This is a genomic window from Terriglobia bacterium, assembly GCA_020072645.1.
Lineage (GTDB): Bacteria > Acidobacteriota > Terriglobia > Terriglobales > Acidobacteriaceae > Angelobacter.
This window is the reverse complement of the sequence record JAIQGK010000010.1, coordinates 57,672-115,342: the sequence shown is the minus strand read 5'-3', so window position 1 is coordinate 115,342 and position 57,671 is coordinate 57,672. Positions and strand designations below refer to the sequence as shown.

Below are 57,671 nucleotides of genomic sequence, written 5' to 3'. Positions count from 1 at the left end.
ATGCATCAGCCCAATTTGGCATTGGCGTCGGGCAAAAAGTGAGCATGAGTTTTGGAATGTCCAGGGAGCAGTTCTTTTCAGCAAAATCGACCGTTCTCGCCATAGCCGAAAAGTCACGACGTCATCCTCCATTGTCACGGGGCCGTACTCTTTATACCATTTTAGTTAATAGGGTACTGATTGAAGCTATGCTACTGTAAGTTCGGCGAAGCTCCTGCGGCAACATAGAGGATGGCGAAAGCATTCGGAGACGAGTTGCGGCGCAGAATCTTGCAGTGTTGCGAGGAAGGCCAACAAACCCAGGAAGAGATCGCACAACGGTTCAAGGTAAGCCTTCGTTATGTAGGGAAGCTGGTTGCGCACAAGAGAAAAACGGGGCAGGCCGAACGCATTCCTCACCGTCCTGGACGCAAGCCGAAGTTTACCCCACCGATCCGGGAACGGCTGCGGAGTTGGCTGAAGAGCCAGCCTGATCTCACGCCTCCTCTCACTGGTATCCACCTCCAGATTCCCCCGGAATTTGACGAAGTAATTGCCCGGGCTAGAAGCCACATCGCTTCCTCGCGAAGCGCTTTTTCAGGAGAACGAGAAATCCATTCCCTTGCGGGTTTATGAACTCGAACCCAAGGAAGGTCGAATTCGTAAAAACCTTCGCCTGGATTTCCTGGTTCAGAGTTGATCGGCGGATCTATCGAATCGAGTTCAGGAAGAACTCGGAATAGGTTAAGCCAAGCCCGTCTGAGTGCATCAGCAGAGCTGGAAAAGAAGAGGTCCGTCAGTACCAAAAACCTCAATTGACGAACCCAAAAGTCGTGAGCATCAACCCAATCCCATGTTCCAAATCCGAGGTCGGCAACGCTCCAAGTCAACGGTCCCCATTCGTTTAGAAAACTGAGAAGTTCGCCGACGTCGCCGGATTTCAGTAAACGAAAAGTGTGGTGCGGAAAAAGCGACCGGTTTTTGTCTTTCTCTTCCAGCTCGTACGTTTTGCGCAAAGTAGTGCGGATGAATAGACGATTGGAGTCATTGAATAAAACCATCGGCGGTCGAGACCCGGACTCAAGTGCATCATTCTCTTTCCATTCGTTCCATTGTGTTGACTCAATGCACTCTACGTCTCCATATGTAGAGTCTGCAAGCGATTTTCCTTTCCATTTTTTTACAAACAAGGAAGGGAAATCGGATTTGTACCATTCAAATGTCATGGGCTCCATGCGTCTAGAACATTCTGGATTTACTTTCTAGACGGTACTGAATATGCAATATTTGTTTCGTCATAGTCAAAGAGATGCTTCAGGAGTCAGTCACATGTCAATTAAGCATTGGAAAGTAGCGGACCTAGCGAATGAGCTAGGGCTGGCTCCAATCACAATACGAACTTGGCTTCGACGCGGAGTTCTTGAATATGTAAAGCTCGGCCGCTCGGTGAGAATTCCAAATAGGAGCGTGAACGACTTATTGCGTCGCGGCACGGTTCGCCGCAAGAAAACCGATCAAACACAAAAGGGCAGCCTCTAAATGAGGAATTCGGCTGGAAACAGTACCGATGAAGCCGAATCGCATGGACTCGGAAGCACCGCGACGACAAAGGCGATTAGCGAGGCTGAACTGCCCGCGAGGGAGCTGAAGCCTAACACCACCCAGTTTCCGAATATTCTTCTGGATAAGTTCCTCGCGATAGTGGAGCCAAGCGATTGGAAAATTATCTCCCACATTGTCCGAAAGACCTATGCTGGCACAAGGAGCGGGACGCGATCTCTGCAACTCAGCTTTCGAAAGCGACTGGCCTTACTGACAAATGGTGTTCGGAACGGTGCGAGATGCTCGCCGCAGCCGGCCTGTTGCAGAAGGGGCCCATGGCAAAAGATTCCAGAACCGGACGCCAACTCGGGCACATGTGGAAGATTAATTTGAATTGTGCGCCTATAAATGTTCTTACCTACCTCCGGGAAAACTCCAGAACCGCCAAGAAAAGGGGTCCACTAAGTGGACCCCGAAACTCAGTTAACCCTTCGACTGAATCAGCTGTCTCGGGTCCACAGAATGAACCCTTTGGGGGTCACTCAGTAAACCAACAAAAGAAACTATCAAAAGAAAATATCAAAAGAAAAATAACATTGTCGCATGAGGCGACACCCAACTATCGACGTCGACGTTTTATCGAATACCTGAAGATCTACCGGGAGCGTTTGAGCGGCCGCGATACTTTTCAGCCAACCGCGAAGGATTTCAGGAACCTGGATATATGGCTGCGAGAGCACCCAAACACCACCCTAGAAACCTTCCAACGCTGCCTAGGCTATCGCGCTCAAAGTGTCGCAGCCGGAGAGGTCAGTGCAGCTGAAGAAATTTACCGCTGGATCGGCACAATTTTGGAATTTTCCGAAGGGCCTCTGAATAGGTATGGCAAGCCTCTCGGTCAAAGCAAAGAAGGAAAATATGGAACAGGCAAAACGGAAGCTATTGCCAGCAACCTCAACACCGCCCTCGAGCGGAGACGAACTGGACGCATGGCTGGCGAAAAGATTAGCAACATTGCAGAGTGCATTTCCGGGGCAGCCGCTGACTGTGGAAGCAAATGATCTTTACCTTTCAGAGTTCGAACTGATCTTTAGGCGGATTGGAGGGGCAGCATTTGACGCATTAATCAGCGCTTGTATTCGGGAATGTAGATTTACCCCAACACTTGCGGATATCCGTGAGCGTGCAGGCCTAAACCAGGAAAAGACTCAAGAATCGGAAGCCCAGCAAGCGTGGCTCACTGTGATCAGCTATCTCGGCTGCTACGGAAGCGAAGGCCGCGGGATTTATCGAGGCCGGCATGAGACCACTGGCGAATTGATCATGGAGTATCCCCCAAAGTTACCGCCGAAGATTACCTATGCGGTCCGATTCGCGGGAGGGTTAAAGGCGATCGAACAAACTCCGGGTAGTGAACTTCATTTCAGGCGCGATGATTTCTTAGCCGGTTATAAGGCATATGAGTCCACTAAATGCTTCCCTTTGCAGCTTCCCGAGGACTTGCATCACCTCCTGCCCGAACTCGCAATGAGACAAACTACACCATCGCCAGAAGAGTGGACGAAACGGCGCGCCTTGAACACCCGGCGCGAACTGCGGACGGGCACTTTAACCGCGGGTACCCAACTTAGAACTGCACTCACGGAAGACCAGGCAAAGAAAAAATCTCAGTCTGAATCGAAGAAGCCTTACAACTTTCCGCCGCCGCTCACAGACCAGCAGTTGGCCGAGAAGAAATGGGAAGCTGAGGCCCGAGCACAAGAATACATCGCAGAGCAGAGCAAGTGAACACATTTGCATAAGTTGCGACCATTTACGCCTGAAACTTAATGCCCTAGCAGCGAACACCCCTCGGTATGACCAAAAAAGAAGAGCACCTTTGATCGGCAGAACGGATGAGCAATTCAAGAGGAGCATATGGCAGAGTACCAATTCATTGACAGCAAACAGCTCGCCTCTCGCTGGAATGTGCCAGAAACCTGGGTTCGTGAGCGTGTGCGCCAGCGCGCGGAAGATCCTTTGCCGCATGTGAGGTTTGGTAAGTACGTGAGGTTCCGGTGGGGCAGCCCTGAGCTGGACGCCTGGGCGGAAAGGCGTATAGTTGGTGCTAACAACAGGGATATGGGGCGAGGCCGTGGAAAGGAGAAGCAATGAAACGGACTCGTCATCAGTCAGGCTATGTTTTTCGCAAAGGAGATAACTGGTATCTCCGCTACTATGACAACGTTTTGCAGGGCGGCGAGGCAGTTCGCTTACAGAAATGCAAAAAGCTCTGTGCAGCTTCGGGGCAGTACCGAAGCAAGCGTGCAGCGCAGGTGCTCGCAGCAGAATTTCTGCAGCCCTTTAATGATGGCACTCACACACCGGAAAGCACTATGACCTTGGAAACTTTCGTCGATAACCGCTACTTGCCATACATCGAAGAGCAAAAGCGCCCATCCACTTACCGCGGCTACAAGAATATGTGGCTGCGATACCTGAAACCTCGGACAGAAATCGCAATGCGAGATTTCAGGCCGGTTGAGGGTGAACAGCTCTTGTTGGACATCGCTCGTAGCGAGGATTTGACGCGGAGGACCTTGGGGCACATCAAGAACATGTTGAGCGGAGTGTTCAGCTATGCCCGGCGCATCGGGATACTGAACTCGCCGAATCCCATGCGGGATGTGCCGATCCCCAAGGCGCGAGCAAGCGCGGAAACCCACGCTTACTCGCTTGAGGAGATCATGCGGATGTTGGTCGTGGTCCCACCAGGCATTGCTCCCATTGTTGCGGCGGCTGCATTCACCGGCGCACGCAAGGGAGAGCTCAGGGGTTTCCAGTGGGAGAACTACGACGGCGAGCAGATCCGGATTACCCAGTCGGTTTGGCGGGGTCATATCGGTGAGCCCAAGACAGCCAAGAGTTCGGCGCCCATTCCGGTGATCGCACCTTTGGCACGGTTCCTCGAGCAGAAGCGGCAGGCCGCCGGGAATCCGACAAGCGGCCTAATGTTCCCAAACAGTCTTGGACGCCCGATGAACTTTGACATGCTGGCGTTTGAGGTCATCAAACCAATGCTGGGGAAAGCCGGCATCCAGTGGCACGGCTGGCATGCTTTCCGCAGGGGTCTGGCAACCAATCTTTACCGGCTTGGCGTGAAGGACAAAGTCATTCAGGCCATACTGCGGCATTCGAATCTCAGCACCACGATGAATGCCTATGTAAAGTCGGTCAGTTTGGATGCCACTGCCGCAATGCGCACACTGGAAGCGATTTATGCAACCAGTATGCAACCGGCGGCCGAATCGCCGACAATCGTGTTGCAGTGAAGAAACCTTGGCACTTCTAGAAATTGCTCTGCTGGAAGGACTTACAGATTCTGGCGGAGAGGGGGGGATTCGAACCCCCGATAGAGGTGTTAGCCCCTATAACGGTTTAGCAAACCGCCGCCTTCAGCCACTCGGCCACCTCTCCGGAGTTTTTGCGGCTGCAGGTATTGTATCAGTGGACGGGCATTTGCAGCAGCCTGCTTCAACATCGTTTCTCTTTATCCGTGGGTGCTTCCATGACGAAGTTTTGCGATTGGCATGTGCCTCGGCTTGGCCTAGAGGCCGACAATTGCCGCGGCAGGACTTTGCTCAATAAAGCATCGCAGCTAACGGCATGCGGCAGATGCCTCGACCCCTGATAGCTGACGAACAGCGACAAAATTGTGCGGGCGGTGGTATCGCTTAGAAGTATTGGGGGCTGCGACGAGATGAATTCGGGCGGCTTCGGTGGAATTGTCCCTTCCCGGCAGCGGCTGGATTTCAACAAAGAGTTGACGATATTCAACCTTCCCCGGTAATCCTTTATCTACTCTCCTTGAGCACTTTGGTGCTCACTTTTGTCCTTTTTGAGGAGCTACTCTGCTCGCTGAAGAAAATTTCAGAGAGCAGCAACTTGGCTTTTGAATTGCTTTTACCCATGCATCACGATCTTTCAAATTTCCGGTTTTTCAAGGGGCCCCATCAGTCATGAAGTTCCCATCCCTGCCTAATCTCAAGATCAGCTTCACAGTCGTCGCGTTCGCATTATGCGTTTCTTTGCAAGCATCCGCTGCCTGTCCTGAACCGGCCAGCGGCCATCTGGCCATTTGCCAGCCCAGCGCCAACTCCACCGTTTACCAGGTACCGCACTTTGAAGCCACGGCCAACCCGACTTCTGGCAGCATTACCAACATGAAGGTTTATATTGATGGCAAGCTGATCTTCCAGAATGGCGGCGGTTCGCTCAGCTTGTTTGAGGGGGGCGTCTCCAACGGCACGCATCATCTGGTCATCAATGCATGGGACGACTTTGGCCGGCTTTATCAGGCGGCAGAATACTTCAGCGTCACCGGCAATCTGCCCTTTAGCTGCCCGGTCACCGGCGTGGGCGTTCGCATCTGCGCTCCAACCACCGGTTCGGTGATCTCACAGAATATTGCCTTTACCGCCGGTTTTAAGGGCAACACCGCCATCAAATTTGTTCGAGCGTACGTGGACAGCACTGACGTTTTCGATTTCGCGCCTGCGTCCGGACAAAGCAGCGTGGTCGCCGGCGGCATCAGCAGCTCTCCCGGCAGCCATACCCTGACCGTGGTGGCCTGGGACACCAACAACACCGTTTACAAGAGCAGCGTAGGCATCAAGACATATTATGAGGCTGACTGCCCGCCCAAAGGCAGCACTTGCAACCCGGGCATCTATCAGACCACTCCTAATGATGGGGACGATGTGCAATCGCCGTTCCGGGTGGATGCCAGCGTGCAGAACAATACGGCATCGATCACGGCCATGAAGGCTTATCTTGACGGCGCTTTAGTGGGCGCTTCTTCCGGGCCGACCTTTGACCAGCAGATTTCCGCTGCCAAAGGCACTCACATTCTGGTGGTGCAGGCGTGGGACACGGCAGGCAAGCTTTATCGCCTGACGGAAAACGTTAACGTGCAGTAAATCGACTTTCTCCAAGGCGCTCTGAGGGCGCTCCTTCGTCGGAAGAACGGCAGCTCGTACCCGGGCTGCCGTTTTTGTTTGGAACCAATCTACCGCGGATGGACGCGGATCCGAGCTCGTCCTTATTGCCTCGGGAAACCAACGTAACTTTTCAAGATTCATCACTCTGGGGCAAATTAAGGCACGCAATTGACGCGGCAAGGACGTGCATCGTGCTCAAGTACTTTCTGATTCGTATAGCTCCCATCCTTCTTCTGGTTGGGTTGGGATACTCATTCTTCAGGCCCAGCGCAGGCGAGCAGCAGTTTCTGAAAACTGAAGCTGCGCTGAACAATGCGCAGAGTTACCGTTTGGAACTGACGGGACATGACAAAGCCACATCGTGGTACAACCTGCTTGAAATCGCGTGCCCAGACAGATCACATATGATCACAAGGACCACATTCCTGGATCCTCCGCCCAATTCGCAACCCTATCCGGAGACGGACCGAATTACCATTGGCGCGGCAGAGTATCTAAAATCACCCTCAACCGGAGCCTGGGGCGCGCTTCCCGGCATCAGCGGCCGCCTCGCACCTGGTTGCGCAGGAGCTCCTTCAGCGGTACAGGCCGCGCCCTGGCCTGCATTTAAATTGATTCGCGCGCTGGCACGCATTGAAAAAGGGGAGATGGACGAGGTCTCCGGCGAGCCCTGCCGCCAATGGAAAGTAACTTTCCATCAACCCAATGGTACGGAGAAGAGTTTCGATTACTGCATCAATCCTGACGACAATCTTCCCCGGCGCATGCGTACTGCGGAAAACTCCATGCAGATGGTCCTTACCAACTGGAACAAGCCGCTTCCCATCGACCCTCCGGCGGAACTGCGCCAGTGACATTGAAACTGCTTGGGATGGCCGCGGCGCTAGTACTGCTGGTCCTGCTTGGCGTGTTCTATTCGCTGCGGGTCGATCCCGAGATCGCGCAAGCCAATGAGGCGCTGCATGCCGCCAGAAGCTGGAGAGTTTCACTGGAGATGCATTCCGCAAACGGCGCAGGGTTGTGGGGCAAAGTGGCGGTGGTTTGTCCGGACCGCGAAGACCTTGCGCTGACCGGGGCGCAGGCAGGGCACACCATTCGCGTGGGCGACCAGTGGTGGACAGACGGGTTGCCCTCGAGCGACAAAGGTTACACTCCCAACCCGTGCCTCTTCAGCAAAGATCAGCCTGTACTGTTTGGCAGTGCTGTAGCCAAAGCCATGGCCATCACCGCTGAATTTGACCGTGCGGTGCGGCATCACGCCTCATTCGCTCGCGGCGCGCAGCGCACAGCAGAAGGAGAAAGCTGCCGCGAGTGGACAGTGGACAATGTTTATACCGTCTGCCTCGGCCTGGACGACCATTTGCCGCGCGATTTCAAGGCCCGGGACGGAAGCGTCTTCGCCAGGTTCACAGACTGGAACCAGGGAATCACCATCGAGCCACCCGGCCGGTAAGCAGTTTGTTTCCGGCTTCCCTCTCGTAAAACGGCTCCAATATGGCACTTATCGGCGTGTCTGATTTGGCACTCCAGAGCGCTTTCTACGTCTCCAATTCCTTGAATTTCGCGGGTTTGGCCGGATAGACTTATAGAATTCTTATCTGGCTCGCGCGGGAGATGGCATCATGGAATTGGAAGCCGTCCAACGGTCCTGGCGCAGTCCAAACCACCGTTTGCACGGTGCCATTGTCCACTGATCACCGTCACCGGCTTCGCCGATGGCGATAGCCGCAGTGAGATCGATCACTCGCTATCTTCAATGGAAAGTGTCGCATCCATCGGCACACCACAACTACATCAAAAAAAGGAAAGGAAAAGACTATGAAAGAAAGCACCAGAGTACTGAGCCGCCAAAACGCACGTGAGCTGACCCCGGCGGAAGTTGAGCATGTCAGCGGCAATATCAACACGTTGACGATCTGTTCCTGGAATCCCACTCTTGGAACCAAGGACTGCGACACGGTGGGCTAACTTCAACTTGCGGTGGACACGAAAGGAAAAAGCACATGAACAATGACAATAGAGTACTGGGCCGTCAGGGCGCCAAAGAGTTGGCGCCTAGCGAAGCCGACCATGTGGTCGGCGGTTTCTCGACGCTCACCGTATGCACCATCCCCCGCCCGGGGACGGTCGGCTGCGATGGTGATACGACAGGTTGATCCGAAACTTGCGCGGGCGTCCGCCTCATGAATTGCCCGCGCAAAATCAAAGCAAGGAATCCTGCGCGGACGGTGTCCAATCGCGCCGTCCGCTGCAGCTTAAGAGGGAAGAAAAAGATGAAGATATTGATCACCGCTCCGGAGAATGATAGTCATACCGCCCCGTTGAAGTGGGCGCTGGAGCAAGCCGGGTACTCCGTGGCCTGCTGGGCGGGCCTGGGATGGGCAGAGACCAAACAGGCATCCATCTCTTTGCTCGCGAATACGCAGCTCAAATTTGGCCATCATCTGGTTGAGTCCGGCGACGTGGTTTGGATTCGCAAGCCAGTGGACCCCAAGCCCAATCCGCAAACGGCCCCTGAAGACGCAAAGTTTGCAGCCAATGAATACCGCTCGTTTTTTGATTCTCTGATGTATCTTCTTGAAGCTTTGCCAGTGCGCGTGGTCAACAAATACGCGGCCTCGCGCTTCATCACCAATAAATCCGTCCAGCTCGTGCTGGCCCGCGCCTGCGGCATGAACGTGCCCCGGACGTTGATGACCAACTCGCCGCAAGCCGTACGAGAGTATTTTCGCGGCAATCCTCAACGGATGATCTGCAAGACCTTCTCCACGCACATCTGGGAAAAAGAGCAGGGTGGCCCGGTGATGGTTACTGAGACTTTTGAACTCAGCGCGGACAAGCTGCCCAGCGACGAAGTGCTCACCTACGCGCCTGCCATCTACCAGGAGTTGGTCGTCAAGAAATTCGACGTACGCATGGTACTGCTGGGCGCGGCAGTGTATTCCTATGCTCTTCACAGCCTCAAGGGCGCGCTCGACTGGCGCGGGGACGCCACGCAAGGCTTAGTGAGAGTAGAAGCCGTCATCACACCGCCGGAGGTTGAAAAATCCGTGCTGGCGTTCGCGGCCAAATCCGGTATCGCCTGCGGCAGCTTTGACTTCGCCATCGACAATCAGGACCGGTGGTGGTTCCTTGAAGTCAATGAAGGTGGACAGTTCCTCTGGCTCGACGCAGCCAATGCCGGTCTTCATGTGCAGGAAAAATTCCTGGCTTTTCTGACCTCGCCGGAAGGATCATCACGGCAGATGCTCGAAGCAAGACAGTCAGAATTTCCTTCCTTGAGTGACTACCTCGCATCCCCGGCCAAAGACCAGCAGTTGCCGGAAGAAGCTGATCCAGATGCCAGCTATGTTTCGATAGAAGCGTGAAAGTGGCGGATGAGGGCAGCGGGCAAACCTGCCACGGAGTCGCTGAGACACGGAGAAAACGCAGATCGGATGATCGCGCGTGACCAGGAGATCAGATGATCGGGCAGCTCTACCGCGGATTTGCGCGGATGATCGCGGATATAGACTCTGAACTTGCGCTGTTGTGTCGGTAGAAAGCCGACCCGAGCTCGTGTAGGATTTCCCGCGTAACTTTTGTCTTTTATCTTTAATTTTTTGACTGCTGAGCGGTGCAGCGCGGACCTGTGCGCCATCGCTCCACGCCGGAGATAACAAATGGCAAAGCCTAAGCCTAAAGTGGCAAAGCGCAAAGCAGCAAAACCCAAAGCAAAGCCCAAAGCTGTAAAGCCTAAAGCTGAGGATGACCGGAAGAAGGGAACCCCGGAAGAGAGAATCGAAGACTTGAAACGCCGCGCAGAAGAGCTTTGCGGCGGCCAGATGACGGTTGGCACGCTGGACGACTATCCCTCTGGGCTGCCCGCCGAAGTGGAAGAAGGATTTTGGAAACACGTTGTGGACTACGAGGAAGCTCCCTGGACGACCCACTTCCAGCAGCTTGAGAACGCGGGCGTGTTACTCCCACCGCCGGATTCGCTCACGGATGAGGAACTGACGGCAACACTATGGGACATAATCCAAAAGCTCGCCTTGCTTCGTGTGTTTGTAGAACAGACAGATCATCTCAGTGACCGCGAACTCTACACCCATCTGTGGACCAATTCCCTGCGGGAAGAAACAAAGGCATTGGCGCTGGGTGCGAATTCCGCGTATCACATCCAGTTGCTTGGCGGCTGCAGCGAGCAGGATATGGTGCTCTACCTCAAGTATTACGCGGACGACGACTTTCGCCAGCAGTGGCAGAAGGATTGGCCCAATGATCCCATTCCCACGCACGAAGATCCGCCTTACGACCGCGACCGTCTGCTGCCCAAGCCGGATTATGGCCAACCCTCTGATGGAGAGCCCAATTGAACGCCTGGGAAATTCTGGGGCAGGCGGGACCACGCCGCGGGCGAGGCGCTGCGCGAGAAGTGTCCTCGTGAATCGCACGTCGCCTAGCAATGAGAGAACCGGCTCCGATAGGGTCCATTGAACCGCGATGGCCCGTGGTAGTGGCGAGCCTCTTGCTACTTGCTCTGCTTACGGAACCCTTATCCGGTTCAGGTTCTCCCTTTTCTCCATTCTGAATTGCGCTTCATCTTGCGTCTTCCCCGCCAGCTACTTTGGAGGTTCGAATTCCCCGCTATCGGCCATTTCTTGAAGGCTCAGACTCGGGATGAAGTCTTTTTCTTTGCGGTAGATCTTTTGCAGTTCTTTTTCAGAGAACTCCTTTATCTTCGATTTACTGATCTTGTTCCCTTTACCGGCCTTCCATGCACTGGACCAGAGCGCAGCAAGAATCATCACGCTATCAGCCAGCGATTGGATAGTCGCTTCGCGCACCTTTTTGTTTTCCCACAGAGCTTTTGAGCGGGCGGTTGGTCCAAGGCTCGGATCATCAGCTTTAATGATGTCCATGGGAGAAAGCCGGCCTTGTGCATCGTGCATCAATTTGATGATCGCGATACCCGCATCATGGCCGGTCTCAATGTCGGGCACGTCTTCGTGGCCATTCTGCAGCGCCTCATCAACGCCGGCCAGCGCGGTTGCGGTGTCAACCTCCAGCATTTGCTCCTCGTAAATCCCATGGATTTTGGCCTCTGCGGTTTTCTTGAAAGCCGCAAACTCATCGCTATCACGAGGAAAGGGGTATTCCCGGCCATCCACTTCCATCATGGGAGGGACACCGTGATGCAGATACGAACAATGTAAGGGCTGTGAAGCATCCCCAACATAGTGGCCCATGATACCGCCGGCAGCCACAAAATGCAGAACGTCACCATTTTTCAAGTACTCGACCATAGCTTCCCATATTTGCCAGACACGAAACGGGAGGCACCCCTCTTCGGGTCCTGCACCACGAGCGGCAAAGCCATCAAAATAATCCTTCCAAACCTTGGCTGAGATGTTCTTCGGATCTTTGAAGCAACGGTCCAAGAGCGATGGACCGCCATTTATGTCTTGAATGTCGATGTCGGCAAAGTGCTGAATCGCCTCGTTGGGGCGGCCTGAGCCTGGTGTGACCATAACGTAATCTGGAACGTCAACGAGTGGAACAAAGCCGGAGCGTCCAACTCGGAACTCCTTGCCTTGGCTGATGGTTTCATCGTCAAAGCCTATCCGCTCCTGATTAGCTCTTAGGAGCTCACTCAAAGTGCCCGATACCTGATCACAAGCTTTCCAGCCGATACTGAAGTGACCAATTTTCCCCCAATACTCGTCATGGCCCGTGCTCCAATTGCGAACCACCTCCACATCTAGAGATCGGCAAATTGTGGACATGAATGAGGCCAGAGCAAATGAGCTGCGAATCCCGGCCGAATCCACAAACCGCTGGCCGCCCCACTGCATTGCCACTGGCCGAAGTCGGCGCGCGCGTCTGCCACGGTCAGGCGGCAGCATCCGGTCGTCAAAATCCTGCGATTCTGTCTCCTTTTGCTGCGCCTGTTGGGGCGGATCGTAGTACCAGACAGTCCCGGAATCACCAGGTTGTGTCAGCGGGTGATCCGGACCCTGATTCATTCTGGGGCCAATCAACAGGTCGGTTGCGTAATCGAACCCACCAGACGAAGCAAAGCGGAAGAAAAGCGCCATGATTTCGCCTTCGGAAACGCCGCTGGAACCCCCGAAAGCTCGCAACGGGCAGCCGATCAGGTCAAGCGTGATCGATTGCTCTGTGGCATCAAAGATTTCTCCGATTTCGCCAATGCCAAAAGCCTGGGATGTCCATTGGCGTATGTCGTCGATACGGACAAGGCCTGCATCGAGCGTGAGATAGGTCCGCGAACCGGCCCAACTGGGGAATGCTCCGCTCATCAGTTGACGATCGACGGCGATGCTTGACGTCACTCCGACACGCTGGTACGCGCCGCGAATGAATGCGCGCACCTCTTCGCCTTCCCCACCTGCAACGTGACGGTTCGTAAGTGCGTAGTAGGAGCCGCCTTTACGAATCAGGCAAGCGAAAGTGCCTAGGCTCTGCTCGCCCTGATGCTGGCGCATGCAGGAATAACCGCCGCCGAGCATGGAACTGTTGAAGGAAGGGCCTGGAGCCAGTGTAGCTGGCGCTTCATCAGGCTGGGCGAGAATCACGCATGTGGGTATGGCGCGGCCATCCTGCAGGTACAGAGTTCTGGGAACAAGCTCGGAGCCGAGCTTTCCCGCTTCTTGCCAGTCACGCACGAAGACCAATACGGCTGGCCAGGACCATGGCCGAATAATGGAGTTCAACAGCGTTCTGGGCTCCGTGACGCGCGGATAGCCTTCCGGTCGCGGCTGATCCGGAGGATGCTCTGCATACCAGTCTTTATGGTGAATAAGATACCGGCCCACTGCTGTTCCGACGACATTTTCGAGGCTGGCGAGATACACATGATAGGCGTCACGCGCATCAAGCAGATCCTTGATCGAAAGCGAAGAATAATCGCGTCGCGGTGGAAACGGGGAAGGATGTCCAACGGGCCGCATGGTCTGCAGCGGCATTCTCTTCTGCTTCATGAGAACCTCTTCCGTTAAATTCTGCTCGTAATATTTTCATAACGCAATTTCGAGGAGTCTCCCTTCGAAAAAAATTCCGAAAAATGAAATAGATACGAGGGAAGACTTCAGGCGCATGGAATTGGCTTGGATTGTGGAATGTCCAATAGGCGGCGAGACTCTTTACGCAACCTGGAGAGACGTTTACCGCATTGTGTTCACAATGCTGCGACATCCAGGGAGATAGGGACATCAAGGACATCGGGATTCGGACGTCGGGAAAAGACAATGAGCATTTATCATGCGGATATGACCACCAAAGCCGCCAGCCAAACCGCACTTGCCCACCTTGCTTTCTGCCAGCAGCATGAGAGCGAAATGCTTTCACTGCTGCGGAAGATGGTGGAGATTGAATCACCCAGCGACGACAAAGCCGCGGTGGACCGCATGGGCGCATTCCTGGCGGAAGTGTTTGAACGCCTGGGCGGACAGGTAACTTTCTATCCGCAGGAAGCGGCGGGCAATCACCTGAAAGCTGAATTTGCCGGCGGCGTGGGCAAGCCCGTACTTCTCCTGGGACACTTTGATACCGTCTGGCCGATGGGCACTCTGGCGAAGATGCCGTTCCGCATGGAAGCTGAACGCGTTTTTGGTCCCGGCGTGTATGACATGAAGGCCGGAATTGCCATGATGATTTTTGCCTTGCGCGCGCTCAAAGAATCCGGCGCGGCGCATCGACCCGTAACTATCCTGCTGGATACCGACGAAGAAGTTGGCAGCACCACGGGCCGCCCGATCGTGGAGGCCACAGCCAAAAGCTGTGAGGCTGTGCTGGTGCTGGAGCCTTCACAGGGTCCGCAGGGACATCTAAAAACTTCACGCAAAGGCGTGGGCGACATGACGATCCGCGTGCGCGGCCGGGCATCCCACTCTGGCGTGGATTTTGAGAAAGGCCGCAGCGCCATTGTTGAGTTGGCGCGCCAGCTTCTGGAGATCGTGAAATTTACCGATCTCGCGCGCGGAATCACGGTGAACCCCGGAGTGATCCAGGGGGGAACACGCAGCAACGTGATTGCCGCGGAAGCCTGGGCTGAGGTTGACTTGCGCATTGCCCGCGCCGCTGACGCCGCAGAGCTGGAAAAAAAATTTGCCGCGCTCAAGCCGTTCGATCCGGATTGCGCTATTGAGCTGAGTGGCGGAATCAATCGCCCACCCATGGAACGGACGGAAGGCACCGGGCGGCTTTTTGGCATGGCTCAAGAGATCGCCGCAACCATGGGATGGAAGCTGGAGGAGTCTTCTACCGGCGGCGGATCAGACGGAAACTTTACATCGGCACTGGGCATACCGACCCTGGACGGGCTGGGCGCGCTGGGCGAGGGGGCGCACGCTCCTAATGAGTCCGTTGTAATCCAGGAGCTGCCTAAGCGAACCGCCTTAGTCGCCACGTTGGTCCAAAGTCTATGAAACATAAGGATTTATTAAAGAACTTAAGATTGAGTTACTTAAAGTCCTTAGTTTTCAATGTTTCTTTGACTCCCCTGTTTGGTTGACCTACAATCGTGATGAATCTTAATAACAAACCCACGGAAGCCTGCTTCACGGTGTTTCCTGGACGGAGCAAAACAATGTTTGGTGGAAAACTTGGTGTACCTGAGCTGCTGATCATTCTGGTCATCGCATTGATATTTTTTGGTCCTAGCAAGCTGGGCGATCTGGGCAAAGGCCTGGGCGACGCGATCAAAAATTTCAAGGGCGCAATGAAAGATGGCGAGGGTGCCGCTCAGCCTGCTGAAAAGAAATAATCAGCTTTTCATTAACCCGGTAGTTTTTAAAATCTCTGTCACCAAAGACAGAGGCAATCCCACCACATTGGAAAATTCCCCCTCGATGCGGTCGGTCCAGCGTGATGCGCCGCCTTGTATGGCGTATGCTCCGGCTTTGTCCATGGGTTCACCGCCGGCAACATACTGCTGAATCTCGGCTTCGGCAATTTCACGAAAGTAAACTTTCGTTGTGCTGGCACGCGTCTCCGCGAGCGTGCCGGGCGCGACTGTTTCCGATGGAACTATGCTGGGAGAAACTGCGCTCGGCGCAATCAGGCTTACCGCTGTCGTGACTTCATGGCTGCGCCCCGAAAGACGCCGCAAGATGCGCATCGCGTCAGCGTGGTCTATTGGCTTGCCCAGCACTTCGCCCTCGATCACGACGATTGTGTCCGCGCCCAGCACGTAGCTCTGCGGATACTGCGCTGCAACTGCCTGCGCTTTTTCCCGCGCCAGCCGCAGCGCATATTCGATCGGCGGCTCGTGGGCGAATTGGTCTTCATTGATGTTCGCGGCATGCACCTGAAACGGAATCCCGATTTCGCGCAGCAACTCCTGACGCCGCGGCGAAGACGAAGCTAAAATCAATTCTGGCTTTTTTTGTTGATGCATCCTGAAGGCTGTTGGGTCCTTCTCAACATACGTGAGCAGCCATACACTTAGCAACGCCGTATCTAACAACGCAATGTCTAAAATGCTCGGTGCTCATCTCGCTGGCGACAACTGCGACTTCCGCGTCTGGGCGCCATCGGCAAAAACCGTCACGCTACGCCTGAACAACGACCAAGGCAATCACGACTGGCCGATGCAAGCATCCGACGGCTACTTCTCACTCCAGGCCTTTGCCCGCCCCGGTGACAGATACTCTTACATCGTCGACCAGAACAAGCCTGTGCCCGATCCCGTATCGCGGCTGCTGCCGGAAGGCGTTCACGGGCCAACGGAGATCGTCGATCCTGAGACATTCGCGTGGACTGACTCCGCCTGGCGCGGCCTTCCGCTGCGCGACTACGTAATCTATGAACTCCACATCGGCACGTTCACGCCGCAAGGCACGTTCGACGCAGCTATCACCAAGCTGCCTTACCTTAAAAAGCTTGGCGTCACCGTGATCGAAATTATGCCGGTCGCCGCTTTTCCCGGGACACGTAACTGGGGTTATGATGGCGTTTCACCATACGCGGTCCAGGCCAGTTATGGCGGTCCTGAAGGCCTCAAGCGACTGGTCAATGCAGCACACGCCATCGGCTTGGCCGTGATGCTTGACGTGGTTTACAACCATTTGGGCAATGAAGGCAATTACCTGTGGCTGTTTGGCCCTTACTTCACTGACAAACATCAAACGCCGTGGGGCGAAGCCATCAATTACGATCAGCCCGGGTGCGAAGGCGTCCGCCGTTATTTCGCGCAAAACGCGCTTTACTGGGTGCGTGAGTATCACATGGATGGCCTTCGGCTTGATGCGGTACAGACCATCAAGGATGATTCGTCACGCCACATTCTGGCTGAAATCAAAGCCGACGTTGCCGCCCTGGCCAGTGAACTCGGCCGCCACGTTTATGTCATCGCTGAAACCGACGAAAACGATACTAAGATCGTCCGCGCCCCTAAAGCCGGCGGCTTTGGACTTGACGCAATCTGGAGTGACGATTTTCATCACGCCATCCACGCGTTCTTTACCGGTGAGCGTAAAGGCTATTACCAGGATTTCGGCCGCCCGGATCAAATCACCCGCGCGCTCACGCACGGCTTCGTCTTTCAGGGTGAGCCGTTCCATTTTTGGAGTGGACGCCCGCGCGGCACGAGCAGCGCCGGCATGCCCGCCGCAGCGCACGTGATCTGCATCCAGAACCATGACCAAGTCGGCAATCGCGCCACGGGTGAGAGGCTTACTGCGCTTGTCCCTCGCGGCGCTCGAATGCTTGCTGCGGCGCTTCTGCTGCTGGCTTCAGAAACGCCGTTGCTCTTTATGGGCCAGGAATATGACGAGCCCAATCCTTTCCTCTTCTTTACGGACTACGGCGATCCCATCTTGCAGCAGGCCGTACGCGAAGGCCGCCAGCAGGAGTTCAAAGACTTTGATTTTGCCGGCCACCATGTGCCTGATCCGCAGGACTCCGTGACCTTCAAGCGATCAAAACTCAACTGGCAGCTAACGCAGGGTGAAAATCCAATGCTGGATTGGTACACGTCTCTGCTCGCGCTGCGCAAAAAATTCATGAAAGATTGCGAGCCGACCTGCGAAGCCAAATTAATTGACGGCATCATCCACATGCAGATTCCCTGCGAAGAACCCACTCTCAAAGTCTTCGCGCGAATTCAGGGCGCCTCTGCTCTTCCTGAACTTGGCGCTGGATGGGAAAAAGCTCTGGCTGAAGAAGAGGATGGCTACGCTGTTAGCGTTTGGGTAGAGAGCCTAGACATGCGGTGAAAAAGCAAGCCACGAATTTCGCGAATCAAAACTAATCAAAAACAGAAATTGATTCGCGTCTTTCGCCGTTGATTCGCGGCTACCCGTTTTGATCTGCGTTCATCAGCGGAAATCTGCGGCGATTTCTTTGGCAGACTGCTGACTACCGGTTGCTGACTGCTTACCTCACGCCCACCTGCCCTTTCACCGAATCAATCAGCTTCTTTGAGTCCCAACCCACACCGTCCTTGAACACCAACTCAACATTTTCTATGTCGGCGATTTTGCTTGAAGGATCGCCTTTCACCAGCATGATGTCCGCCTGCTTTCCCGGTGCGAGCGAGCCAACCTGGTCGGCGACGCCCAGAAATTGCGCGCCGTTTAGCGTGGCGATCTTGATCGACTCCAGCGGCGTAAACCCTGATTCCGCCAGCAGTTCAACTTCGCGCAAATCGCCAAAGCCGGCAATGATGCCGCCCAGGCCCGTAGGATCCAGGCCCGCAAGCAGTGTTCCTCCGGCTTTCACAAACGCTCGCTCAAATTCCATTTCGCGCTGGAACATCGTTGGCCACGGGCTCTGCGGGTTCTGCCCGACGCGCGCGCGATTCGCGTGGTATGCCTTGGCGGCCTCGTCGCTCAGCATATCCAGCGCCTTCTGCGGCACGTCCGGGCGCGAAGCCACAAACTGCTCAAACACCGGCAGTGTTGATGTTACAGCCACATGTTTCGCCACAAGCATCTTGATCGTCGTCTGGATCGGCTCGCTCGTTACTTCCAGTTTGGCAGCCGCAGCTACCGCCTGGTTTGGATTGGGACAAACATCTGGCTTCTTGTCCGGATGAAATTCCGTATCCACCGTAAGCCCATGCTCCAGATCGTCAATGCCAAGCTCCGCCGCCTCACGGAACCCGATCGAACACAGATGCCCCGTGACCTTGATGCCGTGCTTATGCGCCGTATCCACCACCGCTTTCAACTCCGCGCGCGTCAGGTAGTTATAGACCTTGAATGAGCGCGCGCCCTCCGCTACCCAGTACTCCACCGTGCGCGTGGCGTCATCGGGGCCGCTGAGCCCGTGCAGTTGCAGCAGAAACAGCGGCTTCTCTTCCCCTTCCAGGTAGGGGCCGGTGGCGTTGATCTTGGGGCCGGGAGTTTTTCCAGCGTCCACGGCTTTCTTGATTTCCAGGTCGGTATAAGGCTCCATGCTGCCGGTCGTCCGGATCGTGGTTACACCTAGCGCCAGATAGAGCCGCGGAAAGCTGAAAGGCATGTCATGGTAGAGGCTCCCGCCGCCCGGATAAAAAAGATGGTCATGCATGCCCACCAGCCCAGGCAGCGCGGAGTAACCGCTCATGTCCATGCGGTTCGCATTGGGCGGCACAAGCAGCGTGTTGCCTATGGCCATAATTTTTCCATCGGAGATTAAGATCGTCTGGTCGGCCTTCGCCGCCGCCCCTGTGCCGTCAATCACGCGCACGTGTTCCAGCGCGATCACCGGCGACTGCACGCGGATGAAATCTTTGATCGTTGGCTGCGGTTGTGGTTGGGCGAAACATGTGGCACAGCTAACGACCATCAGAGCGATGAATAAACGGCGCATGGAAGAAGCCTCCAGTGGTTCAGGAACATGCAGCATAAATGCAGGCATAGACTCATGCAAGGGGCAGCGGAGTTTGGTCATGGACTTTCTTGGAGGAGATTCAGCTTAAACAATCCAGCGCCGCTAGTGCTCTGACCGCATGATACTTGAAGAGTCCGCCTAAAACTATTGTGGACCGCAGCCGCCCCCGGCTGCGCGCGATAACTCTAGGGGCGGGAAAAAGGATTCATCCCAATTCTGAATCTACTCGGTCAGAACACCAGGCGCGGATGAGAATAGCCCGGCATGGCTCCGAAGCGATCCCGCAGCGCGGGAGAGCGAGGACAAGTGCCGGGAAAGGGGTACATCAACAACAGATCCTGCTTCAGCGGGACGGCTGAAGCAAATAGCCCGCTACGGATGTTCCCCCAGTATGATAAAACTCGAAGTGCATGGCTGCAAAAACGTCGGTAAGATTAACGCACGGCTCGTGGACGAAGCAGCGAAAACTCTTGGCGCCAAGTCACGGACGGAGGCTGTGCATATTGCTCTGCGCGAGATTGTGTCGCTCCGGCGTTTCAAAAACTGATGAAAAAACACGCCGGCAAACTCGCGTTCGCCGGGCATGATCGGTAACGCCAGTTAGCAATTACCCATCCACACTTCCCCCATGACTGTTTCAGGGCTGAATGCTATTTGCTGATTACAAGATGCTAAAATGAAAGACTAAGCCCATCCTCATGGACCGCGCACACATCCGAAATTTTGCCATCATCGCCCACATTGATCATGGCAAATCCACGCTTTCTGACCGGCTCCTGGAGCTGACGGGAGCGCTCGCCCTGCGCGAGATGCAGGAACAGGTGCTAGACGCTATGGATCTGGAGCGTGAGCGTGGCATCACCATCAAGGCCCACGCTGTCCGGATGAAGTACACAGCCAAGGACGGGCAGGAATATCAGCTCAACCTGATCGATACCCCCGGCCACGTCGATTTTTCTTATGAAGTTTCGCGTTCGCTGGCCTCGTGCGAGGGCGCTTTACTCGTAGTGGACGCTTCTCAGGGCGTCGAAGCACAGACCTTGGCCAACGCTTATTTGGCTATCAATCACGGGCTGGAAATTATTCCGGTCATCAACAAGATTGATCTGCCCAGCGCCGACATACCGCGCGCCAAAGAAATGATCGAGCAGACCGTGGGCCTGGACACAAAAGACGCCATGCTGGTAAGCGCCAAGAGCGGGCTGGGCGTGCCGGAGCTGCTGGAAGCCATCGTCAAGCGCCTGCCTCCTCCCAAGGGCGATCCCGATAATCCTTTGCAGGCCCTGATCTTCGATTCATGGTTCGATCCTTATCGCGGCGTCATCGTGCTGGCCCGGCTTTTTCAGGGAACTCTGCGCAAGGGCATGAAAGTGCGCCTGTGGTGGAACGGCAAAACGCTCGATGTGGAAACTCTTGGCGTGCTCACGCCCAAGCCGGTGGAAATTGACGAACTGGTGGCTGGCGAAGTGGGATTCATCGTCGCCAACAACAAAACCGTCTCTGACACCAAGATCGGCGACACCATCACCGACGACGCGCGCCCGGCCATTGAGCCGCTTCCCGGCTTTGAAGAACTCAAGCCCATGGTCTTTGCCGGACTCTACACCGTGGACGCGCACGAGCACACCGCGCTTCGTGAAGCGCTGGAAAAGCTGCGGCTCAATGATTCTTCTTTCTTCTTTGAGCCGGAAAGCTCCGCTGCGCTGGGCTTCGGTTTCCGCTGCGGCTTTCTCGGCCTGCTCCACATGGAAATTATTCAGGAACGCCTTGAGCGCGAATTTGGCCTGGAGCTCATCACCACCGCGCCGGGCGTGCGCTATGACATTACCAAGACTGACGGCGAGAAAGTTCAAGTCGATAATCCTTCACGCTGGCCCAATCAGAGTGAGATCGCCAAGATTGAAGAGCCGGTGATTCTGGCCACCATCCTGACCAATGAAGAATACGTGGGCGGCATTCTCAAGCTGGTGGAAGACAAGCGCGGCAAGCAAAAAGGCTTTGAGTACGTAAGCGCCAGCCGCGTCATGCTGACCTATGAGCTGCCGCTGAATGAAATCGTGCTGGATTTTTATGACCGGCTGAAGACCATCTCGCGTGGCTATGCGTCGCTTGATTATCATCTTGCCGGGACGTGGGAGTCGCCCATGGTGAAGCTCGATATCCTGGTGGCCGGCGATCCGGTGGACGCGCTCTCCATCATCGTGCATCGCGACTTCGCTTATGATCGCGGACGCGCGCTCGTCTCGAAGATGCGCGAACTCATCCCGCGGCAGATGTTTGAAGTCGCCATTCAGGCCTCGATTGGGGCCAAGATTATTGCCCGTGAAACCGTGGCGGCCATCCGCAAAAACGTGCTGGCCAAGTGTTACGGCGGTGACATCTCGCGCAAACGCAAGCTTCTGGAAAAACAAAAAGAAGGCAAGAAGCGGATGAAGCGCATCGGCAAAGTCGACATCCCTCAGGAGGCCTTCCTTGCCGTGCTCAAAGTCGGCGAGGGCGCGTGATGCAGCTGGCCAGTGAAAAGTTGCGCGCAGTAAATGTGCAAATCTCCTGTTTTTCACGAAAGTACATGCCCATTTGTGGTGCAAGCTCTGCGCTCACGCGCCGCCCCGTCTAACAGGTTGATAATAAGAGTTTTATAAAGTGCAGCGCTGGTGGGGCAGATTGCTTAAGTTATTGAAAAATATTGTGCTACTCTGCTGCCTCAGACACATTTGCACAAAGTTTTCCACAGCCTCCTGCCCGCTCAGCCCTCACGCTTAGTGCATTTCTTTCTTGAAGTTGACGGTGATGAACGTCTCCACTTCAACCGCCTCACCGTTCAACACATATGGGCGATAGCGCCACTGCGCCACGGCATCAAGCGCGGCGTGCAGCAGCAAAGGATGTCCACTGATTGCATTCAAACTCTGGATCTTGCCGTCGCGGCCAATGATGGCATGTAATTTTACCTGGCCCTGAATCCCGCTGACCGCCGCGATGTGCGGATAGATCGGTTCCACACGATTCACAAGCTGCCCCTCAGACAACTGTGAAGTAACGCGCTTGGGGCCGCCGAATTTCACATTGGTCTTGCTGGGACCATCGGACATGAAGTCGCTGAGCTGCTTGTCAGTCTGGTTACCGCCTCCTTGAGGTCCGGGCGTAGGTGGTTCACCGATTGGAACGGACCATGGACGATCGGGAATTGTGCTCTGGTGATTATTGAACGTAAAAACAGCCGTTGTTCTCGGCCCAGATCGCGCCGGACCGGAAGCTGACGCATGATCGGTGCGGACTCTTTCCACTCGATCAAGAGTTACGGGTTTCACCGGCGTATAGATTAGAACCCGCGCGGAAACCGGTATGACTCCAGTTGAAAGCAGTGGAATGACTACCAGCAAGCCTCCAACGATTGCTTCCGCGGTAAATGCAGTTGCCATGGGCCAGCGTTTTCCTTTGCGCGGCGCGGATGAAGATTCAAGCAGCGTATCTCCAAACATTTTTCTCACCTCATGGAAGTGATTTGACACCGGAGAGTTCCGCCGAAGTTCCGTTGTAGGCAAAAATAAAAAGGCCGCCTGCGCAGGCGGCCCGTGTGATTCTCAGGAACAATTATGGTTTCTTCGGTGTCGGAGAAGCTGTTGCCGGACGAGTTGGAGTTGTCGCCGGGCGCTGGGCTGGCGCTTTTGCTGCGCCTGCTGGCTTGGTTGCGGGAGCAGTCGCGCCGGCTGGGTTCTCTTTGTCGTAAGCGTCCACCAGCTCTTTGGTGATAACGGTTCCCTGCGTGGCCCAGAGCACTGGCGAAGTCTGTGGGTTGGAAACATCCAGCACCACGGCAAAGCCGTTGGCATTGGAGTATTTCTCCAACACGTTCACCATTTTTGATCCAATGCGATTAATCACGTCCTGCTCTGCCTGCTGGAATTCAGCCTGAGCATCTTCATAATTTCTCTGCAAGGCCTTCTGCTTGGTGTCAATGGCTTTGGCCCGGCTGCTCTTTTCGTCATCACTTAACTTGTCCGCTTGAGCCTGATATTGCTTCTTCAGTGCCTCAACGTCATCGCTCTGTTGCTTGAGTTCAACCTGCTTGGGAGCGAACCTCTGCTGCAGCGCGTCAATTTCCTTCTTGCCTTCAGCGCATTCCTGAATCGCCTGCTGAATGTTGACCACGCCAATCTTGGTAGGCACCGGCCCTGTAGGCGCCGGGGTGCTGGCGGATGGCGCGTTCGCGGCTGAGGGAGTGCTCGCGGATGGTGCCGCTGCGCCCTGTGCGCAGGCAAACGTGCCGAGTACGGCGCTCAGACCGAAACCCAGCGCCAGAGTTTTGAGTTGTGCCATGCTCATGCTTTTTACGTGCTCCTTGGATTAGTTGCGGCGTGGCTGTTCCAGCAAACGCCGAAAGCTTAAGGCTTCTTGGGCGTAGCTGCGCCGGAAGCCGGAGGCCGTGCGGCAGCAGCGCCCGCCGGCTTGGTTGCCGCTGGTTTCGGCGCAGGCGCCGCCGTCGGCGACTCTGCGTTGTAAGCGTCTATCAGGTTCTTGGTGATGTTGGTTCCCGGATTCGCGTACAGCACTGGAGTTTGCGGGTTGGAAACGTCCATCACCACTGCGTAGCCATTCGTTCTTGCGTACTTCTCCAGCACGTCAAGCATCTTTTTGCCCAACCGGTTCAGGATTTCCTGCTCCGCTGTCTGTACTTCATTCTGGAAATCTTCAGCGCTCCTTTGCAGGGTCTTCTGCTTCTCAGTGGCCGACCGGACGCGGTTGTTGCGCTCTTCGTCACTTAGTTTGTCACCCTGCGCCTGGAGTTGCTTTTTCATGTTTTCCAGTTCGTCATTCTGGGTCTGTAACGCTGCCTGGCGGGGAGCGAACTTCTGTTGCAAAGCTTCCAGTTCTTTTTTGCCTTCATTGGTGTTGGCAATAGCGTCCTGGATGCTAACAATGCCTACTTTATTGCCGGCAGCTGAGCCTGCGGCGGGTGCCTGCGCGCGGGCGGCTGAAATTCCCCAGACCAGGACCAGTGCGAGACTTAGGACGCGGGTATTGATGTATCTTGCCATGAAATATTGGACTCCTTGGTGGTTCTCAGGTAACTATTCTTCGCGATACACGGTCACGAGGGCAGCTCAATGAGTGCGTGAAATCTGCGGTGGGAACGGGTACCCAAATTATAGGTTGTGGCCTCCGCCAGCGTCAAACAAACACTTCCTTTAGAAAGTGGTGCTGATGGTGAATCTAAACGTCTTACGCGGCTCCTGCAGGCGAAAATCTGGGGCCAGCGCGGAGATCGCGGATTGAAAACTAAAATCGCCCACCGAACCCACCGGGAACATGCTCCGCGAAATAGGACTGGGAGAATGGACAATGGTATTCAGCGTAAGCGGATTGTACGCATAGTAAATTCGGAACGGCTGTTGCACGATCGGCAGCAGCACCTGCAGCTCCAGCCCCGTGGACATGCGCGGCACGTAGTTGGTGCCGTCAACCGGCTTCAGGTCTCCACTGAATGGAAAGGGTTGACCTCCGGAGCACTGGAAATTAACGATCGCGGGGCAGCCAAAAACAGTGCTGTTCAGCAGCGTCAGCGAATCTGAGCTGACTTTCAGCTGTGACGGAAGAGTGACAAAGTCCATGCCGAAATCGGCAAAGGGCGCCAGCGTAACCGGTCCCACAACGTGCACTCTGTACTCGGCGTTTGCCACAAACTGTGTATCGCCGCCGGGCAGCGTGATGTTATTCACCGGCAGCGGCACGGTTACGTTCCCACGCCGCGGGTTCGTCGGATCGATTGGCACCGGGCTGCCGTCAGGGTTGGTGAGCTGGAAATTCTGTACCGTGCTGACGAATACATAAGGAGAAACCGTGCGCACGTCAAAGCCGCGCAAGTCGTTTTCTCCGCCCATATAGAAGCGCTGGTAAGGCGGCGCTTCAGACCCGGCAAAGCCATTGATAAAGCTGCCCTGGATGCGCACGCCCAAAGTGTTCTGATGGTACAACGGCTTCCACTGCGTGAAAGCGATGAGCGGCCGGTAGAACTTTACGTTACCGCCCAGACCGGCAACTTCACTGGAAATAAACAGGCTCTTCCCACGATGCGGACGGATGGGACTATCAATGGTGCTGAAACCAAACGAGGGCGTTAAAGAACTTGTAACAATGCCCTTCAGCGCGTCTGGACCAGAGATGTTCCGGAAATTCAGCGTCTGGAACAGATTGCGCGACGCATCGCTGAATGTGTTAATCGTCGTATTGTCCAGCGTGTAGGTCAGTCCCACGCGCTTGAAAGAATGTCCCAGCAGATAGCTCGATGATGCGGTGAATCCCGTGCTGGACTGGTTGTAGTTCAATAGCTGGTTCAGCACCGACTGCGGAAGGTTCAAATTCTGTCCGGCATTGATGGATGCCTGACGGGCCTGGTTGAAATCAAACCTGCGGCTGTACACCGTGAATCCGAGCGTCAGCGGCCGGTCAAACATATAAGGTTCGGTGAACCCAAACAGCAGCACGCGGGAAAGGCTGCCAACGTTGGCCTGTACCTGCAGTGTTTCGCCCAGGCCAAGAAAGTTATTGGTCTCATAATTCAACCCGATGAACGAACCTTCCAGTCCGCTCACACCGCCCGTAAGGCCAATGCTGTTCTTACCCTTCTCTTTGACCTTTACTGTCAGATCGACTGTGCCATTCTTCTGGTCGAGCTTGCGTTCGGTATCGTCTTCCGGTTTAAGCGCGTCGAAATAATTCAACTGGTTCAGGCGAAGCACGCTGATGTCCCACAGACGGCTGTTAAATACCTGCCCTTCCTGCACCAGTAATTCACGGCGGATAACGCGATCGCGCGTTGTGGTGTTCCCCTGGAACTCGATCCGGCGGACAAAATACGGCTTGCCCTCTTCCATCTCAATGTTCAGGGTGATCATCTTCTTTTGATCGTCAATTTCAGTCGTCGGCACTGGCGTAAAGTCGATATACCCCAGCTCGCCGTAAGCCTTGCGCAAGTTGTCCAGGCCCTTGCCGATCAGCTGCTTGTTGAAGGTTTCTCCATCCTTGATGGGGAAAACGCTCCGCAGCAGCTGCTTGTTGAGGATGGCTTTGTTGTTTGTAAAATTGATTGCCTTGAGCCTGTACTTATCGCCTTCCTCGATTGGCACGGTAATGTCCATTACCTTGCCCTGACCTTTTTGTATTAGCGGAAGATGAAACTTTGATGAAGTGTCGCGCAACTTTATCTTGGGATCGTCCACTACGGCCTGGAAGTAACCATATGTCTGCAACGCTTCGCGGACGCGCTCCGCGTCCTCTTCCAGTTTTGAAGCGTCAAAGGTCCGGGCAAAAATGTTTTCCAGGAAGATGGATCGGGGAACGCCGACCGGCTTGAGATTCTTCATGGCCGCGCGGAGCGTGCGGCTCTTCACGTGTTTATTGCCCACAAACGTGATTTTGCCGACCTTGATCTTTGGCCCTTCCTTCACGTTAAACGTCACGGAAACTGACGCCGGAGGAACCTGCTGTACCTGTATGTTGATGGTGGCAAACTGGCGGCCATGTTCGGCCAGCAATTGCTGCAACACCACCTTGGCCTTGATCACCTTGGTGGGATCGTATGGACTGTCCACGGTCAGCGGGACTTTGACTTTCTTATAGCGCTCCAGAACGTCGCTTTGCGAAACCGAATTCAGGCCGTGATACTCGATGGTCCGGATCGTCGGCTTTTCCCGCACATAAATATGGATGATCCAACCCTTGGCGGACTGCTCACGCTCCATGCGGACATCTTCAAAATAGCCGCTGTTCCAGACCGATCTCAGATCGCGTTGCAGCGCCGCCTCGTCATAAACATCGCCCGCACGGGTATAAATGCGCGATTTGACGGTTTCAGTTGGAATACGGCGGTTACCGGTGATCTCAATGTCCTGAATGAGCTGGCCGGTCTGCGGCGCGGCAAAGACCTTGGGAACCAATCCCAAAAGCAACAGGCACAGAATCAGCCCTAAGGGACCGATCCGCGCGACATGCTTGGAACTGGTTTCCTGAATTAACGACGGAGCTATATGACTACCCTCTGAGCAAGGTGGGAAAAGCCAGATTATACGGGAGTTACCGCCGAAGTGCCACTTGGACATATCCCTCACCCTAAAATCTCTCAAACCAGCGCATTCTTCTCATTTTTGTCTTTTCGGAATTGCCCGCCTGCTTAAATAATTCCCGCGCTTTGATGAACCATCGCAGGGCGGAAATCATAACTTTTGTTGAAAATGGGCTGTCCGGCTTTTTGGGCGGACTACTCCCCGGTGTTTGGAACGCGCCAGATTCCCAATCTTGCACACATTTTTAGTGGAAGCTTCCAGCGGGATTGTAAGACTCTCTGCGAAACGCCTGCCGACGTGGCCCTGCTCAGGATTTTGCCGCGGCATTCATTTTGCGTCGCGGTTCGGTACTGGCTTCAACCTCCACCAGGCAGGAATAAAACGTCGCACCACCGCCGATATCGGTAAGCGTCTCTGAGGTGAGGACGTTGATGCTGTTGCCGTCCGGCGCGAAACGCGCAGCATTCAGCCGCGCCGCCACCACGCCAGCCTGTACCGCGCCATTCACGTGGGCACGCAGCCTGACTTCGCCGCGCCCATTGAACACCCGTACCCAATCGCCTTCATGGATGTTCCGGCGATGGGCGTCCGCAGTGCTGATCTCCAACAACTCCGGCTGCTCCATCTTCTGCAGGGACGGAATGTTGGTGAACGAACTGTTGAGAAAGTTATCGGCTTTGCGCGCCAGCAGTTCCAGCGGAAATTTCTTTGCGCCTTCCGATAGGCGGGATTCTTGAGCCGGAGCGAATGAAACCACAGGATCCATTCCCTTTGCCGCAAGGCTTTCACTGTAAAGCTCTGCCTTGCCGCTGGGCGTGGCAAACCCGCCTTTGGCAAACGGCAAAAATGGTCCGTCGCCCAGGTTCAGCCGCACGTGGCCTGCTTTTTCCAGCCGCTCGCGAGTCATGCCTTCCATCCAGCGCTCCCAGCCTTTTGGAAGCTGCTGGTTCTCAGCTCTGGTGAGCGTAGCGTCAATCATCCCATCCGTGCTTTGCTGGAAACAATCGTCGGTAAAGCCCATCTTTTGCGCCAGCTCACGGAACACGTCAGTGTTTGATCTGCTCTCGCCCAGCGGCGCAATTGCCTGGTTCGATATTTGAAGATATGTGTGACCGTAAGCTTTGTTCAGGTCTTTATGCTCAAGGAATGTCGTCGCGGGCAGTACGATATCGGCATACGTCGTTGTATCAGTGAAGAACTGCTCATGGACGACCGTGAACAAATCTGGGCGCATAAAACCGCGGATGACATCATTGTGGTTCGGCGCTACGACTGCCGGATTTGAGTTGTAAACAAAGATGGCCTTCACCGGCGGATCACTCAACGTATTCAGCGCCTTGCCAAGCTCAGACATGTTGACCACGCGCGCCGCGCGTCCCAGCGGGCTTTTCTGCATCAGGTCAGGGCGATCCAGCGCCTGCATGTTCAGATAAAAAGCTCCGCTGGTGGAAAGCTGAATTCCCCCTCCAACTTCAGCCCACGAGCCGGTAATGCAAGGCAGCATGGCAATAGCGCGTATCGCGGAACCGCCATTTTGCGATCGCTGCACGCCGTAGTTCACGCGGATCACCGCGGGGCGCACCGTGGCATACTCGCGCGCCAGCTTGCGAATGTCGTCCGCGCTGATTCCGGTCCATGCGGCCGCCTTCTCCGGCGGATACTCCTGCGCGCGTTGCCGCAGTTGCTCAAAACCTAGCGTGTATTTGCTGACGTAATCTTTGTCGTATAGGTCTTCGTTGATAATCACGTGCATCATCGCCAGCGCCAGAGCAACATCCGTACCCGGATTGATCGGCAGATACCAGTCAGCGCTCTTCGCCGTGCGAGTCTTGTAAGGATCGATCACTACCAACTTGGCGCCATTGCGCCGCGCTTCCGCAATAAACGGCCACAGATGCACGTTGGTGGCGTGAATGTTCGCGCCCCAGGCAATAATGTATTTGGAATCGCGAAACTGTTGCGGCTCTGTCCCCACATTGCGTCCTGTGACCGTTGCCATGCCTGCTCCGCCGGCAGAAGCGCAGATCGTGCGGTCCAGTTGCGAAGCCCCCAGCCGATGGAAGAACCTGTGCGCCATTCCGGAATAGCTCAGCACACCCATGTTTCCGGCATATGAATATGGAAGGATCGCTTCGGGGCCGAACTCAGCGGAAATCTTCTTGAAGCGCGAGCTGATTTCCTCCAGCGCTTCATCCCATGAAATTCGCGTGAAGTCGCTTGCATCGCCTTTGCCGTGTCCTTTAGGGGCCGTGCGGCGCATGGGGTGCATCACTCGATCAGGTGAGTAAACGCGATCAAGATATTTGGTAACTTTCGCGCAAAGAAAGCCGCGCGTTACCGGATGCGCCGGATCGCCTTGGACGCGCGTGGCCCGGCCATCTTCCACGGTAATCAAGATGCCGCAGGCGTCAGGGCAATCGTGCGAGCAAACGGCGTGGACCACCTTCTTCATAGGGACATTATAAGGGCAAGAAGCGAGACGATCATGGATAGAATGTCTCGACATTCGCTCCAAAGTAACTCTTCGGTGGTGAATTGCAATGTGCCAAAATGTAGTGATGCGGAAAATATCTCTAAAAGAATTCCGGGCATGGTGTTAGGCCATACTGGATTGGGCTCAGAAGACCAAAGAAGCTGTGTTGACCACCAAGGGCGGCCGTCCTGTCGCCAAGCTGGTTCGGGCGGAAGAGGCTCCCCGCGAATTTTTAGGGCGGCTGGAGGGCATCGTAAAGATCACTGGCGACATTGAGTCGGCCATTGAGCCCGCCGATTCGTGGGATGCGGTGCGATGATTAATTTCAATCTCTTTCCGCGCCAGTTCCGCATTGCAGAGCTGGGCAGCTTCTCGAAGGTAGAACTTAGGATCGCCGCCTTTTCTCGCACTGCTTCCCGATGGCAGAACTTTCGGAGACCGCTTTTCGAGCAGGCTTTCGTCCCTGGGCAGGCCGGCCTTTTGCTGCGGGAAGTTCATCTCCCCGCGACGGGAGGACTGCCCTTGCCCGCTCGATCCAGAATACGAAGCGTGTCTTTTCGATTTGACCGCCGCGCACGCTCAACAAAATATTCCTGCGTACGCAAAGCAGAGATCTTTTCCGCGACCTCGACGTTAATTAGCTGATTCAGTGCCACACCTTCCGATTCTGCCGCCTTTCGGGCTTCTTCCAACAGTGAAGGCTGTAGGCGCAAAGCAAAATTACTCCGTCTCATGGATTTGAACTCCTAATCTGTTGAAGCGCCTCTTGCGGAAGCAGATATCACACTACAATGCTTTTTTGATCCGACCAGGAATTAAACAGTCGCCGCCGCCATCGAACTAGCCTGCGCTTTCAACGCCCGCAGGTCCATTTTGCCCGTGCCCAGGATGGGCAGAGCGTCCACGTGGAAGAACTGGTCTTTGCGCGGCTTCCACAGCGGCGGAAGATCGGCGCTGGTAAGTTTCGCCAGTACAGGTGCAAGTTGTTCGTTGCTGAGAGTGTGGAGCACCACCAGCCGCTCTCCCTTTTTTTCGTCAGGAGCGGCCGAGACTACAAAAACCTGCTCTGACGTTTCCGCCAGCTCATGTAATTTTTCTTCGACCCTTACGTGCGGGACCATTTCACCGCCAATTTTGCTGAAGCGGCTCAGGCGATCTGTGATCGTTAAAAAGCCATCGTCCGCCACGGCGGCAATGTCACCCGTGGTGTACCAACCGTCCTGTAAAATCTGGCGCGTTTCTTCCGGACGCCCCAGATATCCCTGCATCACGTTGGGCCCGCGCACCAAAAGCATTCCCGGAGTGTCCGGTGGCAACGGCTGTCCGGTCTCCGGATCGACAATGCGAACGCTCATGCCCGGCAAGGGATGTCCAATAGTGCCCTGGCGCGCACCGAGCTGCACGATGCCGGGAGCGCGATAATCAAAAATGTTCACAGCCACAACAGGCGCGCACTCCGTGCAGCCGTAACCTTCCAGAGGACGGACTCCGAACTGGTCTTCAAACGCGCGGGCCACCCGTTCTGGAAGTTTTTCCGCGCCCACCAGCACGCATCGCAGGCTGGCAAAATCCTCTCTGGGAACGCGGCGCGTGTACGCCTGCAAAAAAGTCGGAGTGGTAATCAGAAACGTCACACGGTACTTCCGAGTCAACTCGCCGATAATCTGCGAGTCCAGCGGGCTGGGATGGAACACCACGCCAACGCCATAAGTTCCGGTAAGCCACAAAGTCACCGTAAAGCCAAACGCATGGAAGAACGGCAGCACGCCCATCAATTTGTCTTCGCTGGTAAAAGAAAATACCTGCGTCATTTGCCGGATATTGGCCAGCACGTTATGGTGCGTGAGCATCACGCCTTTGGGATCGCCGGTGCTGCCGCTGGAAAAAATAATGGTCGCCAGATCATTGGTGGTGCGCTTCTGTGCGCCCACGGCCCGCTTTATCAGGGTATAAGGCAGAAAGATGGCGATAAGCAGCGCAAGAATCTTTTCGCTTGATTTAGGCTTGACCAGCACATCTTCCAGATATATCGACTGCCCGGGTACCTCAATCTTGTTCATGGCGGCAAGCTTTTCCAGAAAGAGCTTTGACGTAACTACCGTCTTCAGGCCGCATTGTTGCGCGCAGGATTCCAGAGTCTCAGTGCTGGCGGTGTAGTTTAGGTTCACGGGAACTTTGCCGAGCAACACAGCGGCGAAATTCACCAGCGCCCCGCCTACGGAGGGAGGCATCAGCACGCCTACCATCTCCTGGTCTTTCCACTGCGACCGCAGCCTTCGTGCGACGAAAATGAGTTTTAGCAGCATGCTGGCAAAGCTCACTTCAGGAAAGCGTGCATCGCCCATGCAGAAGCGGAAGGGATAGCGCCGCGCCGTGCGCACCAGAGCGCGGTCAAGCGTGTGGCGAGGCACGCGGTCTGCATCAAATGCCGCGGCTTGCAGCGCTTGGACCGCCCGCCGGACTTCCGCGGCGTTCGCAGTCGAAGGAAGCCATCCACCAAAGCTCACGGTCACGCAATACGGCATGCGGCGCGGCGCTTTCCATAAGAACCGCTCACGCTCATAACTAAAGATGCTTCCCCACACGCCGTGTAGGTTCACAGGAACGATGGGCGCATCCAGGCCGCGAATGATCCGCTCCATACCTTTGCGGAACGGCAGCATGGAACCGGTGCGGGTGATGTGGCCCTCGGCAAACACACACACTAATTCACCTGCCCGAATGGCATCACTAGCTTCGCGAAAAGCGCGGACGATGTCCCGGGGGCGCAACTCCGTGGGAATGGGAATGGCGCGCATGAGCAGTGCAAACGGTTTAATGAAGGGGATGTTGTAAACATCGCTGAATATCAGAAAACGTATGGGACGATTGGCCGCCGCGCTAATCAATACCACATCCACAAAAGACATGTGATTGGAGACCAGCAGCGCCCCGCCTTTGCCCGGAATATTCTCCTTGCCCAGCACCTTCACTCGATAGATGATCCGGGATAAGAACCACAGCAGGACGCGCAACCCCCAATTCGGCAATGCAATGACTATGCGAACCAGCAAAGACTGCCGGGGCTGAGGCTCTTCGTGAGTAGGTTCCATGCTGGGCATGATGCCACGCGCAGAAAGGTCGGCGGCGGACATTCTGGCACCAACTGCCATGCGATGTAAAGAAGCACATCCTTTCCCAATTTGGGACGATTGTGTTCCCCATCAGTTCAGGCAGACCAAAAATTATGTTAGTTTGCCCAGATCAATGTCAACGACAATCGCGTCGTCAGGAAAGTCAAACCCAGCGCCTAAACCAGCGAAATAAGTTGCGGCAAAGCCAGCCCAGCCAAGCCATGCTGCAATTAAGACGAAAACGGCCTGCAAAGCCTGAATCTGTGCAGTCAAGTGGAGGCGCCCGTATAAGCCGCTTCAAACCGCTAGAACAGAGGTACTATAGGCATTAACCTCCAGCGGTTGGCTGTAACACGAGTTGTCAACATCTTTATTGTTCGCATTGCGGTGCGCGGCTGTTGCCGCAACTATCACCGCCACGTTACGCAGAAGAAGGTGCTGTATGAACATATTTTCACGCAAGTTCATCATTCTGCTTGCATTGATGGCTTTGGCATCGACTGCTCAGGCACAAAAAATTCCCGGCATCAGTGATAATCAGATATTGATTGGCTCCTGCTCGGCTTTGGATGGTCCTGCCCAGTTCCTTGGCAGGCAAACGATTGTCGGCGCCACGGCCTATCTCAAGAATGTGAATGCTAATGGCGGCGTGTTTGGCCGCAAGATCCAGTTGCTTGCCTTCGACGATGGCTACGAGCCTGCTAATGCGGAAAACTGCTTCAGACGCCTGCAAAAAGAAGGTGTTTTCAGTGCAGGATTTTTTGTCGGGACGCCGACGGCCGCTAAGTACGTTCCCCTGGCTGAAGCGAACAAGGTTCCTGTAGTCGGGCTCTTCACCGGCGCAGAAATGCTCTACACGCCTTTGAAGCACTACGTAATGAATGTCCGCGCTTCTTATTACGATGAGACGCGCGAGCAGGTTGACAATCTCTGGAACGTCCTAGGCATTCATAAGATCGGCGTGATTTATCAGGACGACGCGTTCGGCCAGGCCGTGCTCAGCGGCTTGCAACTTGCCTTGAAGAAGCATAATGCCGCGCCGGTTGGGACGGGCACCTTCCCGCGCAACACGCTCGACGTCGAAAAAGGATTGGACTCAGTCCGCCCCATGAACCCCGGAGCCGTTTTGATCGTCGGCCCGTACGGGCCTGTAGCGGAAATTATCAAGAAAGCGCACGCAACTGGATGGCATCCAATCTTCCTTACTGTCTCTTTTGTCGGAACCGAAAAATTTATCACTGAAGCCGGCAAAGATGCGGAGGGCACGGTCATCACCCAGGTTGTGCCGCCTTACACGCGTACTGATTTTCCCACTGTTGCTCTTTATCGTGATGCTTTGAGAACTTATTACCCCAATGAACAGCCCAGCTTTGTGAGCCTGGAAGGCTTTGTGGACGCCATGGTGCTGGTAGAAGGCCTGAAGCGCGCCGGCAAAGACCTGACTCGGGAGAAATTGATCACTGCACTGGAATCCATCCAGAACAAGGATATGGGATTGGGGCCAAAACTAACGTTGAAATACAGCCCTACGCGCCACAAGGGTTTTGACCAGATCTATACCACTGTGGTTCGCGATGGCAAACCGGTGATCCTGGATGATTGGAAAAAACTGCCGCATTAATCACAGGCTGGAGTTCACAAAATGAAAAAGGCTCGAATACCGGGCCTTTTGCTTCGTCTCGTACCAAATTCTAGACCGTCATCAATTCTTTTTCTTTGGCCGCGCCCATTTCTTCCATCTTCTTGATCTCGGCATCGGTCAGCTTTTGTACTTCATCCAGCGCTTTCTTCTCTTCATCTTCAGAGATTTTTTTGTCTTTCATTGCTTTTTTGATGGCTTCATTGCCATCGCGTCTCACATTGCGTATGGCGGTGCGATGGTCTTCCAGAATTTTGTGCAGATGCTTCACCATGTCCTTGCGGCGCTCTTCCGTCAGCGGCGGCACCGGAATACGGATCAGCTTGCCGTCATTCTGCGGATTCAGCCCCAGTCCTGCCGAGCGAATGGCCTTCTCAATATCGGCAATGATCCCCGGATCGTATGGCTGGACTGTGAGCAACTGCGATTCAGGCGAATGCACTGTGGCCACCTGGTTCAGCGGCATCTCAGATCCGTAATAAGGTACGCGGACCGGACCGAGCATGTTCACAGTCGCGCGGCCGGTACGCGCCGCAGCCAGGTTGGCGCGGAAATCTTCCACCGCTTTGTCCATGCGCGTTTTGAGCTGCGTATAAACTTCTTTCAACGCGGGTATTGCCGCGATTCCAGATATTGCCATTGCGGAAAGCCTCAAAAAAGAGAGTAAGCGAACGCTCGATTATACAGCCAGCCGCGCGGATGCAAAGAAGAGGCAAGGCTCGGGAACATCCCCCAGCTTAGGATTTTGAGGGCATCTTGCCGCCTCGTACCTGTCCGAAATTTAAGAGGCTCACAATTGAGACGCCTCCCACAATATTGCCCAGAGTAGCCGGGAGCAGCCATTGAAAATAGCTGCTGAAGTGAAGATGCCCGGACATGATGGCGGCAATAATCTCCGCGCTGCTGGCAATACAATGCGAAAAATGTCCCGCGCCAACGATAAATGTGAGCATCCAGGTGACCGCGATTTGTCCGATGGTCCAATGGCTGGCGCTGACCATCCATGCCACCAGGGCAATCAACCAGCCGCCAATGATTCCCTTGGCAAAAATAAACGTAAAATGTCCGTTGGCAGCCTGCAAACCCAGGTCCGCCAGGGCGTCAGCAAAGTTCGGCGAGAGCGCTCCTGTCTTCATTACCAGCCAGCCAAAGAAAACTGCTCCGGCAACATTGGAAATGAAAACAGCCGCCCAGAGCCGCAGCGTGTTCAGGAAGTGCTTGCGCTCATCCAGTACCAGCACGACGGGGAAAAGCGTGTTTTCGGTAAACAGTTGTGCCCTTCCAATCACCACAACAATGAATCCGATGGGATAAAAGAAGAACGAGAGAAATTCCTGGATCGGCCCTTTGCCAAGATAGCTCAGGGCCAGCGCTACGGCCAAGCCGGTCAAGCCCATGCTCAGCCCCCCGGCCAACCCTGAAAACAACAGGCCAACAGTAGAGCGGGAGAGTTCGTCCCGGGCATTTTCGATGACTTGTTCCAGTATCTCTTCAGCGCTTCGGCGGGCAGAATCCTGCTGCATAAGTCAATTGAGATGCAGCCGGCAACTCGACAGTTCACGAATTATTAGTTGCCAATCTCGATTGAATGCCATTCTGGTCAGGTCGTCTGTTTCTGCCCGGTCCTACGATAAAGTAGCCATGTATGCCATAAGATTCTCAGCGTGGCCAGCACCGGGATGGATAAAAATACGCCGATAACCCCTGCCACTTCCCCACCGGCAAAGACGCCGAACAGTACCGCCAGGGGATGCAGTTCCAGCGATTCCCCCATAATCCTGGGCGACGTGACGTAATCCTGGATGCATCTCCAGACGAGCAGGAAGATAAATAACCACCAGAAGTGGTTGTAGCCCGAGAGCAATGCGACTCCCAGGACCATTAACCCGCCAATGGCAGGACCGACCACGGGAATAAATTCCAGGGCGCCGGCAGCCGGACCGAGGGCGAAAGCATACGGTACACGCATGATCCAAAGCACAAAGGTCACCACCAGCATGGCAAGTCCGGCCAGCGTCAATTGGGCGCGGATGAAATGTCCCAGCATGGAATCCATCTCCCGCACCGTTTCCGCCAGCATGCGCCGGTTGCGAGTGTCTTCCACCGAATTGATGATGTTCTGGCTTAGCTGGTGCCCATCCTTAAGAAAGAAAATTGCCAGAATCGGAACCAGGAAAAGCCACCACATACTTTGAAGGTTCTTGGCGGCGCGCAACACGAAGTTTTGCGTCGCACCGATCAGCTCACCTCTGTGGTTGTCGAGATAGTGGTTGATCCCCTCCATGATGGCGCCATTCCAGCCATGCCTGGCGCCCAACTGTTTCAACAGATCGCCTGAACTGAGTTTCTTTTCCAGCTCCGGGGCTTGTTGAACCAGTTTGGTCGCCTCGTCCATGACTGGCGGGCCAAGAAGGGACAAAGTCAAGATCATCAAGCCAGCAAACAGCAGGTACACCACCGCAATGGACGCCGGACGCGATCCTCTAAGCCAAGTTTGCAGCTTTGAAACGGGAGCTTCGAGTATGTAAGCGAAGAAAATTGCAAACAAAAACGTGATCAGCGCACGCCACGCCACGTACAAAAACATGAGTACCAGGGCAAAGACCAGGATGGTCAATAAAGCCTGGGCAGTTTTTTTGTCGAAGAATTTCAAATGCCTCCCGTGGCGATTCCATTGTAACGGCTCTTGGCCGGGCTTCAATCAACCTGAATTCAAGTTGTCACCCGCAAGTGAATTGCCTGCCGCAATCCATGAGATGATTTATTGAGATGCCTGAACTACCAGAGGTTGAGCCGCTTTGCAGGCGTGAGCCTGCAGGCGAAATCCTGAGCCGCAGACGAAGGATCTCTCATCAATAGGGTGATCCAGGGAAAACGATGCCTGAACTGCCAGAAGTCGAAACCATTGCCAACGGGTTGAACAAGCGCGTCGCGGGGGACCGCATTGATTCAGTCTGGTTGGGCAGCAAGCCTGAGCCTCTCAAGTCGTCGGCCGCTGAAATTTCCGGGGCTCTGGAAGGAGCACAGGTAGAGAGGGTGCGGCGCGTGGGCAAACATATCGTCTTCGATCTGGCCTCGGGAAAAGCTGCTGGCGGCCAGCAATGGATTGTCCACCTGGGAATGACCGGCCAAATGCTGGTGGCAACTCCACAAACGGAGACTCCAAAGCATACTCATCTCATAGCCAAGCTTGCTTCCGGGCGTGAGCTGCGGTTCGTCGATCCACGGCGCTTTGGCCGTCTTGAAGTCCGCCAGACAGGTTTCACCGGCCCCGGCGCTGAGCCGCTGAGCATCAGCGCAGAAGAATTCGCACGACTTTTCCATGCCAGCAAAGCGCCTGTAAAAGCTGCGCTGCTCAATCAAAAGCTGCTGCATGGTGTGGGGAACATCTATGCCGATGAAGCTTTGTTCCGCGCTCATGTCCGTCCGCGCCGCCGGGCCAATACGCTTACGAAATCCGAGCTGCGCAAGCTGCACGCAGCTCTGCAAAAAGTTTTGCGCCTTGCCATTGCCGCCGGAGGGTCATCGATTTCAGATTACGTTGACGCCGACGGCGAAGCCGGTTACTTCCAAATCCAGCACCGCGCCTATGGCCGCGAAGGCAAGCCATGCCTGACCTGCAAGACTCCGATTAAGAAGATCGTGGTCGGCGGCAGGGGAACGCATTATTGTCCGAAGTGCCAGAAGTAAATCCTGCAGCAAACAAAACCTTAGCCGCGAAGGACGCAAAGTCCGCAAAGGAGCAAGAGCCTGCGCCGAAATTCTTTACCTTGCGCTCTTTGCGTCCGTTGCGGTGAATGTTCTTCTTAGACGATCAAATTCCTCTGCAACTTCTGCATGCCTCTGATCCACCGCTGATAATCGTTGGCCTTGTTCTGAAAAAATTTACCCGCTTCTGGATGAGGCAGGATCATGAATTTTTCTTCAGCCATGGCTTTTACAACGTCGTCCGCCACCTGCTCAGGCTCAATCGCTCCGGCTTGCAGCATTTTTGTGCCTGGATGGTCCGCCTTGAGCATGTTCGTGAGCACACCTTGCGGGCAGAGCGCGGAAACGCGAATTCCCTGTTCACCATAGGTAATCGCCAGCCACTCGGCAAAGCCCAGCGCAGCATGCTTGGTGACCGCGTAAGGCGCGGAACCCAGGGAGGTCAGCAATCCCGCAGCGGAGACGGTCTGCAGCAGATAACCCTCTTTGCGCGCGAGCATCTGCGGCAACACTGCGCGAGCGGCGTAAACGTGGGCCATTGTATTAATGTCCCAGCTACGCTTCCAGTCGCGGTCTGAGGCTTCCGGTCCGCCGCTAACGGCAATTCCCGCATTTGAGCAGAAGATATCCACCTGTCCGGCCGCAATGGTCACCGACTCAACCAGATTTTTTACCTGTGCTTCCTGCGATACATCGCAGGGGAAAAATCCCGCATGGCCTTTCTCTATCTCATTCGCCACTGCTTTGCCGTTTGCTTCATCTACGTCAGACACAGCAACAAATCGAGCGCCTTCTTTCGCAAACCTGAGGCAGAGCGCCCGCCCGATTCCGTTGGCCCCGCCGGTCACTACCACTATTTTTCCTTTAATTTGCATGCCGGAAAAGATAGACCGTTCGCTTTGGATCTTCAACAGCGGCAGAAACTCGCAATCGCTGCGGTAAGCTATTAATCTATGCAGGCATCATCTGCTCCTGCAGAGGAGTCATAATCCCAAATGACGGTATTGGCCATTGGAGTTGATCTGGGCGGCACCAACCTGCGTATTGCCGCGGTGGACAGCAACGGCAGAGTGTTGGAGAGAATTACCACGGACACCAAGGTCGCGCGCGGACGCGATCAGGTGATCGACGAGATGTGCGTCGCGATCCAGGAGGTTGTGGCCAAGCAGCGCGGCGCCGGTGATCTGGCCGGGATCGGCATTGGGGTTCCCGGAATCATTGAAATGCAGACGGGCATGCTGCGTGAGTCGCCCAACCTTCCCGGCTGGCATAACTATCCAGTGCGCGATGAGATTCAGCGCCGCCTGAAAACCACGGTCATCCTGGAAAACGACGCCAACGCTGCCGCGTTGGGAGAAAAATGGCTGGGCGCCGCAGCCGGCGTGGATGACATGTGCATGTTCACTCTGGGAACAGGAGTGGGTGGCGGCCTGGTGTTGCAGGGGCAAATCTGGCACGGCATGACCGGAATGGCTGGCGAGTTGGGCCACATCAATGTGGAACCTGATGGACATCCCTGCAACTGTGGCAGCCGAGGCTGCCTGGAACAATATGCTTCCGCCACGGCGATCAAGCGCATGGCGCAGGAGGCGATTGCAAGTGGCAATGCACCCCAGATGGCCCGTGCCCTCAAGGAAGACGTCGAATTTAGTTCCAAAGTGATTTTTGATCTTGCCATGCAAGGCGATGCGCAGGCCCGCGCCGTTTTTGAGCGAGTTGGCAAAGCGCTGGGAATGGTCATTGCCGATATGGTGAATATCTTCAACTTCCCCATGTATGTGATTGGCGGCGGAGTATCCAGCGCCTGGGATGCTTTTGCTCCCTTGATGCTGGAAACCGTGGGCAGAAATTCTTTTGTCTATCGCGCCACTGCGCCGACTAAAAATGTACAAGCCGGTAATGCGCCGAGCCGCTCCGTCCGTGGCACCATGATCACCAAAGCTCTGCTCGGCGGTGATGCCGGATTAATCGGCGCTGCCCGCCTGCCCATGATCGCCGGTTTCCTGAGTCCCGTGGGAGAGCACAGATTCGCTCGCTAAGCGCGAGGACTGCCCCTTCGCATCACGGTAGCTGCGTTGAGCCAAGGTTTCGCTTGTAAGTTATATTTCCAACGTGGAAACGCCGCAGCAGCACAGTCCGGCGCATCTTAAGCCCGATCCCGTACCGGAACCTTCGGCCGGTGCGGACAGGGGGCTTTTCAGCGCCTTCGCCATCAATCCCGCGCCTCTCAGGGTCTCGCGTGACTACCGCCTGCTTTTTCTCAGCCAGACAATTTCTTTCTTCGGCTCGATGATGACCTTTGTTGTGCTGCCGTGGCAGATGTACCAGCTCACGCGCTCATCGCTTGCTGTGGGACTGTTGGGCGTCGCGGAATTTGTTCCCACCATCACCATGGCCTTTGTCGGCGGAGCGCTGGCTGACTATGTGGACCGCCGCCGCATGGTGCTCATGACGGAATTGCTTATGGCGGTGAGCAGCGCCTTGCTTGTCCTGAACTCGCTGCTACCGCATCCGCAAGTCTGGGTGCTTTTTCTGTTCGCCACGGCCATCGCCGGATTGAACGGCCTCAAGCGACCGTCGTTGGAAGCACTAACGCCTCGTCTGGTTCCAGCCGACCTGATACCTGCTGTTTCAGCTTTGCGCGCAGTCGGTACCACGCTCGGAGGCGTGCTTGGCCCCGCGCTCGGAGGAGTTCTGGCCACCGCCGCCGGACCCGCGGTCGCATATTCTATCGATCTCAGCACCTTTGTGATTTCACTTGTTGCGCTGTGGATGATGCGGGCCACGCCGCCTCCGCTGAATGCTGATCGTCCCAGCCTTCGGTCGCTAATTGAAGGCCTGCGTTATGCGCGCAGCCGGCCGGAACTGATGGGCACTTACCTGATTGACATGAACGCGATGTTCTTCGGTATGCCCATGGCGTTGTTCCCTGCTATCGCAACAAAATTCGGAGGAGCTGCGGTGGGACTGCTCTATGCGGCACCGTCTGTGGGCGCATTCTTCGCCTCAGTCGCCTCAGGCTGGTCGGCGCGCGCTCATCGCCACGGCATGGTGGTAACGATTGCGGCAGCAATCTGGGGCGTGGCGATCATCGCTTTTGGATTTGCTGACCGGCTTTGGCTTGCTCTGCTGTGGCTGGCCGTAGCAGGCGCGGGAGACATGGTAAGCGGCCTGTTTCGCATGACCATCTGGAACCAGACCATTCCAGATCACCTGCGCGGACGGCTGGCAGGAATTGAAATGGTCAGCTACATGTCCGGACCAATGCTTGGCAACGCCGAAGCTGGGATTGTCGCCAGCCTGTTCAGTATTCGCACGTCAGTGGCTTCAGGCGGTATTCTTTGTGTCTTAGGCACCGGACTGCTGGCGGTGATTTATCCCGCCTTCTGGCATTACGACGGACGCGCCGGGGTACTTCGCAAGCAGAGAGAAGAAGCAGAGCGCGCGGCTATGCTTCCCACCGCTTAGAATTATTTCGGCCGTAATTTTTCAACGGAGTTTGCCTTCGATGAGCATCCGCATCCGTCCGGCGAATCGTGCCGACCTTCCGCGACTGACGGAGATCTACAACCATTACGTGATCCATACCCCCGTCACGTTTGACGTTGAGCCGTACACGGTTGAGCGGCGCGCGGCATGGTTTGAGCAGTTCGCGCTGACCGGTCGCTATCGTCTGGTCGTCGCCGAAGAAGACGGTCTGGTGCTGGGCTATGCCGGCACTACGCGTTTCCGCCCCAAAACAGCGTATGACACAACGGTGGAAACCACGATCTATTGCGGTCATGAAAGCGTGGGCAAAGGAATTGGCAGAAAAGTTTATGCCGGATTGTTTGAGGCGTTGGCCCGCGAAAACATCAACCGAATCGTCGGCGGCTATACGTTGCCGAATGATGGTTCAGCGAAGCTGCATGAATTTTTTGGCTTCAAGAACGTAGGCATTTTCACCCAGGTCGGGTACAAGTTTGGGAAATACTGGGACGTGCAGTGGACGGAACGGCCGCTGAGAATCGGCAATTAGCAATTAGCCACTAGCCCAGCTAAAGCCGGATGAGTATCGAATGGACTGGCGGCAATGAGCGGACATGCTCTTCGACTCCCCATGCTCAAGCTAATTGCCATTTGCTAACTGCTAGCTGCTGCTTTCCAGCAGTTGCCGAGCGATTGAGCAATAAAGCTCCACCGCTTCATGCAGCTGCTTCTTGGAAATGTATTCGCGTTCGGTATGGGCAACATGGATCGACCCCGGACCGATCAGCACTGGAGTACCCCAGTTGGTGAGCGCAGGAATATCCGTCGTGAATTTGGCTACCATACTCTCAATGCCTTCCACGGTGCGCAGCTTCATGAACGGAATTTCCAGCACGAATTCAGCTTCAGCCAGATTCTCGACAGCTTGCAAGATCTGCTTTCGCAGCGCCTCACTGGGTCCCACCAGGCGGTAGAGCAACTGGGCCCGCGCATGATCGGCAATCACGTTGGTGGCCCGTCCGCCATCGATCAGCCCGATATTCAGCGTGCATGGCCCGGCTTCCGGGTCCACCGGCAACTCCATGGCCCGCAAACGCTCCAGGGCGGTCAGCAGCTTGTCAATGGCCGATTCGCCAAGCTCAGGGTACGCTGAGTGCGCCATCTTTCCTTTGGCCGTTAGAAGAAGGCGAAGCACGCCCTTGGACGACGTAGCAATCTTGTTTTCCGTGGGCTCACCGTTGATCAGATAGCGGCTGCCCAGCGGATTTTCATTGGCCACCTTCGCGCCCTGGCTGTCACGCTCCTCACCCACCAGAAACAACATGCCAACAGCGCGGCCTTCCTTGCGCAAACGCTGGCATGCGGCGATTTGCGCGGCGATGATCCCCTTGGCGTCGCATGCGCCACGACCGTAAATGTTGTCGTGGTCTTCAGATGAAGAAATGAACGGCGGCACGGTGTCCATATGCGTGGAGAAAACCAGCTCCGGCTTCTGTCCGTCAATTGTGGCCACGACATTGAACCGTTCATGGGCCACCGGCATTTTATGCGTGGTGTAACCCATGTTGGAGAGCACTTCATAGAGCTCTGCACCAACGGCGCCTTCATTGCCGGAGATGGATTCAATGTCGATGAGCCTGCGGGTTAAGGCAACGGGATCCATGAGTGCTCTACAGGATAAATGGTTAAACCAAATCTCACCACGGAGACACGGAGAAAAGCAAATATCGATTCGCCGCCAAGTGCGCAAAGTACGCAAAGGAATTGACGATTTGACTTCATTCCCTTGCGGCCTTCGCGTCCGTTGCGGTTAGCATTCACTGACAGCTGAAGGCTGAAGGGTGAGTGCTGTGATAAAAAGAAATGTGGCCAACGGAATCAAATCTTTCTTCCTCAATGGACCCGCCGGACGGCTGGAAGCATTACTGAATCAGGGCCAGCCAGACGCTACGCACGCGGCGCTGGTCTGCCATCCGCATCCTTTATTCGGCGGCACGATGCATAACAAAGTCGTTTACCATGCCATGAAAACCCTGAGCGGCTTTGGCTTCCCAGTGCTGCGTTTCAACTTTCGCGGCGCGGGTTTGAGCGATGGCGAGCATGATCGCGGACATGGGGAGCAGGAAGACGTTCGCGCAGCGCTGAACTGGCTTGATTCAGCGTTTCACTTGCCCATAATCTTCTGCGGATTTTCATTTGGCGCCGCGACGGGCCTGCGGGTGGGTTGTGACGACCAGCGCGTAGTTGGTCTGATCTCGCTGGGGACGCCAGTCGGCGTAGAAGGCCGTGCTTATTCTTATAAATACCTTCCAGACTGTACGCGGCCAAAACTCTTTGTCAGCGGATCACGCGACCAATATGGTCCTCCTGAGAGCCTGAAAAAGGTTGTTGAGGCTGCTCCCGAACCGAAAGAAATGGTGATTGTGGAGGGCGGCGACCATTTTTTTGAAGGCCATCTGCCGGAGATGCAGGCAGCCATCCACGCCTGGGTAAGCAGGCTTTTCGCACCGGGTCGTCAGGCGGAAGCCAGCTAATGTCGATTGCCCACAGCATGCGCTCCGCGGCGCGTGAGATTTTCCTTCACGCTTTATCCGAAGCCAGCATTGAAAAGGCGTTTGATCGTCAGGTGCATTACCAGCGCGGCGTGCTGCGCGTGTGCGACGACCTTTATGACCTCAAGTCTTATACTCGCGTGGTGTCGATTGCGTTTGGCAAGGCAGCGCATCGCATGGCGGAGATTCTTGCGCGTCAGGTCGGGGCAACAGCGGTCGAAGGAATCATCGTTGATCCAAACCAGCATCCCTACCAGCTTGTCGGCTACCGTTATTTTGCCGGAGGACATCCGCAGCCCAATGAAGAATCCGTGCGCGGGGCCGAAGCGATTTTGAAAACTCTGGGCGCGCTGAACGCGCAATCACTGGTTATCTTTTTGGTAAGCGGCGGTGGATCGGCCGCGGTGGAAAAACCGGTGGACTCAGAGATCTCTCTCCCCGATCTCATCGCGACATACAAGGCACTCGTCAACTCCGGAGCGCCGATCGCACAGATCAATGCCATACGCAAGCACCTTTCGGCAGTCAAAGGCGGGCGCATGGCGCACGCCGCGAACGGGGCGCAGCAGGTTTCGATCATGGTTTCTGACGTGCCGGAAAATGCTCTGGATTCCCTTTCCTCCGGGCCAACCATGCCCGATTCAAGCACGGTGGAAGATTGTTACCGCATCGCGCATGAGCACAATATGCTGCCGGAGTTTCCTGCGTCGGTAAGAGAACTTTTTGAACGGCACGCGCTGGATGAAACGCCTAAGCAGGATGACGCAGCGTTTGTCCGCTCACGCTGGTGGAAGGTGCTGTCGAATGAGACGGCAGAAAAAGCGGCGGCCACAGCGGCGGCAAGGCACGGGTTTGCCGTTGAAATCGACCATAGCTGCGACGACTGGGATTACGCACGCGCGGCGGACTATCTGCTGGAGCGTCTGCGGGCATTGAGAAAGAGCGTGGCAAAGGTCTGCATCATTTCCGGCGGCGAGGTCACGGTGAAAGTTCCAGCCAATGCAGGAGCCGGTGGACGCAACCAGCACTTTGCTCTCTACTGCGCGCAGAAAATTGCTGGAGAAAACATCGCAGTGCTGAGCGCGGGGACGGACGGCATCGATGGCAACAGCCCAGCGGCAGGCGCAGTGGCTGATGGCACGACTCTGGAACGTGCTCAGAAAGCCGGGCTCGCTGTAGCCGCACACTTCAACGGCTTCAATTCATTTCCATTGTTTCAAAAGCTGGGCGATGCGATTCAGACAGGACCGACGGGGAACAACGTCAGGGATTTGCGTGTACTGCTGGCCTACTGAGTTTCCTTTTCTTCCCGGATCAAATACGTGAGCGTTTTATTTGACGCTCCCGAGCACCTTCTGTATATACGGGGGATGCTTAAGGGGTGAGTGTATGCAAAAACGTGTTGCCGTTGTGACAGGCGCCAGCCGGGGCGTGGGAAAAGGCGTCGCGCAGGAACTGTGCCAGGCCGGATTCATGGTGTACATCACAGGACGAAGCGTCGCGGACATGAGCTACATTCAAGGCAAAGGCACCGCGATCCTATGCGATCACAGCAACGATCAGCAGGTTGAGCGTACGTTTGCGCAAATCAGCCAGGAGCAAGGCCGCATTGATGTGCTTGTGAATAATGCCTGGGGCGGGTATGAAAATATGATGGAAAACGGCGAGTTCACATGGTCGCGCCCATTCTGGCAACAGCCCCGCTGGCGCTGGGACTCAATGTTCCAGACGGGCGTCCGCGCGGCGTATGTGGCCAGCAGGTTGGCAGCGCCATTGATGCTTTTGCAGCGCAGCGGACTCATTGTGAACATTTCTTTCTGGGCGGCGCAAAAGCATATTGGCAACGTTGCGTATGGTGTTGCCAAAGCGGCGACAGACAAATTGACATCGGATATGGCAGCAGAGCTCAAGGAGCACAATGTTGCAGCTGTATCGCTTTATCCAGGGCTTGTGCGAACGGAGAAGATCATGGCCGCCGCAGAATGGCTTGATTTGAGCAACTCAGAGTCTCCGGAATTTACAGGAAGAGCGGTAGTAGCACTGGCGAACGAGAATGAGGTCATGCGCAAATCCGGCAAAGTGCTGGTGGTGGCTGCGCTGGCACAGGAGTACGGATTTACAGATATAGATGGCAAATCGCCACGGCCGCTCAGCCTAGCTGACGTGTAAAAAGCGCCTTCATCTTCCTCTCACGAGCTGAAGCACCACATACAAATGATGTGCCTCATGCACGAGAAAGAACTCCAGCCACAGTGAAAGACTCATCGAGCCAAACTTGGGATGAACGCCTGTGCGAGCAAAATCTTCTTCGTTCAATGATCGCAGTCGGGCCATAAGCTTCGCGCGCATGGAAGAAATTCGCACTAGAAGCTGCGGAGTTGGCAGGCTCGTCCATGCCGGCCATTCAGGATCGTCTTCAGCGCGATAACGGGAAAATTCCGGGGCCTGCTCGGCAAGAATGCGCTCAATACGCTGAAGAAATATCTGGTGATAGCGGGCGAGATGTGCGAGTTGTTCATGAGCTGACCATTTGCCGGAGACCGGCTTCTCGCCTAGCGTCTCCATAGAAACGCCGCTCAAAGTTACGGCCAAAAAATCCTGAAGCTGCGTTTCACAGCGCTGAAGGCAAGATTGGAGCACGAAGAGATTTGTAACACATCCATATTTCCTGAGCGGCCAGTAATTTCGTTTTTGCGCGTCCTTATAGACTTGCTGCGCTATACTTTGCCGCACAGTTCATGGCCTGAAAAGCAAGGAGTGTGGCATGTCCAATCATGCGGTCCGCAAGGTACTCTGGTGGGTATGTTTGTTCATAGCGCCGCTGGTGCTGGCAGTCATTGAGCTTTTCCATCCTGCAGGTTTCACACAAAATCCGGGAATGTACCAGTACGTTTCCCATCCTCAGCCTTACAATCGGGCGTACCAGGCGCTGGCCTATCCGGGCCCGCACTGGTGGTTTCTGCTCCATACCATCCAAACGCCGATGGTGGCCCTGGTGGCGGTCGGGCTATGGCTGATGGTCCGCCGCGTGGAGGACGAGCATGGCAGCGCAGCCGTCTTCTTTAGCTGGCTCTCCCGTCTAGCTACGTTTATTTTTCTCATCTACTACACTGCGCTTGATTCCATTGGCGGCAGCGGCATGGCCCGCACTATTCTGAACACGCAGAGTCTGGCAAGCCAGGGACATCTCACTCCTGATCAGGTGAGCGGCGTGGCGCTGGTGCTGAACACCACATGGGTTGATCCATGGGTTGGCGGCGTGGGATCAGCGATCAGCCTGACAGGATCATGGGCTGCATTTGCCTCCGCGCTTTTTGTGGCTGTGGCGCTGTGGCTTGCCCGCAAAGCTCCTATACCGGCCCTGTTGTTATTGGTCGGCTTTGGCTGGGAGCTGCAGATGAGCCACACAATGCCTCATGGGCCCATTGCATTTTCTTTGTTGATCATCTCAGCGTTTTGGATATGGTGGTCGGATCGTCGGGCAGTTAGCGGGCAAAAGCCATTGTAATCAGCGTGGCAGGCCGCGACTGGTCGTCGGAACTCATGGGCTGACCTTTTCCGTGCACAACGGTCGCGCTCAGTATTTCGATTGGCTCGTCGCTCAAAGTTACGGACAGAAAATCCTGAAGCTGCGTTTCACAGCGCTGAAGACGCGTTGAGTTTGAGTCGGTCACCGGCAGTTTTCAAGACGAACGACAAGAAGCCTATCTTGGAGATTGATCACGCGTTCCAGGTGAAGCCGCAATGGCCGCAAGTAGTCGGCTTGCGACCGGCCAGCAGTGAAAGCAGCCCGACGGGAAAGAAGCAAATGCTTACGACAATCGCCCATGTGGGATAGCCCGCCCGCTCCGTCATGGTATTGCACTTGGAACACGAAATTGCCGCCATTCATCCCCCTTAAAACACTCTATAGCTCCAAACGAGGAACAATAGTATCACCGTGATGTTCGAACCGTAACGTGAAATCGATGACACGGCAGCGGCCGCTTGAGGCAGCGCAATGGCAACTGGCCGCGCTACGATCTGATAGCAAAATAGCAATGCAACGGCAATACCAGCGGGATTGAAGAACCACGCCTTTGCGAGATCGAACCTGAGCGCCGCCATCAGCGAATGTGAAATGCCGCATCCAGGACAGGGAATCCCCAAAAGCTTTTTCATCAGGCAGAAATGGGGCACGTGCGGAATGATTGGAACCAATAGCAAAACGACCAACGTGGAAATCAACATGGCTAGGTGATGCTGGCTCCGTTCAGGGACGCGGAGCCTGGTGAGAATCCAGCGCGGACAAAAATCAATCTCCATACTTTATGCCCTGTTAAGCAGTTCCAGAATAGTAACAGCGTTGGGCGCTGTTTGATCAAGCAGCATCGTAGCTATAGGGATCCCTCCCTTCGCTCGGGACTTCGGAAAACGCCGCGCTCGGGATTACAAAACTATTTTTTCTTCGGAACCAGCTTCAACTCATCCGCGGCCAGGATTTTTCTCATCTGGTTGCGCGCATGAATAGACCATGGACCAACGGTGTCGAGACGGGTATAAGCCTGCCAGTGATGGAGGGCCTTGCGCGGCTGGCGGGCTTTTTCAAAAGCCAATGCCAAGTTGTAATGCGCGTCCGCATACGTCGGGGCCAGTGAGATGGCGGATTGGTATGCGCGGATAGCGTCGGGCAAGCGGCCGGTTTCGTCGAGCACGTTGCCCAGATCGAAATAAGCGAGCGCATAGCGCGGATCGACTTCAATCGCCTTGCGGTAAAAGTGCTCAGCCTGCACGTAATCATGGCGGTTATAAAAGAGCGTGCCCAGGTTGATATAAGCGGCGGCGTGCGTGGGATCAAGGTCAACACACTTCTTATAATTGTCAATGGCCTCAGCCTGTGTGCCGGGATCTTCTTCCAGGGCCACTCCGCGGGCAAAGAACTCGCTGGCGGTTTCTGCGGCGCGCATGGCATGAATCTTGTGCGACTCGACAACTTCGCGCTGGTTGAAATCCATCACGAACTGTCCGGCCAGCGGCTCCATCGCCGAGCCCTGATGGCGAAACACTACGCGCGACTGGCTGGCGAACGTCCCCATTTCCATCAACGGGTTTTCCATGCCCGCAACTTGGCGCATGGCGCGCAATGATTCAAGGATCACGGCGGAGCGCACGCGCTTGGCGCGGAGATCGCGCAGCTTCTTGATTTGCAGGAGGTCAAAGAAAGAATAGGATTCCGCCGCAGGCAACAAACCGGCTTTTTCCCAGCCTGCCAGCTGCCGAGCTGTAATGCGAAGGATCCGCAGAACGTGTGATCGATCGTATCTTTCCACTCGTGGCCTTTGGAAGTACGAAGTCTTTCTTCCTAAGTACAGAATATTATGCGAAAGAACAGGCAGAAATAGCAAGAGGAAATCTCCGCAAAGTGTGGAAAACGTAGCAGTTTAGTTACGTGTCACCAGAGAGGGTCGGCAGAGTTCCTGGAACCTCTCGCCATTCGATGACGGCCTAGCGCGAAGTGGCAAGCAATAAGCTGCGAGGCAGCGAATTTCAAAGGAAATGAAAATCTCAGGTGGTTTGGAGCGCAGCGACAAAGAAATATGGAGCCGACGATCGGACTTGAACCGATGACCTGTCGATTACGAATCGACTGCTCTACCAACTGAGCTACGTCGGCCAAAAAAGTTGACTAGCAGGACGGGGGAGATCCTTCCCCTTCGCAAGCTCAGGGTCAGGATTTCGGCTCGCGGCTCAGACGCCGCGAAAACGCCTCAATCTATTCTAAGAGAGAGCGGCAAAGCCGTAAAGGCCACGCGGTAAACTGCGTCGCGGCGTTTATTCAAGTTCCATGCTCACCAGATTCCCCTGATCATCTCCGCTCTTACGATAGTTGACGGACACTTTACGGTTCGTCCATGAGCAGGAAAACTCGTCCGCTCCAATCAGGACCAGTTTCTTCGATTGCGGCGCCAGCATCTTCCATTTCTTTCCGCCAGAAGAAATAGTGATCGTAGCGGCAGGCGCGGCGGAACAGTCCACCGATACAAGAACACCCTTCAGGAACAGCACCGGATTGTTTGATGCAGGAAGCGTCCGTATTTCCTCCCCGCTTTGTGACGAACCTGTGGACTTTCCCTCTTCATCCGGCACTCTATTGAGTTCAACCGGCTGGACGGCAGTCTGCCTATTGCCCGATTGTGCCCCATGGTCGCTAACAGCCGATCTGTAAGCTTCCACCTGTTGCAATTGTTGGGCGGCCATGGACGCGATCCCAGGCTCAGAGCTCATCCGCAACTGCTGCAACAAGGGAATAGCATGATCGAGGTCCTGCGCCTGGAGATAAGCATTGGCAAGATTGCCCGAGAACCAGGGATTCCTTGGGCTCAAAGCAACGGCCTTTTGCAGGGCGTCAATCGCTTCCTGCTTTTCTCCGGCATAGGAGAGGTTCATGCCCAGGAGGTTGTAGGCGTCAGGATAATTCGGCTCCAGTGAGATCGCGGCAGTAAGCTCTTTTCTGATGACATCCAGCTTTTCCTTGTTCTCAGATGACATGCCTTTCCGGCTCATCATCAATGCCAGCAGGTAGTGGATCTGTGGGTCCTTTACGTCCTGGGCGGCAGCGCGTTTGAAGTGCTCACTGGCGTTGTCCCAATCATTCTTTTGCATGGCCTCATAGCCAAGTCCCCGATTTGCCACAACATTTTCCGGCTGTTTTGCCAGTATCTCCTGAAATTCCGTAATGCCTCTGGCACGGTAGTCGCGGGAATGATAGTCCAGGTCCGCCAGCACGGACTTTATGTCCAGATCACTTAAAGGGTGCGATTTAAACTGCACTGTTTCAGCGCCGGGTGGCGTGGGCGCGCGAAAATACATTGTTCCGACGCGGAAGTAACCCTCAATTGCCTTTTGCAGAGCTTCTGGCTCCATGCCAAAGCTGCTCCGGATCGCTTCCGGCACCGCCACATGCTGGTCCTCTGTCATTCGTACGTAGGTGGCAACCTGCTTCATCATGTTTTTTGCCATGAAGAAATGCACTGTCAGCCAGGATTGCGCGTAGAAGACTGAGCGGCGGTCATCGCGGTTGTAGATCTGCGAGTCGTGGCTCACGCTGAACAGGTCAACAATCTTCAACCAGCGGCTTTGGCTTAGCAACTCAGGCAATTCAGGCTTGACCAGGCCGATGTCAATTTCCTTTTTGTCCACCTTCAGAGAGGAACAGTATTCCGCAAAACCTTCATCGAACCAGACCGGCGATGGAGGAAAGTTGCTGTTGATCAGCAGATGCGCGTATTCGTGAAAAACCGTTCCCCAGCTATCCTCCTGCGAAAGATCCAGGGCAATATACTGGCGCTCTTCATTGGATCCGGGGCCGCCACGGCCTGCGTTGCCCAGGAAAAATCCGGCCACCTCGATTGGTTTGCCTCCGTAGAGCGGCGCGAACTGCCGCAACTCTTTACCGTTACGAAATGCAATGATCTGCAAAGGCGCCGTGTTGACACTGACTTTTTTGAAGATCACACCAAATGCCATGCGCATCTGTTCAAAACGTTGCGCGACGTCACGGGCACGTTTTTCTCCGCCATCGGTGGCAACGGAAAAGTGCGATGAGTCAACCTCGACCCATTGCTGGTCAGCTTGCGCGGCAATACTACAGATGAGAACAGAAACGAAGAGAAAAGTTCGGCGAATCATAGGCACTCTCATGCAGGAACAAAGGAAAGATGGCTATGAGAGTACCTCGATTTTTGCTGCGGTTGCAATGGATGAAAGGACTTAGAGTGCGGAGCATTTCAGCTAAACCATCTCAATTAAACCATCCGCTGCGATAGACAACCCACCAGCAAAAGACGAGCAGTGGCAAGGTAAGCGCCAGGTTCCACCACAGCGGGAGAAGAACTCCCATCAGCGCGCCCAGCACGGTAAAGAGCAGCCAAAAAATCTTTTTTTCCATGAAACCCAAACTTTACCACTGATCGACACTGATAACACTGATTGGAATCGCCGGGATCGCCGACATCGCCGTCATCGCGCGTCATCGGCAAACCAAGCAAAACCTTACTGCGGATCGACGCTGATCGGAGGAAGACGGAGTGGTCGTTGCGTAGTCTGCTGGTGACGTGGGGTGCTTTTCAGGGAAAATGGGTCCCTCGCTACGCTCGGGATATTATCCTTTGGTAAAGTAATTGATTCATGCTTGATCTTGCTTACCTCCGAGAGAACCTCACACAGGTTGAAAAAATGCTGCGGCGGCGTGGGATGGACCCGCAACAGGTGTTGGGCGGCTTCCGCGAAATCGATGAATCGCGTCGAGCCCTGATTACCCAGTCCGAGACATTGAAGGCGCAACGCAATCGCGCATCAGAAGAGATCGCGCGGCTGAAAAAGGCCGGGCAGGATGCCAGCGCGGAGATGGAGCAGACACGAGCGTTGCGAATACAGGGCGATGAACTGGAGCGGCAAGCAGCGGCAATCGACAAAGAATTGCGCATGCTGCTGGCTGGGATTCCCAACGTGCCGCATGAGTTGGTGCCGAAGGGCACATCGGCTGAGGACAACAAGGAAGTTCGGAAATGGTTCGGTATCGACGCGGCAGGAAACGAGCTTACAGAGTTGCCGAAGTTCAGCTTTAAGCCCAAGCCACACTGGGAGCTGGGCGAGCAGTTGGGAGTGCTGGACATGAAACGCGCCGTCAAGCTCACTGGCGCGAGGTTCGCCGTCTATTGGGACCTGGGCGCCAAGCTGGAGCGGGCTCTGGCCAACTTTATGCTCGACCTGCACACCAGCGAGCACGGCTATACCGAAGTGCTGCCCCCTTACTTGGCGAATTCCGATTCGATGTATGGCACCGGCCAGTTGCCGAAATTCGCCCAGGATTTATTCAAGGTGCCAACAGACCGATTTGAGGCAAATCCGTATCATGTTCCCAAAATCGACGAAGTAGTGACTCTCACCATGGGTGGGCAGCCTGGAGAACTTTATAAAATTGTCAAAGTTGGTACAGGGACGGTGGACCTTGCACTCCTCGATAATATGGGTGGGGAAGCAGCTCTCAAAAACAACGTACCTTTGACAACGCTACAATATGAAAGAGACCTGTGGCTGATTCCCACGGCGGAAGTGCCGCTGACCAATCTTTATCGCGACGAGACGATTGACGCGGCGCGGCTGCCGCTTTCCGTCACGGGATATACGCCGTGCTTCCGCAGCGAGGCTGGGTCGTATGGAAAAGACGTGCGCGGAATCATCCGGCAGCACCAGTTCCAGAAAGTTGAGCTGGTAAAGTTCACGCGGCCAGAGCAATCTTACGAGCAGCATGAGCAGCTCACGCGCGATGCCGAAAGCGTGCTTCAGGCTCTGGGCCTGCCGTATCGCGTGATGCTGCTATGCACAGGAGATATGAGCGCGGCTTCAGCAAAAACTTACGATCTTGAAGTCTGGCTGCCAGGGCAAAACCTATATCGCGAGATTTCTTCCTGCTCAAATTTTGAGGCTTATCAGGCTCGGCGGGCGAACATCAGATTTCGTCTGGAGGGCAGCAAGAAGAGCGAGTATGTGCACACGCTTAACGGCAGCGGGTTGGCGATTGGGCGGACGTGGCTAGCGATCATGGAAAACTATCAACAGGCCGACGGCAGCGTGGTAATCCCTGAAGCGTTGAGAAAGTATGTGGGGGCGGAACGGATCACGGCGAAAAAGTTCTAGCAAAACCTACCACGGAGACACAGAGGCACGGAGAAAACCAGAACAGGGTTTAACGCGGATGATCGCGGATCCAAATCAAAACTTACAACTGATTAGCACGGATGACACTGATCAGGGATCGCCGTGATAGCACGTCATCGCCGACATCGCGCGGAATCGGAAAACCAAAACCTTACCGCTGATGAACGCTGATTGGCCTCGGATCAAAAGTAAAACCTCACCACGGATGAACACGGATCACACGGATTAAAACCGGGAAGATGCTTACCACTGATCAACACTGATACCACTGATCGGACCAGGACCAAAAGCAAAATCCTTGAAACACGGAGGAACAGAAGAAGCGGGTGCCAACGTTTACGTCCGTTTAACTCTGCGTTCCATTGAGAGCTATGCCTTTTGATCACCTGGTCACGCGCGATCAAGGGATCACCCGATTTCGGGAGATTACTCAGCTTTCTCCTGGTTATTCTTTGCGTTTAGCCCCGGTAACTGAATAAACTATTCACATGTCTCGCATTGGGCGCACGTTAAAGGGCTATCTGTTCTGGACCTACGCGCGGGGAAGCTTCCATTACGACGTAATGGTCACGCTGATACTGGCGTTTATCTTTATTGCGCCGCGTTACATTGATTTCAAAGACAAACCGCGTATCCAAGAACAGCATCCTACTGGCATTGTTGCAAGCGCAGATGGAAAGATGTTTGAGGTGGATGCCGCCGCCGTGGATGCCCAGGACGAAGGCATGGTGCGCGCGAATTTCCAGCGTGTCCTGAGGCCGATTACCGGCCCGGTGACCGTGGAACGCGTGGAGCAAGTGCGTGATGGAAACGGGCACGTGGTGGCGTATCGCGGCTGGGTGCACAGACGGTAGGCGTCCACAAGACAAATCTTCACAGCCCAAGGCGTTCAAAGAAGTAATCAGTGTTCGCGGGTGGACGTTTCGCAGAGAAACTTTGGATCGAATTGGGCCGCATTGACGACATGCGGAGAAAAGCGAAACGGCTTTAAGAAATCGCCTGAATCTTTCTTGAACTTATCTGCGCACAGAAAGTGGAAAACTATTAGCCATGAAATCTGACCGCCGGTGTTCACGATGGACATACTTGAGGCCCGCGCTTGCGGCCTTGTGCTGCCTGATACTGATGGCAAGCGCATACGGCAGTAAATCGAAAAAGCCAGCGAAAGCCTTGGCGTCTTCTGAACAGCAAACCAGCGCAGGGCAGCCCGCTGCCGCGTCCGGCGATCTGGCCACGGTGCTGGCAAAGATGAACCAGTCGTCGACCAAGTTTAAGTCGGCGGAGGGAGATTTTGAGTTTCAGTCATACCAGAAGCTGACGGACGACACAGACACACAGAAAGGCCGCATTTACTTTCGCCGGACAAAAGGCGGCGTGGATGCCGCGTTTGACATTGGCGGATCGGCGCCCAAGCAGGTGGTTTACAAAGATGGGGTACTGCGGATCTACGAAAAGAAAATCAATCAGGTGACTGAGCGGAACGTGGGCAAAAACAAGTCTGACGTGGAAGCTTTTTTGAGCCTGGGGTTTGGCGCCAGCGGCGACGAATTGCAACGCGACTACGCCGTGAAAATGGATGACTGGGAAATGGTGGACGGCGTAAAGACAGCCAAGCTTGATCTGACGCCCAAAAAAGAAAAAGTCCGGCAAACGTATAACAGGATCATTTTGTGGATTGATCCGGACCGGGACATTTTGCTAAAGCAGCAATTCTTTGAGCTTTCAGGTGACTATCGGGTGGCCCATTACACCAATATGAAGCTGAACGAAAAGGTGCCAGAGGACGTTTTCCGTCTGAAAACAAACGGAAACACCAAGACAATCAAGCCCCAATAATAAAAACATTCATAGCGTGGGCGCGTCCTGCGGGTTTAAAATCAGAGGGAACGAGGCTAAGGCGCAGGATCTGAGGATTAAAGGCATCGGTTCCCGTCGATTTTCGCATCGTTAGGCCGATTTTTCGCCACATATGGGCCGGTGGCAGCATCTGAATAAGCGGGACTGAGGTGTATTTGTGGCCAAAGTTTTAACCCTTCCAATTAAGCCTGAAATGCCGGATCCAGCACGTCGCAAGGCGAAGCCGAGGAAACCGGACCCACGCTATGTGGAAGGACAGCGCCTGTTGGTGGAAGCCATGAAGTATTTGATCCAGCAGGACCCGCAGCGGAACAAAGACGCTGTCTCGTTGATTTCAGAGCACTTCCGGACACGTTTTCGGATGTCAGACAGGCCTGTGGATCTCCCAAGTTTTCCACCTGAACCAAGATAAAAATCCAATTTCTTCCAAATTTTGAATATTCATCCCTTTAAAATCCACTATTGTGGATTTGGGTGCGCCTTTTTCCTCTTAAACCATTGATAACAAAGACAGATCATTGAGGAACGCCAGTTGCAATACATTCCAGAGATAACATGTGTTCCCGTGCGTGACGGGATCATGTGTTTGTAATGCTCTCAAAACTGAAAACTATGGAGATGCAAAGGATGAATCGTAAACTGCGCGACAAATTAATACTGGTCGCCACATGCTTGGCGTTGTGCATCCCGTCTTTTGGTCAGGTGCTGAAGGGTTCTATCTCCGGCACAGCGGTTGACCAGCAGGGCGCGGTAGTCTCGGGTGCGCAAGTAAAAGCCACGAACGTGGCCACTGGCACTGCATTGGCAACTACAACTGATAATTCCGGCTCGTTCCGGTTTAATCTTATCCCTGCCGGCACTTACAAGATCGAGGTCTCAGCCCAGGGGTTCAAAACAGTACAGCAAAATGACATTCTCGTTGTAGCCGGCCAGGACCGTGGCTTGGGCGCGCTTAAGCTCTCAGTCGGTGAGGCCAGCACCACGATTGAGGTTGCCGCCACGGCTCCTCTGATTGAAACCACTCAGGCGCAAGTCACCAACACCTTTTCCGGCACCACACTGACAACCTTCGCCGGCATCCAGGAGAACCAGGGATTGGATAACCTGGCATTGTTTGTGCCCGGCGTTGTCTCGGTTCGCGACAACGGGTTCTCTAACACAAACGGTGGTCAGGGATTCTCCTCCAATGGTCTGCGCGGTCGCAACAATGACCAGCAGATTGACGGCCAAAATAACAACGACAACAGCGTCGGCGGCCCCGGGCTGTTTGTCAGCGACACGGAATTTGTGCAGCAATACGTGCTCGTTACCAACAATTTCGGCCCGGAATATGGCCGCAATGCTGGTTCCGTTGTTAACATCATCACCAAGTCCGGCGGCAATGCCTGGCATGGAAGCGTTTATGAGAGTGAGAATAACTCGATTCTCAACTCGCTGAACAATAGTCAGAGGCAGGGTTTTATCACCGATGCGGCAGGCAATAACCTGACCGAGCAACCACGATTGAATGATGAATTTGGTGGATTCACAGTGGGCGGACCCATCGTGAAGAACAAGGTGTTCTTCTTCGGCGGCTTTGACCAGGAACTTATCTCTACCAAATCCATTTTCCAGAGTTCCGGCTTTGCGCCCACTCCTGCGGGACTGGCACAACTGGCGGCATGCGCTCCTGGAAGCACCGGGCTGGCTGCCTACAACAAAGTGGGGCCATACAGCATCTCTGCCGGCAATCCGACCCCGGTCGGCAATACTCCGGTTGACGTGAGTCCGGCCTGTCTGG

The 57,671-nt window shown here is 54.9% G+C and carries 52 protein-coding genes and 2 tRNA genes (2 of these 54 cut by a window edge); 29 read left to right on the top strand and 25 right to left on the bottom strand.

What is annotated here, in order from left to right; all coding sequences use genetic code 11:
• Positions 1 to 200 carry the final stretch of a hypothetical protein gene (locus LAO76_15115; GenBank protein MBZ5492257.1) on the top strand. It extends 343 nt beyond the left edge of the window, so 200 of the gene's 543 nt are visible here — the last part of the coding sequence; the start codon falls outside the window, past its left edge; it ends in the stop codon at positions 198 to 200.
• Positions 201 to 395: 195 nt separating this feature from the next.
• Here the strand turns inward: LAO76_15115 and LAO76_15110 are convergent, their stop codons facing one another.
• Entirely contained in the window at positions 396 to 1,205 is an 810-nt protein-coding gene (locus LAO76_15110; protein MBZ5492256.1) for a hypothetical protein, read from the bottom strand.
• A 103-nt stretch (positions 1,206 to 1,308) separates the two neighbouring features.
• On the opposite strand from LAO76_15110, the gene LAO76_15105 reads away from it, so the two are divergent.
• The 4 genes from LAO76_15105 to LAO76_15090 all read left to right on the top strand — a co-directional run bounded on the left by LAO76_15105 (position 1,309) and on the right by LAO76_15090 (position 4,832).
• Positions 1,309 to 1,518, top strand: a complete 210-nt coding sequence (locus LAO76_15105; protein MBZ5492255.1) for a helix-turn-helix domain-containing protein — start codon at positions 1,309 to 1,311, stop codon at positions 1,516 to 1,518.
• Positions 1,519 to 1,856: 338 nt separating this feature from the next.
• Positions 1,857 to 2,582, top strand: a complete 726-nt coding sequence (locus tag LAO76_15100; protein MBZ5492254.1) for a hypothetical protein — start codon at positions 1,857 to 1,859, stop codon at positions 2,580 to 2,582.
• On the top strand, positions 2,569 to 3,309 hold the full coding sequence (locus LAO76_15095; GenBank protein MBZ5492253.1) for a hypothetical protein: 741 nt from the start codon (positions 2,569 to 2,571) through the stop codon (positions 3,307 to 3,309). Before LAO76_15100 ends, LAO76_15095 begins: the two co-directional genes overlap by 14 nt.
• 362 nt (positions 3,310 to 3,671) lie before the next feature.
• Positions 3,672 to 4,832, top strand: coding sequence for a tyrosine-type recombinase/integrase (locus LAO76_15090; protein MBZ5492252.1), 1,161 nt, complete (start codon positions 3,672 to 3,674; stop codon positions 4,830 to 4,832).
• Positions 4,833 to 4,883: 51 nt separating this feature from the next.
• Here the strand turns inward: LAO76_15090 and LAO76_15085 are convergent.
• Positions 4,884 to 4,977, bottom strand: a tRNA-Ser gene (locus tag LAO76_15085).
• Positions 4,978 to 5,519: 542 nt separating this feature from the next.
• Between LAO76_15085 and LAO76_15080 the strand changes: the two genes are divergently transcribed.
• The 6 genes from LAO76_15080 to LAO76_15055 all read left to right on the top strand — a co-directional run bounded on the left by LAO76_15080 (position 5,520) and on the right by LAO76_15055 (position 10,858).
• Entirely contained in the window at positions 5,520 to 6,479 is a 960-nt protein-coding gene (locus LAO76_15080) for a hypothetical protein (protein MBZ5492251.1), read from the top strand.
• A gap of 212 nt (positions 6,480 to 6,691) precedes the next feature.
• Entirely contained in the window at positions 6,692 to 7,354 is a 663-nt protein-coding gene (locus LAO76_15075; protein ID MBZ5492250.1) for a hypothetical protein, read from the top strand.
• Positions 7,351 to 7,953, top strand: a complete 603-nt coding sequence (locus LAO76_15070) for a hypothetical protein (protein ID MBZ5492249.1) — start codon at positions 7,351 to 7,353, stop codon at positions 7,951 to 7,953. The genes LAO76_15075 and LAO76_15070 overlap by 4 nt, the downstream gene beginning before the upstream one ends.
• A gap of 365 nt (positions 7,954 to 8,318) precedes the next feature.
• A complete protein-coding gene (locus LAO76_15065) occupies positions 8,319 to 8,468 on the top strand; it encodes a hypothetical protein (GenBank protein MBZ5492248.1) in 150 nt (49 codons plus the stop codon).
• Positions 8,469 to 8,773: 305 nt separating this feature from the next.
• Entirely contained in the window at positions 8,774 to 9,868 is a 1,095-nt protein-coding gene (locus LAO76_15060) for a hypothetical protein (GenBank protein MBZ5492247.1), read from the top strand.
• Positions 9,869 to 10,162: 294 nt separating this feature from the next.
• A complete protein-coding gene (locus LAO76_15055) occupies positions 10,163 to 10,858 on the top strand; it encodes a hypothetical protein (GenBank protein ID MBZ5492246.1) in 696 nt (231 codons plus the stop codon).
• A 246-nt stretch (positions 10,859 to 11,104) separates the two neighbouring features.
• On the opposite strand, the gene LAO76_15050 is transcribed toward LAO76_15055, so the two are convergent.
• On the bottom strand, positions 11,105 to 13,483 hold the full coding sequence (locus tag LAO76_15050; GenBank protein ID MBZ5492245.1) for a hypothetical protein: 2,379 nt from the start codon (positions 13,481 to 13,483) through the stop codon (positions 11,105 to 11,107).
• Between the two features lie 357 nt (positions 13,484 to 13,840).
• Between LAO76_15050 and LAO76_15045 the strand changes: the two genes are divergently transcribed.
• Both LAO76_15045 and tatA read left to right on the top strand, forming a co-directional pair.
• Positions 13,841 to 14,929: a M20 family metallopeptidase gene (locus LAO76_15045; GenBank protein MBZ5492244.1), complete on the top strand. Its 1,089-nt coding sequence runs from the start codon at positions 13,841 to 13,843 to the stop codon at positions 14,927 to 14,929.
• 161 nt (positions 14,930 to 15,090) lie between these two features.
• Positions 15,091 to 15,267 (top strand): twin-arginine translocase TatA/TatE family subunit, encoded by a 177-nt coding sequence (gene tatA, locus LAO76_15040; GenBank protein ID MBZ5492243.1) that lies wholly within the window; start codon positions 15,091 to 15,093, stop codon positions 15,265 to 15,267.
• Here the strand turns inward: tatA and LAO76_15035 are convergent, their stop codons facing one another.
• A complete protein-coding gene (locus LAO76_15035; protein MBZ5492242.1) occupies positions 15,268 to 15,900 on the bottom strand; it encodes a Maf family protein in 633 nt (210 codons plus the stop codon).
• Positions 15,901 to 15,973: 73 nt separating this feature from the next.
• On the opposite strand from LAO76_15035, the gene treZ reads away from it, so the two are divergent.
• Entirely contained in the window at positions 15,974 to 17,719 is a 1,746-nt protein-coding gene (treZ, locus tag LAO76_15030; GenBank protein ID MBZ5492241.1) for a malto-oligosyltrehalose trehalohydrolase, read from the top strand.
• A gap of 160 nt (positions 17,720 to 17,879) precedes the next feature.
• Here the strand turns inward: treZ and LAO76_15025 are convergent, their stop codons facing one another.
• Positions 17,880 to 19,298 (bottom strand): amidohydrolase family protein, encoded by a 1,419-nt coding sequence (locus tag LAO76_15025; protein ID MBZ5492240.1) that lies wholly within the window; start codon positions 19,296 to 19,298, stop codon positions 17,880 to 17,882.
• A 719-nt stretch (positions 19,299 to 20,017) separates the two neighbouring features.
• On the opposite strand from LAO76_15025, the gene lepA reads away from it, so the two are divergent.
• A complete protein-coding gene (lepA, locus tag LAO76_15020) occupies positions 20,018 to 21,823 on the top strand; it encodes a translation elongation factor 4 (GenBank protein MBZ5492239.1) in 1,806 nt (601 codons plus the stop codon).
• 255 nt (positions 21,824 to 22,078) lie between these two features.
• Here the strand turns inward: lepA and LAO76_15015 are convergent, their stop codons facing one another.
• The 5 genes from LAO76_15015 to LAO76_14995 all read right to left on the bottom strand — a co-directional run bounded on the left by LAO76_15015 (position 22,079) and on the right by LAO76_14995 (position 29,834).
• Entirely contained in the window at positions 22,079 to 22,741 is a 663-nt protein-coding gene (locus tag LAO76_15015) for an energy transducer TonB (GenBank protein MBZ5492238.1), read from the bottom strand.
• Positions 22,742 to 22,913: 172 nt separating this feature from the next.
• Complete coding sequence (locus LAO76_15010; protein MBZ5492237.1) at positions 22,914 to 23,639, bottom strand: OmpH family outer membrane protein; 726 nt, start codon at positions 23,637 to 23,639, stop codon at positions 22,914 to 22,916.
• 65 nt (positions 23,640 to 23,704) lie between these two features.
• Entirely contained in the window at positions 23,705 to 24,358 is a 654-nt protein-coding gene (locus LAO76_15005) for an OmpH family outer membrane protein (GenBank protein ID MBZ5492236.1), read from the bottom strand.
• Positions 24,359 to 24,508: 150 nt separating this feature from the next.
• Entirely contained in the window at positions 24,509 to 27,418 is a 2,910-nt protein-coding gene (bamA, locus tag LAO76_15000) for an outer membrane protein assembly factor BamA (protein ID MBZ5492235.1), read from the bottom strand.
• 271 nt (positions 27,419 to 27,689) lie between these two features.
• Complete coding sequence (locus LAO76_14995; protein MBZ5492234.1) at positions 27,690 to 29,834, bottom strand: molybdopterin-dependent oxidoreductase; 2,145 nt, start codon at positions 29,832 to 29,834, stop codon at positions 27,690 to 27,692.
• 187 nt (positions 29,835 to 30,021) lie between these two features.
• Here LAO76_14995 and LAO76_14990 point away from each other — a divergent pair, with 187 nt between their 5' ends.
• Complete coding sequence (locus tag LAO76_14990; protein ID MBZ5492233.1) at positions 30,022 to 30,174, top strand: hypothetical protein; 153 nt, start codon at positions 30,022 to 30,024, stop codon at positions 30,172 to 30,174.
• A gap of 175 nt (positions 30,175 to 30,349) precedes the next feature.
• Here the strand turns inward: LAO76_14990 and LAO76_14985 are convergent, their stop codons facing one another.
• From LAO76_14985 to LAO76_14975, 3 genes are all read right to left on the bottom strand, one after another.
• On the bottom strand, positions 30,350 to 30,589 hold the full coding sequence (locus LAO76_14985; protein MBZ5492232.1) for a type II toxin-antitoxin system HicB family antitoxin: 240 nt from the start codon (positions 30,587 to 30,589) through the stop codon (positions 30,350 to 30,352).
• Positions 30,590 to 30,670: 81 nt separating this feature from the next.
• Positions 30,671 to 32,989 carry an AMP-binding protein gene (locus LAO76_14980; GenBank protein MBZ5492231.1) on the bottom strand — a complete coding sequence of 773 codons (2,319 nt, stop codon included), beginning with the start codon at positions 32,987 to 32,989 and terminating at the stop codon, positions 30,671 to 30,673.
• A gap of 90 nt (positions 32,990 to 33,079) precedes the next feature.
• The gene (locus LAO76_14975; GenBank protein ID MBZ5492230.1) at positions 33,080 to 33,241 is read right to left on the bottom strand and encodes a hypothetical protein; all 162 of its coding nucleotides are present in this window, start codon (positions 33,239 to 33,241) and stop codon (positions 33,080 to 33,082) included.
• A 169-nt stretch (positions 33,242 to 33,410) separates the two neighbouring features.
• Between LAO76_14975 and LAO76_14970 the strand changes: the two genes are divergently transcribed.
• Positions 33,411 to 34,589, top strand: coding sequence for an ABC transporter substrate-binding protein (locus LAO76_14970; GenBank protein ID MBZ5492229.1), 1,179 nt, complete (start codon positions 33,411 to 33,413; stop codon positions 34,587 to 34,589).
• 70 nt (positions 34,590 to 34,659) lie between these two features.
• On the opposite strand, the gene frr is transcribed toward LAO76_14970, so the two are convergent.
• From frr to LAO76_14955, 3 genes are all read right to left on the bottom strand, one after another.
• Positions 34,660 to 35,247, bottom strand: a complete 588-nt coding sequence (frr, locus tag LAO76_14965) for a ribosome recycling factor (GenBank protein ID MBZ5492228.1) — start codon at positions 35,245 to 35,247, stop codon at positions 34,660 to 34,662.
• Positions 35,248 to 35,344: 97 nt separating this feature from the next.
• Positions 35,345 to 36,130 (bottom strand): formate/nitrite transporter family protein, encoded by a 786-nt coding sequence (locus LAO76_14960; protein MBZ5492227.1) that lies wholly within the window; start codon positions 36,128 to 36,130, stop codon positions 35,345 to 35,347.
• 77 nt (positions 36,131 to 36,207) lie between these two features.
• Positions 36,208 to 37,260, bottom strand: a complete 1,053-nt coding sequence (locus LAO76_14955) for an AI-2E family transporter (GenBank protein MBZ5492226.1) — start codon at positions 37,258 to 37,260, stop codon at positions 36,208 to 36,210.
• A 224-nt stretch (positions 37,261 to 37,484) separates the two neighbouring features.
• Between LAO76_14955 and mutM the strand changes: the two genes are divergently transcribed.
• Positions 37,485 to 38,297 (top strand): bifunctional DNA-formamidopyrimidine glycosylase/DNA-(apurinic or apyrimidinic site) lyase, encoded by an 813-nt coding sequence (gene mutM, locus LAO76_14950; protein MBZ5492225.1) that lies wholly within the window; start codon positions 37,485 to 37,487, stop codon positions 38,295 to 38,297.
• A gap of 116 nt (positions 38,298 to 38,413) precedes the next feature.
• Here the strand turns inward: mutM and LAO76_14945 are convergent, their stop codons facing one another.
• Positions 38,414 to 39,190, bottom strand: coding sequence for an SDR family oxidoreductase (locus LAO76_14945; GenBank protein ID MBZ5492224.1), 777 nt, complete (start codon positions 39,188 to 39,190; stop codon positions 38,414 to 38,416).
• Positions 39,191 to 39,310: 120 nt separating this feature from the next.
• Between LAO76_14945 and LAO76_14940 the strand changes: the two genes are divergently transcribed.
• The 3 genes from LAO76_14940 to LAO76_14930 all read left to right on the top strand — a co-directional run bounded on the left by LAO76_14940 (position 39,311) and on the right by LAO76_14930 (position 42,333).
• On the top strand, positions 39,311 to 40,354 hold the full coding sequence (locus LAO76_14940; GenBank protein ID MBZ5492223.1) for an ROK family protein: 1,044 nt from the start codon (positions 39,311 to 39,313) through the stop codon (positions 40,352 to 40,354).
• Between the two features lie 172 nt (positions 40,355 to 40,526).
• Positions 40,527 to 41,783 (top strand): MFS transporter, encoded by a 1,257-nt coding sequence (locus tag LAO76_14935; GenBank protein MBZ5492222.1) that lies wholly within the window; start codon positions 40,527 to 40,529, stop codon positions 41,781 to 41,783.
• A gap of 40 nt (positions 41,784 to 41,823) precedes the next feature.
• Positions 41,824 to 42,333 carry a GNAT family N-acetyltransferase gene (locus LAO76_14930; GenBank protein MBZ5492221.1) on the top strand — a complete coding sequence of 170 codons (510 nt, stop codon included), beginning with the start codon at positions 41,824 to 41,826 and terminating at the stop codon, positions 42,331 to 42,333.
• 111 nt (positions 42,334 to 42,444) lie between these two features.
• Here LAO76_14930 and LAO76_14925 read toward each other — a convergent pair whose 3' ends face one another.
• Positions 42,445 to 43,446, bottom strand: a complete 1,002-nt coding sequence (locus tag LAO76_14925) for a M20/M25/M40 family metallo-hydrolase (protein ID MBZ5492220.1) — start codon at positions 43,444 to 43,446, stop codon at positions 42,445 to 42,447.
• Positions 43,447 to 43,636: 190 nt separating this feature from the next.
• Here LAO76_14925 and LAO76_14920 point away from each other — a divergent pair, with 190 nt between their 5' ends.
• From LAO76_14920 to LAO76_14910, 3 genes are all read left to right on the top strand, one after another.
• Positions 43,637 to 44,317 (top strand): alpha/beta hydrolase, encoded by a 681-nt coding sequence (locus LAO76_14920; GenBank protein MBZ5492219.1) that lies wholly within the window; start codon positions 43,637 to 43,639, stop codon positions 44,315 to 44,317.
• Positions 44,317 to 45,630 (top strand): DUF4147 domain-containing protein, encoded by a 1,314-nt coding sequence (locus tag LAO76_14915; protein ID MBZ5492218.1) that lies wholly within the window; start codon positions 44,317 to 44,319, stop codon positions 45,628 to 45,630. Before LAO76_14920 ends, LAO76_14915 begins: the two co-directional genes overlap by 1 nt.
• Positions 45,631 to 45,724: 94 nt before the next feature.
• On the top strand, positions 45,725 to 46,504 hold the full coding sequence (locus LAO76_14910) for an SDR family NAD(P)-dependent oxidoreductase (GenBank protein MBZ5492217.1): 780 nt from the start codon (positions 45,725 to 45,727) through the stop codon (positions 46,502 to 46,504).
• Positions 46,505 to 46,513: 9 nt separating this feature from the next.
• On the opposite strand, the gene LAO76_14905 is transcribed toward LAO76_14910, so the two are convergent.
• Complete coding sequence (locus LAO76_14905; protein MBZ5492216.1) at positions 46,514 to 46,900, bottom strand: DinB family protein; 387 nt, start codon at positions 46,898 to 46,900, stop codon at positions 46,514 to 46,516.
• A 199-nt stretch (positions 46,901 to 47,099) separates the two neighbouring features.
• On the opposite strand from LAO76_14905, the gene LAO76_14900 reads away from it, so the two are divergent.
• Complete coding sequence (locus LAO76_14900) at positions 47,100 to 47,843, top strand: hypothetical protein (GenBank protein ID MBZ5492215.1); 744 nt, start codon at positions 47,100 to 47,102, stop codon at positions 47,841 to 47,843.
• Positions 47,844 to 48,055: 212 nt separating this feature from the next.
• Here the strand turns inward: LAO76_14900 and LAO76_14895 are convergent, their stop codons facing one another.
• The 6 genes from LAO76_14895 to LAO76_14870 all read right to left on the bottom strand — a co-directional run bounded on the left by LAO76_14895 (position 48,056) and on the right by LAO76_14870 (position 52,262).
• Entirely contained in the window at positions 48,056 to 48,223 is a 168-nt protein-coding gene (locus LAO76_14895; protein ID MBZ5492214.1) for a hypothetical protein, read from the bottom strand.
• 9 nt (positions 48,224 to 48,232) lie between these two features.
• On the bottom strand, positions 48,233 to 48,640 hold the full coding sequence (locus LAO76_14890) for a DUF2752 domain-containing protein (protein ID MBZ5492213.1): 408 nt from the start codon (positions 48,638 to 48,640) through the stop codon (positions 48,233 to 48,235).
• A gap of 131 nt (positions 48,641 to 48,771) precedes the next feature.
• Complete coding sequence (locus LAO76_14885; GenBank protein ID MBZ5492212.1) at positions 48,772 to 49,602, bottom strand: tetratricopeptide repeat protein; 831 nt, start codon at positions 49,600 to 49,602, stop codon at positions 48,772 to 48,774.
• Positions 49,603 to 49,912: 310 nt separating this feature from the next.
• Positions 49,913 to 49,988 (bottom strand) — tRNA-Thr (locus LAO76_14880).
• Between the two features lie 158 nt (positions 49,989 to 50,146).
• Positions 50,147 to 52,003 (bottom strand): tetratricopeptide repeat protein, encoded by a 1,857-nt coding sequence (locus tag LAO76_14875; GenBank protein ID MBZ5492211.1) that lies wholly within the window; start codon positions 52,001 to 52,003, stop codon positions 50,147 to 50,149.
• Positions 52,004 to 52,115: 112 nt separating this feature from the next.
• A complete protein-coding gene (locus tag LAO76_14870) occupies positions 52,116 to 52,262 on the bottom strand; it encodes a hypothetical protein (GenBank protein ID MBZ5492210.1) in 147 nt (48 codons plus the stop codon).
• An 884-nt stretch (positions 52,263 to 53,146) separates the two neighbouring features.
• Between LAO76_14870 and serS the strand changes: the two genes are divergently transcribed.
• The 4 genes from serS to LAO76_14850 all read left to right on the top strand — a co-directional run.
• On the top strand, positions 53,147 to 54,013 hold the full coding sequence (serS, locus tag LAO76_14865) for a serine--tRNA ligase (protein ID MBZ5492209.1): 867 nt from the start codon (positions 53,147 to 53,149) through the stop codon (positions 54,011 to 54,013).
• Between the two features lie 509 nt (positions 54,014 to 54,522).
• Entirely contained in the window at positions 54,523 to 54,888 is a 366-nt protein-coding gene (locus tag LAO76_14860) for a hypothetical protein (GenBank protein ID MBZ5492208.1), read from the top strand.
• A 196-nt stretch (positions 54,889 to 55,084) separates the two neighbouring features.
• Positions 55,085 to 55,870 carry an outer membrane lipoprotein carrier protein LolA gene (locus tag LAO76_14855; protein MBZ5492207.1) on the top strand — a complete coding sequence of 262 codons (786 nt, stop codon included), beginning with the start codon at positions 55,085 to 55,087 and terminating at the stop codon, positions 55,868 to 55,870.
• 648 nt (positions 55,871 to 56,518) lie between these two features.
• Positions 56,519 to 57,671 carry the 5' end (the start) of a carboxypeptidase regulatory-like domain-containing protein gene (locus tag LAO76_14850; protein MBZ5492206.1) on the top strand. The gene runs 2,447 nt beyond the window's last position, so 1,153 of the gene's 3,600 nt are visible here — the first part of the coding sequence; its start codon is at positions 56,519 to 56,521; its stop codon lies beyond the right edge, outside the window.

Excerpts from the sequence above, each read along its gene's own strand:
- LAO76_15035 (MBZ5492242.1), bottom strand. The coding sequence starts at position 15,900 with ATGCATCAACAAAAAAAGCCAGAATTGATTTTAGCTTCGTCTTCGCCG.
- LAO76_14915 (MBZ5492218.1), top strand. The coding sequence starts at position 44,317 with ATGTCGATTGCCCACAGCATGCGCTCCGCGGCGCGTGAGATTTTCCTT.
- bamA (MBZ5492235.1), bottom strand. The coding sequence starts at position 27,418 with ATGTCCAAGTGGCACTTCGGCGGTAACTCCCGTATAATCTGGCTTTTC.
- LAO76_14980 (MBZ5492231.1), bottom strand. The coding sequence starts at position 32,989 with ATGTCCGCCGCCGACCTTTCTGCGCGTGGCATCATGCCCAGCATGGAA.
- LAO76_14985 (MBZ5492232.1), bottom strand. The coding sequence starts at position 30,589 with ATGAGACGGAGTAATTTTGCTTTGCGCCTACAGCCTTCACTGTTGGAA.
- LAO76_14860 (MBZ5492208.1), top strand. The coding sequence starts at position 54,523 with ATGTCTCGCATTGGGCGCACGTTAAAGGGCTATCTGTTCTGGACCTAC.
- LAO76_15105 (MBZ5492255.1), top strand. The coding sequence starts at position 1,309 with ATGTCAATTAAGCATTGGAAAGTAGCGGACCTAGCGAATGAGCTAGGG.
- LAO76_14895 (MBZ5492214.1), bottom strand. The coding sequence starts at position 48,223 with ATGGCGGCAATTTCGTGTTCCAAGTGCAATACCATGACGGAGCGGGCG.
- LAO76_15045 (MBZ5492244.1), top strand. The coding sequence starts at position 13,841 with ATGCTTTCACTGCTGCGGAAGATGGTGGAGATTGAATCACCCAGCGAC.
- serS (MBZ5492209.1), top strand. The coding sequence starts at position 53,147 with ATGTATGGCACCGGCCAGTTGCCGAAATTCGCCCAGGATTTATTCAAG.
- LAO76_14855 (MBZ5492207.1), top strand. The coding sequence starts at position 55,085 with ATGAAATCTGACCGCCGGTGTTCACGATGGACATACTTGAGGCCCGCG.
- LAO76_14970 (MBZ5492229.1), top strand. The coding sequence starts at position 33,411 with ATGAACATATTTTCACGCAAGTTCATCATTCTGCTTGCATTGATGGCT.
- LAO76_14940 (MBZ5492223.1), top strand. The coding sequence starts at position 39,311 with ATGACGGTATTGGCCATTGGAGTTGATCTGGGCGGCACCAACCTGCGT.
- LAO76_15065 (MBZ5492248.1), top strand. The coding sequence starts at position 8,319 with ATGAAAGAAAGCACCAGAGTACTGAGCCGCCAAAACGCACGTGAGCTG.
- LAO76_15055 (MBZ5492246.1), top strand. The coding sequence starts at position 10,163 with ATGGCAAAGCCTAAGCCTAAAGTGGCAAAGCGCAAAGCAGCAAAACCC.
- LAO76_15010 (MBZ5492237.1), bottom strand. The coding sequence starts at position 23,639 with ATGGCACAACTCAAAACTCTGGCGCTGGGTTTCGGTCTGAGCGCCGTA.
- LAO76_14900 (MBZ5492215.1), top strand. The coding sequence starts at position 47,100 with ATGTCCAATCATGCGGTCCGCAAGGTACTCTGGTGGGTATGTTTGTTC.
- LAO76_14870 (MBZ5492210.1), bottom strand. The coding sequence starts at position 52,262 with ATGGAAAAAAAGATTTTTTGGCTGCTCTTTACCGTGCTGGGCGCGCTG.
- LAO76_15060 (MBZ5492247.1), top strand. The coding sequence starts at position 8,774 with ATGAAGATATTGATCACCGCTCCGGAGAATGATAGTCATACCGCCCCG.
- LAO76_15015 (MBZ5492238.1), bottom strand. The coding sequence starts at position 22,741 with ATGGCAACTGCATTTACCGCGGAAGCAATCGTTGGAGGCTTGCTGGTA.
- LAO76_14960 (MBZ5492227.1), bottom strand. The coding sequence starts at position 36,130 with ATGCAGCAGGATTCTGCCCGCCGAAGCGCTGAAGAGATACTGGAACAA.
- mutM (MBZ5492225.1), top strand. The coding sequence starts at position 37,485 with ATGCCTGAACTGCCAGAAGTCGAAACCATTGCCAACGGGTTGAACAAG.
- LAO76_14905 (MBZ5492216.1), bottom strand. The coding sequence starts at position 46,900 with ATGGAGACGCTAGGCGAGAAGCCGGTCTCCGGCAAATGGTCAGCTCAT.
- LAO76_15005 (MBZ5492236.1), bottom strand. The coding sequence starts at position 24,358 with ATGGCAAGATACATCAATACCCGCGTCCTAAGTCTCGCACTGGTCCTG.
- LAO76_15110 (MBZ5492256.1), bottom strand. The coding sequence starts at position 1,205 with ATGACATTTGAATGGTACAAATCCGATTTCCCTTCCTTGTTTGTAAAA.
- LAO76_14910 (MBZ5492217.1), top strand. The coding sequence starts at position 45,725 with ATGCAAAAACGTGTTGCCGTTGTGACAGGCGCCAGCCGGGGCGTGGGA.
- LAO76_14890 (MBZ5492213.1), bottom strand. The coding sequence starts at position 48,640 with ATGGAGATTGATTTTTGTCCGCGCTGGATTCTCACCAGGCTCCGCGTC.
- LAO76_15080 (MBZ5492251.1), top strand. The coding sequence starts at position 5,520 with ATGAAGTTCCCATCCCTGCCTAATCTCAAGATCAGCTTCACAGTCGTC.
- LAO76_14875 (MBZ5492211.1), bottom strand. The coding sequence starts at position 52,003 with ATGATTCGCCGAACTTTTCTCTTCGTTTCTGTTCTCATCTGTAGTATT.
- frr (MBZ5492228.1), bottom strand. The coding sequence starts at position 35,247 with ATGGCAATATCTGGAATCGCGGCAATACCCGCGTTGAAAGAAGTTTAT.
- LAO76_14925 (MBZ5492220.1), bottom strand. The coding sequence starts at position 43,446 with ATGGATCCCGTTGCCTTAACCCGCAGGCTCATCGACATTGAATCCATC.
- LAO76_15050 (MBZ5492245.1), bottom strand. The coding sequence starts at position 13,483 with ATGAAGCAGAAGAGAATGCCGCTGCAGACCATGCGGCCCGTTGGACAT.
- LAO76_15025 (MBZ5492240.1), bottom strand. The coding sequence starts at position 19,298 with ATGCGCCGTTTATTCATCGCTCTGATGGTCGTTAGCTGTGCCACATGT.
- treZ (MBZ5492241.1), top strand. The coding sequence starts at position 15,974 with ATGTCTAAAATGCTCGGTGCTCATCTCGCTGGCGACAACTGCGACTTC.
- LAO76_14945 (MBZ5492224.1), bottom strand. The coding sequence starts at position 39,190 with ATGCAAATTAAAGGAAAAATAGTGGTAGTGACCGGCGGGGCCAACGGA.
- LAO76_14995 (MBZ5492234.1), bottom strand. The coding sequence starts at position 29,834 with ATGAAGAAGGTGGTCCACGCCGTTTGCTCGCACGATTGCCCTGACGCC.
- lepA (MBZ5492239.1), top strand. The coding sequence starts at position 20,018 with ATGGACCGCGCACACATCCGAAATTTTGCCATCATCGCCCACATTGAT.
- LAO76_15090 (MBZ5492252.1), top strand. The coding sequence starts at position 3,672 with ATGAAACGGACTCGTCATCAGTCAGGCTATGTTTTTCGCAAAGGAGAT.
- tatA (MBZ5492243.1), top strand. The coding sequence starts at position 15,091 with ATGTTTGGTGGAAAACTTGGTGTACCTGAGCTGCTGATCATTCTGGTC.
- LAO76_15100 (MBZ5492254.1), top strand. The coding sequence starts at position 1,857 with ATGGCAAAAGATTCCAGAACCGGACGCCAACTCGGGCACATGTGGAAG.
- LAO76_14930 (MBZ5492221.1), top strand. The coding sequence starts at position 41,824 with ATGAGCATCCGCATCCGTCCGGCGAATCGTGCCGACCTTCCGCGACTG.